Below are 57,671 nucleotides of genomic sequence, written 5' to 3'. Positions count from 1 at the left end.
ATGCTTCCTTTAATTAAGAAAGTACCAAGTGTTATATATGATTGGATTGACTTTAATAATGTATTTATTGAAAACGAAGATGATACAGGTCTTGTTGGAGCTTGGGTAATGGATAGTTTTGCTACAGCCATGCATAGTAATGGGAAAAAGGAAAATATTTTATCTTCTTTTCGTTCTCTAGTTAACTTTGAACCTCAGGTGCTGCTTTATAATATTTCAGCTGCCAAGGCACATCGCCCATATGACTATATAAAACCTAACATAGGTTTTGGCAGTCATGTTGTTGATGGAGAATATAAAGCATATTATTTACAGGATATGACTGATGATAATTATATACCTTATGTTGCCGCAGAAGTAGCTGTACATGAGATGGGTCATGCATTATCTAATTATGGATATGACATATTAGGTGAAAAACTACATGAAATGCAAGAATGGTTAAATATTAGTGGGTGGATCGAGAATATTGATGGTTCATTTAATGAACTAACGAAAAGCTCGCCGGGTACAGCGTTAGATAATGGAAAACTTGCTCCGGTATCAGATTATGGATGTTTTAGCCCGGCCGAAGATTTTGCTGAGGCCTTTATGATGTATATCATTAATAGACAATTTTTAGCTAGAAATTTTAAAGATAAACACGATTTTATAGTTAATAAATTAAAAGAAATGGGTATTGATCCAAAACTGTAGGAGGTAAAATATAATGATTCTTAAGATAAAAAGAGGAGAAGATTTTGCCTTTATTGATAATGAAGGTGATATTCAACATCAAGTCAGAGTAAGCGGTAATAATGAATCTCTTGTAAAATCTTTGGATAATATTTTGAATGTTCAAACTGGAATAAGGTTTAGAGGAGAAATTAAGGGGATTCCACATAAATTAATTACAAAGAGCGGAAAAAATCCTCCAACAATCAATAAATCTAATAAATTATATCTTATGGAATATTTTAAAAGAGACTTAGAATTACAAGGCTTTACCGTGGAAATTATAAAAGCGTAGAGGTGATTTTGATATGGCATTAACTCCCGTTCCTAATTTATCAGTACCGCAAAATAAAGGGTTTAAAGGAACTGATTCACTACCAATTATACATTCAATTAGATGGAGGCATTTACCATCGAGGTACATTTTTAAAGACGTAGATGACGTAATTACATATCATTCTCATGGGCCACTTACCATAGATATTAACAAGCATGGTGTATCTTACCTTGATGTTTATTTCCTAAAAGATACTGATATCGTTGAAGTAACAGCATATATCAGATTTTTAAGAGAAAAAGATCAGCTTTTAATAGAGGAACCCTATAAAATTGGAGAAGCTGGGGCAGTAATTGCTTTAGAGGATGATGAAGTAAACCATGAATTAAGGAAAGTTAAAGGAATTGCTTTTACGCAAAAAGACCTAGGTGATGGTACACCTATGTACGACTTTATGAATATGTCTAAAGAAGGCATTTATGAAGTCTGGATAAAAGTAATTACAGGGTTAGGAAAAGAAATGCATTTAAGGGTTCCTTTTCAATGGGACAACTTGGTGCCTAGCATTCCTCCAGAAAAAGATGGTCATGATTCTGATGATGCGGGCAAGGATAACAAAAAATCAGAATATAATGATGAATATTACGTGACGATTGTAGAGGGGGACTCAGCTTTTACTAAAAGGCCTTCTACCCATTTTAGAATGGCAGGTATAGGTATGTTAAAAGATGCGGGTTGTTTTAAAAGAATAGAGACTCCTGTATTAGAACCAATTTCAAGGCCTTCAAAAATACAGATTATTAATGATATCCCAATTAGTAGCTGTGGTTTAAATTTAATTACATCACAATTTAATAAGGTAGTAGGAGAGGTTGTTACATTCTCGCTTGTACACACAAATAAATCTGGTATTCTACGCATTGATACGAACTATGATAAGAATGGTTTAAAGAGTCTTGGGAATGGAACATTTAAAGTTATTAATAAGGGCGTATATAAAGTTACATTTATTGTAACGTATAACGATGGACAAGAATGTATAACTGAGGGGACTATTATTGGCGAATTTATTTGTGAATTAAACATTACTGGTCCTTCTTTAAAATCACATGTAGGAGATTCAATTGTTCTTCATTTAGATCATGGACAAAATAGTTCAGCTTCTAATATAGGTGTACTTGTTCAAACCCCTCCTAAAGTCATGCAGACAGGAAATTACACTTTTACTAGTAGTTCACCAGGAGTATATTCAATTAAATTTATCGTTGATTATGGTTTTGGAGTTTGCGAAAAAATAGTGAATATTGAATTTATCTCAAAAAATATTCCCCCTGAAAAACCAGAAGACGGAGGTGGAAAACCAGAAGGCGAAGGCGGAAAACCAGAAGGCGAAGGCGGAAAACCAGAAGGCGAAGGCGGAAAACCAGAAGGCGAAGGTGGAAAACCAGAAGGTGAAGGTGGAAAACCAGAAGGCGAAGGCGGAAAACCAGAAGGTGAAGGTGGAAAGCCAGAAGGCGAAGGTGAGAAACCAGGTGAAAATGTACTAAAATGCGGACAAACGGCACAGGGTGGCATGGGATATGGGGAATATATTCATGCTGTAAGTGAAGAGGGCATCTGCTATGTTGAATATGATTTCTTCTCTGCACCAGATAGGATGCGAGTATTTGTTAATAATGAATTAATTTATGATACTTCACGTAAAATGGAAAAAGAAGGAAGTCCGTTTGGTTTTTATTATAAACCTGATGATGGGGAATTAAGAGTAGTAATGAATGATGGTCAAGATAAAGGAAGCAGGTGGAGTTATACCCTTTATTGTGGAAGTAGTGTACCTTCGGATGTAAAACTAAAAGCTGAAATTATTAATTAGACATGAGTGTTGTTAACAGAATAAAAAGACTACTTATAATGAATTTAAGTAATTAGTTGCAACTTATTACCTACTCATAACGATAACTAAGTTGCAGAATAAGGGCGGGTAAAATCTCGTCCTTAATTAATAGAAAGAGAGGTGTAGAAATGCCGTATATTGATAGCACACCTGCACTTTCCCCTTATAAGGTTCGTGAAGGTAACTTACAACACGGTTTTATGGATTTACTGATTAAACACGGCTGGACCAAAGTAGTAGAGTTTAAAAAAGCTGTAACAGGGTCTTATTATGTTACAGATCATCCTTTAGAAGGAAGGCATGATGAAAAATTTACAGTTGCCAATCATATTATTCTACGTAATGCACGAGGTGATTTGTTTGGTTTTGCTGTAGTTGCAGATTGGAAGGAGTTTACTGCTCATGATAAAGGGATTCCATATTACAATGCTTTTAAATCAACAGCTACTGAAAAAGAGGCCCTTATTAACTATATGGCCAAAGAATTTGAAAAAAGAAAAGTAAATACATCTCTTTATTTTTATATGTTGGAAAAATTACCAGATGTAAAAGAGGGAGATAAATTATTTACCCCATGGGGAACGGGCTCTAGTGCAGATGAAAAACGACTTCAAATGGCTTTAGATATTGAAGTTACACAAATTGATTTTAAATCTACAAGTGCTGGTTCAGAATTTGTAAAACAAGCGAATCCTGTTGTGATGCAGTCGCCTATTGTAGAGTCATCTCTACGTTCACCATTACTTGAAAATATTGATTACCCTTATATGCATACAAATTGGTGGGTTGATTCGGAAATTAATATTAAAGGACATATTGACAGTAATAGTCTTTTCTTAATTATCCAAACGGATAATACACCAATGTGGGAAAATAATGTCGTACCTATTGTACCGATTTACTTTGGCGATATTGAAGCAATAGATGAAGGTGATCCTGCTATCGCATTATTCGCAGGAACTGTTCCAAAAGGTACTGATACAAATGGCGTTGCTGCTTATAACTTTGATGATATTAAGATTAAAGGTGGGCGTCAAATTATGCCTGTCCTGAAAAAATATCCTTCTAATCCATCTAATGGTGTTGACTCTGTAATGGTGAGTCGTACTAAATTAGGTTCTCGTTATCAAAGTTATTACTTGTCTTGGAATGCACCTGCACAAGATATGCCTCCTAAGCGTGTATCTGAAGTAGGTAATAAACAATACCCACGAGCATGGGAACGAATTAATAATTATCAATTCAATCCTTCACGTTATTCGGATAAAGTACAAACTTCATTTATTTATCTGATTCATCCAGAAGAAGGAGTAAGAGGATATTTAAAGAACTCTGTAGGATTTAATTCCATTAATATGGGATCTAGTGAATTAAGAATTCGTCAAGAGAGTTGTCCAGAAAAGGTTTTTGATGTATATCAGTGTGTCCCAGTTAGTGCAATTTCACCACTAACGAAGCGACCATCCACACAATTTCGACCAATGGGATTAGGGTTGTACAAAGAAGCACTAAATACTTCTAAGAAACCAGCAGCGAATAAGACTCTAGTTAATGTTTCTAACCTAAAAGCTACAAATCCACAAGAAGGAACTGTATTACTTACTTGGACAAATCCGAATGATATGGAGCTCTCAACGGTTAACATCTTCGTAAATGGTATGAAGTATGCAACAGGTGTCACTGAAGTAGAATCATATACTATTAAAAATGTGACAAAAGGAAATGGTGTAAAAATTAAACTAGTTTCTGTAGACATGAAAGGTAATGAATCTGCAGGTATTGAAGTATCTGTGAACGTAATGTAGTAATGCAACTTACATGTTATGAAAGAAAGGTACCTACCTATAATATACATGACATAGAAGAATTGCTATTTATAAAACTAATTAACCTATTATTAAAATAAAATGATGAAGTGGGTGATGAGATGCCATATATTGATTCAACTCCTCAGGATTATCCCTCTAAGTTTGAAGAAGATAACTTGCAGGACGTATTTGCACAAATGTTAATTGATAACGGTTGGACGTTAGTGAGGAACTTTTATAAAGCTGCGGTAGATACTAGGGCGTACAATCGCCGAACGGATCAAGTCAATTATGCAATTGCAAGACATACCATTTTTAGAAATGCAGATGGGAAATTGCTAGGTTTTGCGACAATTAGCCAATTCCCTCTTAAGTACAAGTATGAAAAAAAACAGCCTATTCGTAGACCTCACGATGATACCGATCCTAATGATCCTAACTTTAAAATGAAGCCTACTTGGGATGAATGGATTAAACAAAAGTATGTAGATAATACAACAAGAACAAACTTGTATTTCTATATGTTAGAGAAGTTACCAAACTCTAATCTTGTTAAAGAAGATGGTATTGTTTCTATCGTTACTATGCCAGGTATGGGTGGTACATCCTTTGAGCAAGACAGAGATAGGGATAGAGATGACTGGTCTAAGTGGTGGTATGAGTATTTTGAAGGAAACTACCATGTAGAAGATAGAGACTACGATCCAGAAGACTTAATTTATGAAGAAAAATTATTATCAGCTTCTCCTTTCCATGTAATACGTTCAGCACTAGATATTGAAGTGTTAGAAACACGTTGGGATACTGATATGCAAGAAGCGGTAATTGAAAAAGCTGATCCTCGTGTAATGCAGTCACCAATTGTTAAGACTACATTGCGCGCTGAATTTTTAGAGCATATAAACGATCCTTTATGGCATACGAACTGGTGGACAGATTCAGAAGTTCGTGTCAAAGGTCATATTGATAGCACAACATTTTTCCTAGTTCTTCAAGCTGATACAGCCCCTGTTTGGGAGAAGAATTTGGTTCCGACTATACCGCTATATTTCGGTAAAGTAAATTCTTTAGATGGAGATAAAGATGAAGGCTATGCATTATTTTCAGGAACTATTCCACCTGTAAAGCGTGTGGATTCAACTAGAAAAGAAACTACATTTTCTTGGCGGAAAATTATGCCTGGCGATACAATCCTTTATGTAAATGATGCAACAAAATTACCTGAGGCACCAGCGTTGTTAACGATTAATGGTACAGAGGTAGTTAAACTTATTGAGAAAAAAGGTAAATATTTAACTGTTGAACGTGCGCAACTAGGAACATTCATGCGTGCACCTTATTGGGACACAGGTGCGACAATTGCTCGTCTATCGACTAATAACGCTAGCAAACGAGTGAAGAATGAAGATGTAGTATCTTTATTTGATTTTGATGATCCTGGCGCAACTGTTGGCGAAACGATTTATCCTTTACTTAAATTATATCCACATCATTCTTCAAATGGTGTAGATTCTGTAATGGTTTCCCGTTCTAGATTTGGTGCACGTTATCAGGCTCACTATCTCTCATGGAATGCACCTTCGAACCAGCTACCACCAAATAGAGTAGATGAAATTGGTAAGAAATATCCGAGAGCATATAATCCTGTTGAAAAAACTAACAATTATAAATATCAATTTAATACTTCCCGATACTCAGATAAAGTACACTCCTCTCGAATTTATGTAGTTCATCCTGAAGAGGGTGTGAGGGGATATTTAGATAAAGCAATCGGGTTTAACTCACAAGGAATGAGTGCAACGAATTTACGCGTTGCAAAACAAAATTGTCCGGAAAAGGTTTATGAAATGTATAAACCACATAGTATAGGTGCGGTATCTCCTCTAACGAAGCTACCTGTTACACCTTTCCGTCCTGTAGGTTTGGGGATTTATTCTGAGGACATTAATCCAAATGAAGTTCCTCATGACAATAAGAATGATAAAACTCCTCCAGGAGAAGTGAAGATTACTAAAGTATTAAGTCCAAAGTCACAGACTATTGATGTAGAATTTGACCTTCCTACAGATAAGGATTTAAAGCATGTCAATATCTACTTAGATGGTAAAATCTATGCTACTGGAATTACTGGAACAACTTATTACAGATTAATGGGATTAAACACAGGATTTAAACCTGAGATCAAAATTACTACGGTGGATTCAGCCGGTAACGAATCTGTAGGTATTACTGCAACACCTATAGAGGTTTCTTAATAAATATAGAAGGGGTGACCAATATGTCATTAATTAATACAGATGGATTTTTCGATGTAGATTTGTCCGTGCAACTTCTACCTTTAGATTTAGAGAAGTTGTTTAATGCGGGAGGATGGAGTACTTTAGGGAAATACCGTGCGGTATCGCCTTTAACAGATGCAAATGGAAAGAAGGATCCATACCGAAAAACTTTTGCTGAAACTTTTCTATTTGAATCGAAAGGTAGCGATAAACAACATCGCTACTTTGGATTCACCACAGGTTATGGTGGGAATGTGAGAAAGCTTGGAGAGGAACCTGTAATTTCAAAAGATACATTTTTAGGTGAAATGAAGGATGTAACTCCTAGTGGGGCCAAAAAAACAAAGACAGTATTTGAATTTATGGTTAAACCAGTTATTCCTTCTAGTGTAATTTTATATCGTGAAGATGGTTCAATGATTGACCAAGCTACAACAAAGTATTTAATAGATGGAGAGAAAGGGACTGTAACATTCAATGATAGTCAAGTAGGTAAGGTTCTTTCTACATACTCGCTTACAGATAATGCTCCGGATCTAGTAAAACGCTTATGGTTCTTTACGTTTGAAGGATTTATCCCTACTCGATTTATTTTACGTTCTGAACGCCCTGACTTGGCTGAGTTAGAAGACAAAAAAGGTGGAGTATTTAGCTTTAAAATGAAGAAAGGGAACCAACGTATCCGCGAGAATTCATATAAGTTCTATGATAAATTAACTGGAACAGTACCCCTTGATTCCGCTGATTATACTGTGGACCATGAGGCCGGTACAGTAACGTTTTCAGGAGGAACTGAGCCGTTAGCATTATTCGCTGACTATGAATTAGAATATGTAAAAGATGCAAACGGTAGTTATGGAGATATTGAAGTAAATAAGTTTAATCCGCAAGTTCCAACAGAACTTATGGGGGCCGCTTATGATGCAGTTCGCTTTGTGTATCCTTCATTACCAACAGCCGTATCGTTTATTCCGCAAAATGATATCGGTTTAGGATGGGGACGAGATTCTCAAGTTTATTATTGGGGAAATATTACAAAGGACCGTATCGTTTCTTACTTCCGTTTAGATCCTGCGCCGGATCCTGAAAGTACGTTCTTTGCACCATTATATATTGGACGTCTATCGACAATTGGTAAGACTCCTCGAATGAATAATGTAATTATTGGTGGAGCTCGTTCTGATGATGAGATTCAATATAAGACGGGTATGAAATTAGGACGTAGTGTAGTTGACTATGGTGTAAATACATCTAACGGTAATAGTTCTGTACTTGTACAGCGAACTGTTGGCGGGGCAATGTATCAAAAACATTACTTAGCATTTATCACTCATGATGCTGACGTAGATCCAAGCCATGAGTCTCGTTTTAATCCGTCTGTATATTCTAATAAATATCACATTTCGCCAATGTATATTGTTCATCCTTCTGATGGTTATGTGGGTAGACTAGATGAAGTTTATGCGATTCATCCAAAAAATATCTCACAATTAGATGAATTAGAAGTAAAAGAACGATCTGAAAACGAGCAAGTAGGTACAGGAGATGGAGCAATCAAAGAGTTTCATTTATTCCATAGACCTACAATCGATGATGAATTTGAAGTTCGCTTAGTAAGTTCAGCTGGATGTAATACGTTAACTAAAGCGAATTATGTTGAATATAAAGCAGATACACCTCCAACTGCTGGGAAATTTACAGTAGATGGTTCTACCAAACGATTAATTTTGGGTGATGCTCCAAAAGATCGCGTAGAAGTGATTGTTTCTTATAATTACGCCCAAACATATCGTTACACTTTAGCAGATACACCTAGAACACCTTTCCGTTTAGCGAACATGACTCCATATGCTCCTATTGGACTTGGTTTCTTAAAAGAAAATTTATAATAACCGCAACTAAGTCATGACTTGTACCGAATACTACGGTGCAAGTCTTACTTTGTCGAAAGGTGGGTGGTGGAAAATGAGTAACAGTAAGCATTATTTACTCAGTTTCACTACCCTTTTTTATAATAAAAAGGGATATGTATTCAGGTTCAATCGTCATCAAAATGTACCTAATCTAGATGTTGTCCCATTGGCTTTTGATCCTTGGAATAGGTATAGTGCGTTAGCTTTAGATGATATGAAAATGGGTACAAAAGTGAAACGAGCGGCTGGTGCGATGCACTCTGTATTAGCTGATTACAAAACTATATTTGAAGGCTCCAATTTAAATTTAGAAAAAGGTAGTCTTATTTATATAGCGGAGGTAGGAGAAGCATTAACTAGAGGGGATAAAAGTGCACGACAAGGGGATTTAATAGAAATAACAGAGAATAAGGATTTTTACGCTTATTTTGGAGAGGTTATTAGTCAAATAAACACAAATCTAGTTAAGAAACTAAACAAATATGACTTGAAATCTAGTAAAAATTCGATGAATGATACAGAAACTCCATTTGAATTTAAGAGAAGTAATAAGAGGGTTTATAGTGAAAGGAATTCTTATGATTTTGGCTTTTTGAAAGAGTTAATTGGAGAAAATATTAATTTAGAACTACTCGAGTTATTACCGAGTTTTGGTCATAATCAAGTAAAAGAGTTAGCAGATGTATTATTTAAAAGTGGGAAAATTAATACGGGAGAAAGATTACTAACCTTACAATATGGCGAGAAAGTTGTAGAAATAGCAAAAGCTAATTTTTTAAAAGTGGTTTGGGATGCTCTCTATAGCCAATTGGATAAGGGTAACAAATTAAGTGAATTTGGGAAAGAGCCCAATAAGATTGAGAACTTTAAAGTTATTTTTACAAGTTATCATGATGAAGGAATATTAAAAGGAAAAGATACACCAATTCAAGGCGTTCTGAATTTAGGAGATATAGGTGAATCCTATAAAGGAATTTTAGGTTTTCTACAAAAGCGTGAAATGAGTAATGGAAATAAGCTGTTATCAAGTAAGATTGCAAATACGGAAACAGGATCTTTAATTGCATTAGAAGGAAACGTTTCTCAGGATAGTAGAGGGAATTATCATTTATATGGATTAGTCCCATTTGATGTATATGAGGCGTATATTGAACCTAAAATTTACGAGGGTGTGTCTCATATAGCTGCATTAAGTGAAGCGAGTGAAGTCTATAGATTAATGAATCAGAAAGCTTCATTAGATGAAACACAAAACGTACATGATGTAATTATTCAGGGTTTAGGTGCAGGTAAGAATATTTCAGACGTAAGAGTAGATTCAATGACAGTACCAAGGGCAAATGTGAATTATACTTTGAATGATTTTAGTCAGTATATTGGTAGTACCTCTTTCAAGTCTGTAAAACAGCTAATTCATAGAATGGAAGATAGTAAATCTTATCAGTATACGAAGAATAGTGAGAAATTTATCATTGCAGATAAGTATAAAAATGTTCAAAATAATTTATCAGGATTCGAATTAGGTCAGGTTTACCATTCTGGTTCTGAGTCACTGGATATGGAAAAAACACAAAGCAAATCATTTAAGTATGGATTTGAAGATTCAGTATTAAATAGTAACTTTAGTAGTCATTATCAAGCGAATGTTACTACTTTATTGGATAGCACAGAATTTATTCGTGAAGCAGAAAAGTTAAATCTACTTAGTGGAGATAGAAATTACCAAGTTGGTGAAAAGGTTGTTATAAATTCCGGTGAAACATTCCAGATTCAAAATGGCCATTTGAATAATTTAGAGAATGGCGCTAATCGTTATGCTTTTAAAGGGGAATTAATAGTTATAGAACAGGCCTTTAGCAATGAGGATATGATAGATGTTGAACTTAACGAGTTAAATACAATGCAAACTCACTCTTTATTAAAGGACGCTAAAATAGATGGTTTTTCTTCAAGTGTGTTGGAACAATGTGAAGATGTAGTGGTTACACATGTAGTAAAAAAGAGTGAAAAGAAAAAAACAAATGAAACAAAAATTGAACAAAATATTTCTGTTGAAAATAGTGTAGCTGATTATGAGGTAACTATAGAAAATGAAATTAAGTATCACCTAGATAAAGAATTTGACACATTTATTTCAACAACTACCTTAAGTGATCAAAGAGAAATCGTAGTTGATATTTTGAATGACTATGGAGATTTTGGGGAGATAGAGAAGAATTTAGAACTTTATGTAGAAGAACAAAGTGTAGTAAATAAACCCGAAAAGAACATGGAAATTCAGCAAGACACACTAATCAATTCAAAACTTGAAAAGATATTTGAATCTTATATTCAAGATAGTAATGTAGTAGATCAATTGAAACAAGAAGAAGAAATAAATTTAGTGAATTTTTTAGATGCTAAAAGTGAAAAGGTATTGAATACTGATGTATCAACCAACATGATAGCAGATGATATACAGAGAGAAGAAAAAGCTCATGTTGATAATCTAATTGGATTGGAATTAGAAAATATAGTTGAAACCTATATTCAAAATAACGATTCAGCAGCGCTTGCAGAACGAGAAGAAGAGCTGAATGAAATATATCTAATTGATGCTGTTCTAGATAATACAAGAGACTTGTATTTATTAGATAGTAGTAGAGCGGATCAAACTGATCATAAAGAACAGGTATATATTGAGAAGTTAGTTAGTTCGAAACATGAAAAGATATTAGAAACGTATGTGCAAAGCGGTAATATGGCAGAACAAAATGAAAATAGAAAAGAAACGCTAGAGACGTATGTACAAAATAGTAATAAAGCAAAACGAATGAACGAAGAAGAACTACATGTCGAGAAGCTATTAAGCACTAATCTTGAAAAAACGTTAGAAACGTATGCGCAAACTGGTGAGATAGCAGAACAAATTGAATACGAAGAAGAAACAGCTGTAGAGAAACTGTTAGGCATGAATCTGGAAGAAACGCTAGAAATGCATGTGCAAAGTATGGATAGATTGGATCAATTACAACGTGAAGAAGAACTACATGTCGATAAACCACTAAGTATGAATTTGGAGAAAACACTAGAAACGTATGCGCAAAGTGGTGAAATAGCAGAACAAATCGAACGCGAAGAAGAAACAACAGTAGAGAAATTGTTAGGCATGAATCTGGAAGAAACGTTAGAAATACATGTGCAAAGTATGGATAGATTAGACCAATTACAACGTGAAGAAGAACTGCATGTCGATAAACCGCTAAGCATGAATCTTGAAAAAACACTAGAAACGTATGTGCAAAATGGTGAGATAGCAGACCAAATTGAACGCGAAGAAGAATTACACGTCAATAAATTACTAGATATGAATCTGGAAGATACGCTAGAAGTGTATATGCAAAGTGACGATAGAGCATTTCAAAATCTTCGTGAAGAGGAAAATTACCTCATTAATCTAAGTACAGCAAAATCTGATGGGATAATTGATAGTGTTGTCTATAAGGAAAATACAATGTCAAATATGGCTGAAAAAGACAATGGTATTCTATTGGATTATGTATCAGAAGGTATAGTAGGAGAGACTTATGAAACGTTAATAGAAGAGGTAGAACCATTAATTATTCATAAAGAATATGAAACAATGATACAAGATGTAGAAAACGCATTAAGTGGAAGTGAAGTCCACGTTGCAGTAGAAAGAAAACATTTAGCTCATCTGTTTAATATATTTGATATTGAAATGAACAATCAAGTACTAACCAATGTAGGGAAAGAAAAGGATGCTACCATTGAAGATACAGTTTCAGGTAATCAAACAAATGAAATTGGAGTTGTAGTTACTGATGGGGCTCTTATGAGTTTGGGAGATACTTATGAGTCAATTATTGATCCTACTATTAAAGGTGAAATGGGTGCAACTATAGACACTGTAGTTATAGATGCGAATTTAGCAGATCACCATGCATCAAATGAAGTGGATATTGCAACAATTGAATTCGTAAATAGTGGTAATAATAGAGAAACAACATTAGAAGAAATAGAGTTTGCAGGTTCAGAAAGTAATTTCGAAACTACTATAAATCACTATGATTTTGCGAGTAATAGTCAAGAAACAGATTCAATTATAAACAATAATGAAATGGCAATTTTGGGAATTCATGTAGATACAGAGGTAGAAGAAAGTACCTTAGCAGAATGTAATGTATTCTTAGATGTTATCGAAGAACAATTTGATAAAACAATATTACGTAAAAATAGAAAAATGACAATAGAAGATGAAATGCAAACAGAACAGGTAAATAAGAAGAAAATAAGGATTTTCCAAGAAGAAGAGGGAAGTTCAAGTAATGAAACTATAATGATACTTGATGAAGAAGAACAGATAAACATTAATTCTGCTTCAAATATCACAATAGATAGTGAAACTACAACGAAAAAATTAATATTAAATACAATGTCTATAGAAGATGATGAATTGTTAAATATTAATAAAGGGAATTATGGATTTATCGATGAAATTGATGAGGGAATGCATTCGAATTCAAATATAATTTCGATAGAAAATGAAGTGGATTTAAATATTGAAAGACAGCATGAAATGAATGTAATTGATGAAGATGATACAGGTATAGGATTACCTGAACCAGATAAGCCATGGGATGAAAAAGAAAAGGATAAAGTATGGCTCATTATGGGTAAACCATTCCCTGCATGGAATGGTTGGAATATCAAGAAGACGCGATAGGAGGAAGTTACTATTGAGCATTCATAGGGTTCAGACTGGACTTATTTTTGACGATAATTTTGAAACACTTGATTCACGTTGGATCGTATCCCCTACTGATTCTTATACGTACAGTGATTCTGATAAACAATTAGTACTTAAACACAACTCTACTGATAGAAGTACAAATGCTCTTTTTTCTCTTCCTCAAAATGAAGATGAATTGTTACTACAAGTGCATTCGAACTATACACCAAAATATTTGGGAGATGAAGGTGGTCTTGTTATTTGGAAGAACGCTCTTGAGAAAGTTGAGTTTTTGGAAAGTGAAGATAGCATTCATGAGAATACCTATAATATTTGGAGAACAGTAAAAAAACAAAATCTGTGGACCTTTTTTGCAGAGCGAGGAAATGCGTGGGAGCTATTTGACTCAACAATTTGTATCGATCCAGCTATGGCTGGAGTTGTATTAAAAGGTACGCCAAGGGATGGGTATACACCCCTTATTGTAGAAAGGGTTATCCTGTGTAAGGGTACTAATATTAGTGTTGGTAATTTAAATAGCTTTTATAAAGTTGAGCTTATTGATTATGAAAGAAATGTTGTAACTACTCAAATAGTTCCAGATGGATATTCAGGTATAGAGATTGAATTACCTACCATTCCTTTTAAGGGGAAAATTAGAGTTTACGATAAGAGTGAGACTGGTGAGTATGTTTTAATAGATGAACAAAAAGAATACGCTGAAATGTACGGCGGAGATTTGTTTTTAAGAGGTACAAACTTAAAAGTCAAATGGAAAGGCCAAGAGTTAAGTGAAACAAAAGCTACACATTAAGGTGCACTGAAAAGTGACATAATTGAACAAAAATTGACTGTCTTAAACGATACTTCGGGAAATGTAGCGGAGAATATTGAAATTCAGATTGCTGTTTATAAAAAAGAGTTTGGCTGGGAATGGTGTGATCTTGCCACAGACAACAACGGTACTCCTAATCAATATGAAGATACAACAATACGAATAGGAACGTTACATGAAGGAGAATCAAAGGATTTTTGGGTGAGAATTGCTAGGGTCGATACAACCGATCCTGAAAAAATAAAACAACAGATGAGACCTTCACACTTCTTCTTGGAAATAAGAAACGAATAAGGGGTGGCTAAATGGGAACAAGAATGAAGCTCTATAGATATAGTCCTATCACAAAAGATTGGGATGAAATATTACACGTTGTTGATCAGGATTTCGTGAAAACATATGGTACCTCAAATCCTATTTTACCAGTTGGTCATACTTATGAACCTAATAAAGGGTTATTAAAAGTGTATTATAATGGCCGGCGTTTACTAAGCGGAGTTGATTATATTGAGCTGGATGATTATCACATCCATTTAGGTGTAGGTTCAAAAAATGAAGAGCGTTCTATACAGCTACAAATTGGTGATGAGGTGTACATAGAAGTCTATAAAAACCAATATTGTAGTAGGGGGCAAGCTACTATTAGTGGAACGCAATTTTATGACTTACAAAAGGAAGTATATGATGCTCGGCAATTCAGAGAGAGTGATAAGCCTCATATTTCATTAGATGCACGTTTAGATGAAATACAACGCCAGTTAGAATTGGTGTACGGTGGAAATTCTAGTGTAGATATAGATTATGAATATAACGAAAGAGGTCAAATTATTCGTGAAATTATCACGGGAGATCATACTATTATTCGAGAGTTTACGTATTATGAGAACGAGGCACCTATGGTAAAGGGTGAATTGAAAACAGAGACTGTATATTATACAGATGGTCTTGGAAGTCTATCTCAACAGGTTACAAGGGAATTTTCATATGATCCTGCAACTAGAAGAATATTAAAGACAACAGTACGAGGGGATAGCTAAGTCTATCCCTTTGTTAATTTCCAATGGAAAGTTCTTATAATGACAGTGCATACCTCGATTTATAAGGAGGATAAATTTATGGATTTTATTGCTTACAATAGAGCACATCTCAATAACAGGCGTATACGGAAGCTTGACGATAAAGTGATGGTATTTGTTGTGCCATCTATTGTACAAGTAGGTATTGTTCGTACAGAATTACGTTTCCCTTATGAGGGAGAGTTAATTGATGCGTATGTAACGTGCGGCACAATGGGAGAATCAAAAACGTGTATTGACATTGAAAGATGCAGTCAAAGTTCATATGATACAACACCTATTTGGCATAGCATTCTTGCTGATGAACTTGTTATTGATGGAAAGAGCAAATCTAATCGTACGTCCTCTACACCATATTCTTTTAAACCGTCACAACTAGCTGTTAATCGTGATGATCACTTTAGAATCAATATCAAAGAGGTAGGTAAGGGCGTAAAAGATATTACTGTAGAGTTGGTAGTTGAATTAGCTCTCGAAGAATAATAAATAATTCATCACAACTTTATAAAGAGATGTAGCGATAATTAAAGTGTAAATAAAAATTAGGAGGTCATTTATATGCCAGCACCACAAGTGAATTGGAGAAAACAAGACAACTCAGGAGCTGTACCGTCTTGGAATATTGGGACCATTGATGCAGGAACACCTTCCTCTGATTTTGGAGTATTAATTTGGAATAACTTTACGGGAACAACAGATTTATCTACTATGACAAACTGTACTATTACGACAAAAGATAGTGCAGGGGGTAATACGGGTGAGTTAGTAACAAATAAATGGGTTGAGGTGACTGTTGCATCGGCAGCTGAAACTGGTCGTACACCTATTGGAGGTAATTCTACTCATCCAATCCAAGCAGGAGGAAATTCAACGAATACTGATGGTACGTTTTCTCCAAATGCAAATGAAATTTTAGGTGTTAAAAATGATGGTAATAAAACTAGTGCAAAAGGTAACTATGCAGAAGTTATCCTTCGTGCCAATGTTCCAGGTAACGCGACAGCAGGAAACGTAGCATTCTTAACACGTGTTGCATATCAGTACGTATAAAAAATAGTTACTTCAATGCAATGAGGTAGGGGGAAGCAAATTGATTTTACAAAATGATAAATATACACATTCTCCTGTGGCACAGGATTTTATCTGGGTGGCTGAGTATCCTGACGGTACTCATCTCCCAGAATTTGATTTTAATACAAAAGAAGAGAATAGCTTTTATAAGATTGATAGAAATAAGCTTTTCAGATTCGGGTTAATTGGTCATGGTAATAAAATTTATTTTGAACGTGATGGTATTTTCAGTATAGCAGGTCATCGCATTCAGTTCTTTTATGAGTTTGATGGAAAAACTATACCTTTAAATGGTGATTTTAAGTATGACATTAACGATATTATCACATTTAAAGATGCAGAAGCATCAGGACTTGTAGCTGGTTTTCAGGGAAACGGAATGTTATCGAATCGTATCACTCATTACAGCTTAGGTTATAAAACGAATATTAATGTAGAAGGTATTAACTTTCATTTTAAGCCCATTGTAAAACTTCCACTTAATCAACCTGCCATGATTAATTTACGAATGGTAGCTGATCAGAAATTAGATGGAAAAGTGATTATAGTAAATAATGGACGAGTAGCTTTTGAAACTAAAGCGCCTCTTGAACCTAATATAGGTGGTGAATTGAATTGGATCATTCAGTAAAGTTAACAAGAGATCAACTTCTAAATATCCTTTATGGTACGTCTTATAACATGGATGGGAGTGTAGTAAAAGATTCTGAAACGATACGAAACTACACAATAGAAGTTATAGATAAGAAAGTTCACTTAAAAACATTTAATATACCTGTTCAAATCTTAGTAGAAAACGAATGGTGTGATATTGAAAATGTAGTAAGTGATGAAGATTTAAGTCTAATATATTCAACGTTTCAAGAAGTTCATCTGGACAGTGAAATAATTTTAGATACAGATGATCCTACAGGTATTTCTGTACGAAGTCGTGAACGTGTTCGCGATTTATCTAATTTAATTTCTGAAGCAGGTATTGATTTGCCACGGGAATTTACTTGGGTAGACGGGGCATCTGAAACAAGTGGTGTGATTATTTTACCTCAGGATGATTATGATAAAGTATTTATTGCTACTGATCCGGACAAAGATGGAAATCCTTTAATTGTCTTTATTGAACAAAAGACAGAAAAGAATCAAGCAAGACCATACTTTGTAAAAGAAAAAGGTAAGACATATATATATGTTGACCATTTTTCTGGTGGGGGAGGTACCCAGTCTAGTCCTTATTTAGTTGAAGATGAAAAAGATTTATCTAATGTCCGAAGTAATTCAGGTGCTTACTACACACAAACAAAGGATATTATTATGACCAGTTATCAAACTGGTTCCGGTTTTGCTCCAATTACTAGCTTTAAAGGTTACTATGATGGTGCGGGATATGATATTAAAGATTTATATATTAATCGTACCCAATCTAATGTGGGTTTGTTTGGTGAACAAACCGGGGGAACTATTAAGCGTGTTCGATTAGTTAATGTAAATATTGTGGCCAATGGATCAATGGTAGGTGCTTTAGTAGGAAAGTCTGATGGAGATGTTGAAGATTGTGCCGTAATTTCGGGAACAGTTAAAAATGAGGGGAGCTCTGCTGGTCATACAGGAGGTTTAGTTGGCTACCAAAATGCAGGGAGTATCTTTAGAAGCTACAGTCATGCTGATGTGATGTCTTCAGGTAATAACTGTGGTGGTTTTGTAGGAACTGTTAATGGTGGATCTGTATCTCAATGTTTCTCAACAGGTTCTGTTACTGATTTAACAGTTGCTAAAAATGCTTCAAGTCATGGTGGTTTTGTAGGTTCAGGAAGCAGCATATATACTTGCTACTACAATCTTACAAAACAAGGTGGAGTAGCTAAAGGTGGGGGCACTGCACTTAATGAAGCAGACATGAAAAAGGCTTCTTCATACTCGTTTGATTATCAGAATTATTGGCATATTGGCGATTATAAAGTAAATAAAGGATATCCTGAGAATAGAAAATTTATTAAGTTTAAAAAAGGTAAAGGAATTTCAAAGGATCCGTTCCTCATTTATAATCAATTTGACTTAGAACAAGTCCGTCACTTTGCTGATAAACATTTCCGCATGGAAAACGATATTGTATTAAACTATCCTAAGTCGGGTTATGGTTGGTTACCAATTGGAATGGGAATGAGTAATAATAATAATGGCTGGTGGGCTAATATTTTTCAAGGAACTTTTGATGGGAATAATAAGGCTATAGGTAACCTGTACATGTATAGACGTTCAACTTCTAATGTTGGATTATTCAGTGAATTAGCTAATTCTGCCATTGTAAAAAACCTTTTTATTATTGATGTAGACATGGAAATTGGTGATAATTCAGGTATTGTGGTAGGTAAAATGGGTGATTATTCTAAATTAATTGATGTAAGTGTAAAGGTATTCAATTCGTTTACTTATAAAGTTTTTGCTAATACGGGTAACGGAAAAGGCTCAGGGGGGCTGGTAGGTATTATAGGTAACAATGCGACCATTGAAAACTGCCTTTTTGATGCACCTATGCAGCAACATAGTGGCTATTTTGGGGGGATTGTTGGTACTACTGGGGATAATAAGGCTCTAATATCAAAATGTACTATATCAGGTATTTTTGATCAAATCAGTGGTTTGATTGGAGGAGTTATTGGAAATATCTCCTATATAAATAGTGCTTATAAAACTAGTCAAGACATTAAAATACAGGATTGTGTAATTCATGCAGATATGAGGAAAGCTTCCAATTCTGCGGGAGTAGTTGGAGGAGTCCATGTAAGAAAAGCTGCTTACTATAATTCCTCAGGTGGGGATGGGGTATGGGGAGTAACCATTTCCAGGGTAGTCATCACGGGGTATGCATCATACTCATGTTTAAGGAACTGGACAATTGATTCCAATTATGGAGGAGAGTCAGTTAGCCCATCACATTTTATCACAGGTTGGACAATTGACAATAGTTTTTATAATAGTAATCGAACTAGCGCAGGCAGTTTTAATTCACTTGTCGGTAAGTATACACCAGAAATCCGACATCCTTCCACATACAGTGCCTATGATTTCGTGAATATTTGGGCATTCGATGAAAAAAATCGAGATGGAGATCCCGTATTAATAAAACACATCCCACCAAAACTTCCGATTTTAGGTTTTAGAAATGAAATAGGCCTGTACTATACTGATGAAGCAGGTAATATTTTACGATATTTAGAATATGGAACTTTGGTAGCGGGTAGTACCTCTGAGGCTTATCCAGTATGGTTGCAGAATAATGCTGATTTTCCTGTTAAAGATATGAAGGTTTGGGTCGATCCACCTACAGTTAAACCGGGGATTACAGTCCAATTAAGTTTATCAAACAATCCTTTTGTACCTGTAGACGAAATACCTTTCCCTGGAACTATACCTATTGGAGATGCTAGGCAGTTTTATATTAGGTTCCTATCTGAAGTTACAGTAACAGAGGGTGGTACATTTGATATGAAGGCAAAAGCAAGTCCTGCTTAATGAGCTTTTCATCTCAATACAATGGGATTGGATGTGATTAGAATGGCATATCCGTTAAAGGGACTGACCTTACATTTACACTCTGCGTTAGCTAACCAAGGTTACTCACAGGGTGTAAATACAATCCCTGTTAATTCTTGGTTTGATTTAGCAAGAAAAGGGCATAACGGAAGTTTGATAAGTTTTAACTTCTCGCAAGATAAGACTTGGACAGGTATGAATATACTTACTGACCCTTATTCACTTTACTTTAACGGCCTTAACAATCACGTAGTAATCCCTAATCATTTGGAATTACTGCCAACAGACTCAGGTTTTACGTTTGAAACTTGGGTCAAACCAGTTAAGTCAGGTTATATCGCATCTTATGGTGCTGGGAGTGAACGAGGGTTTTCACTTTATTTTGACTTAGATACTCGTGAAATTCGGGTTCAAATAACGACAGAAACAAAGAAAATGTCTTTTGTTTTTGCTGAAGTTAACATAAAGGCTTGGCAACATGTAACTTTGCTGTATGACGGGGAACGCTTATGGGGGATGATCAATGCAGCTCCGCAGGGCTTTAGTTTACCTGTATTAGGAGAATATATTAATACAAAAGCCCCATTAGTATTAGGTAAATCATCAACAGCAAATAATAGTTATTTTGAAGGGAATATAGCAACTTTTAGAATATATAAAAGGGCACTTAATTGGGATGAGGTAACGAATAGTTACAATGCAGGTTTTCTTATTACCGACAATAAAAGTGAACTATCTTCTAAGGGATTAGTATTATGGCGTGATGAGATAGAAGCTACCTTAAATGTAAGTATAATGTCTCGAGCAACAGCGAAATATGAGACAGCCAAAGTAGATAGTCAAAATTTAAACGGCTTCATAGATATTATGAAACCTGAAGATATGATAAGTTCTATTATAATTAATCCAAGTATTAGAATAGCTGCTAACTATGAGATTGATAAATTTGGAGAAGACGATTTATTTGCTACAATTAGTGTCACACATTTCCAAAAAGATTTAAGATGTATATTAAATATCAATCCTATCAGTTATATGCGTTCTGAATATAATATGGAGGGTTATGGATCTAGCGATTTTAAATCAGAAATTAGAGTATGTACACATAATAATCTAATTTCAAATATATCTATTAACCCTTATGCCAAATTAGTAGGTCATTATGGGATTGATGAGCAATATATTTCAAGTTTACTCTCTGAAGTAAATGTATTGACATATCCTGCACATTTAAAATCAAACATTATAGTGAATATGAAAGAAATTCATTTGTCTGCTAAGTATGAAACGGACAAAGCTTCATATCATGATTTTAAAGGTGCCATTTCTGTAACATATTTTAAAGATTTATCTTCCAATATTGGAGTTAATATAAATGTAGATAGATTAGTAAGGGCTACATACTTTACCGAGCCTTCGTATTATAGTGATCTTTATTCCGAGATTTTTGTAATGGGTACGAATAACTTGGAATCAAGTTTACACATCTCTACTACTTCATATATAAGAGCAACCTATGGAGTAGATGGTATTACCATTAGAGATTTCCCTGCAAATCTTACTGTAAGAGCTGTACAGGAACTTCTCTCTACTATTAATGTAACGACCCGTTCATCCATGAGAGCACAGTATGGTATGTCTGGGATTATCATAGATGATTTGGTTTCAAAAATTACTATTACTAGTCTTTCAGAGCTCGATGGTACCTTAACGGTAGCTGTAAAAGGAATAATGTCTGCCAGTTATGAAATTTCTCCAATCTTTATAGCAGATTTACCTATGGATTTAGGGATTAAAGAGTGGAATGAATTATATGGAGACATGTTCATTAATTTGAAAAACAGTATGATGGCTACCTATGAAATAGCGCCTATTTATTTTGAGTGGTTATCATCTGAGTTATCGATTAGAGTAACTGAAAATTTACACTGTAAATTGTTTGTCTCTAAGCCATTCGTATTAAGGGCTAGTTATGGCATGATGGAAAGGCCAAAGTTTAATATGAAACTGTATCCGAATAAGGATGCATTTGTTCGTGAATTTTTTCCGAAATTAAACTATGGTTCAGAAACACAGATGTATATAGGTAGGACTGGATCACCGTTTCCTGAGAAATATCGTTCTCTTGTTGGATTTGATATTTCAACAATACCGACAGTAAATACTGAAATAGGTAAAGCTATTTTACGACTGTATTATGATGGGAGAGGACAAGGTTCTCAGTCTGTCCAGGTCACTGAAAGTAATAGTCAATGGAATGAAACAGGTGTAACGTGGGCTAATCAACCTCAAGCTGCAATAGATGGATTTTCCGTAACTAGAGTAATAGGTGGAGCAGCTAGATACGTAGAGTTTGATGTAACGCATTTAGTTAAGCAGTGGCATATATATGAAAAACCTAACCTTGGTTTCTTAGTGCGGGCAGTAGAAGAGTCCGAAAATTTATCTAGAGGATTTTATACAAAAGAAGCAATCGAGCGAAGACCAGAGTTAGAAGTTACATACTATGACATGCAGATATATTCTGATGATCATGCGTATATTTCAGCAGAAATCACAATTATTCAGAATAAGGTAAAAGATTTAATTGGTAACATTCTTGTTAGAGATAATAAAGGATTTGGTAATCTAGCATCTAGTTTACATGTTCATCAACCTAGGGAGTTAGAATCCCGAATTTGGATTAACCATCCACAAATTATAGGTAGTATTGTATCTAGACAAAAAGATTTTAGTGAAATTCCTGCAAAAATAGCTATTAAAACAATAGGTGCATCTGACCTTGATGGTTATATTCGTGCCAATGAAATAGAAAAACGTTCGAGTATTTATGTTCTTTATAGAAATGATTTGAGCACTAATATTACCGCTCGTGTATGGGGGAACCCTATAGTTAATGGTGGGCAAATAGCCTCTACTATGAGTATTACTGAAAATAATAAAGTCTCTAGTGTTTATGTTCTTTATAGGGATGATCTCATTTCTAATTTTGATATAAGAGTAAGGTCTAATGATACTGACTTGCAAAATAATCTACTCATGGAATTTGAAATCACACGTAGTTTTGAGTTGCCTGGTAGTTTAGATGTTAAAGAGCGAGTTGAATTAGATAGTACAATTGGAATTAGGGTTGAAGAATGTACCGATCAACATTCTGAAATGTACGTTAAGTATAGAGTAGATTTAGAAGGTTATGGTAACATAGGAAATCCTAATTTAAAAACGTACATTAATGTTTGGGAGAAATCTTTATTAAATGGCCATGTAATTGCAAGACAAAATAATGAGAACAATCTTCCTGCGACTATTCATATTCCGCTAGGTGGGTGGGAGGAAATTCCTTCTTCAATTAATCTACGTATGATGTATGATGTTCCAGGTATTGTAACAGTAAACTCAGGTAATTTACAATCGTTTATTACGATTCCTATTAATGCGCAAAAAAATCTGGTTTCCATGTTAAATGCGCGAGTAAGAAGAAGCTCAGATTTAGACAGTATATTTGAAATAAATTCAGGTAACTTCTATTCAGAACTAACTGTAAGAGCTATAGGTCATATAGATTTTAGAGGTTATGTAAGAGTTAAACAAAATACTGAAGATAGGCTTCCGATTAAGGGGTATGTAAGGCCTTGGGTTAACTTGTTCTCTAGCATTACTGCTAGTAAGCCACGGTATAGAGATTTAGCCTCTTCTATTAGAATAAGGCAAACTGGTGCAGTGATACTAGAAAACTCTATTGTAGTAAGGGTATGGGGTGACTCTTGGCTTGATGGCGGACAACTAGATGGAACAATAGCTATTCGAATATGGGATAACCAGAATCAAGAATCAAGTATTAGTATTAGACGAAGTGCTGAAATCGGATTAAATGGATTTATTCAAGCTAAACAAGTTAGTGATTTACCTTCCGAGATTGCTGCAAGACAAATTGCCTTAGCAGATTTAGCTTGTGAAATAGCTTGCTATGATCATTTTAATTTGTTCGGGAACGCAACCGTTAGAGTATGGGGAGATTCTCAAACAGATGGTGGTTTACTCAATGGTGAGATTACCGTAAGACAGTCTTCGAATAGTAATCTTGTTGGTTTAGTTGAAGTATTTGAACATTACAGTGTAAATTCCACGCTTATTGTAAGACAGAGTGATAAGACAGATGTAAGCAGTACAATTGCAGTAAGACGATCAGCTTCATATGATAAACTTGGAACAGTAGCTGTAAGACAGTCTGATAAAAGTGACTTACAAGCTTACAATTTCTTTGTAAGACAAAGTGATGAATCACAGATATCGGTAACAGCTTTAATTAAGCGTGTTAGCAATTTAGAGAGTAGTATTGAGGTCGTAACAGCATATCCTTATGCTTATATAATGTAAAAGAGAAAAATAGCCTACCATTTCACTGGGTAGGCTATTTTTTATGATTAAATTCTTATAATTTCTATTGAATAAGATAATAATTTTATAAATATATGAATCCTATAAAATCTTATGATTTTGTTGTAAGATCCAATTTTCATTGTCTAAAGAACTTTCAATGGCTTAATTAAAGTACCTTTTCTTAACGTATTGTATTGTAGATAGTGTTTCTCTAAGAAAGGTGTAACCTTTTTATTTTTGAGTAATGTTGGAGGGAAAATATAAATTTCTACTTAAATGGTTTAATAGCGTAAATATATCCAATGTAGAAAGTTAGTTTTATGTATACTGACTTGAAATTGTTTTAACTTGTTTACGTAAGAAGCTAGATAAGACTCAATGATAGAAAGTGATAACTGCCTTAAGTTATAAGGATAAATGAAATAGGAATACGTTTTAACTCTGACTATACATGGAGATAAAAATTTTGAGTGTATTTCATGTGTAACATCTCTTTACCTTGTAATAATTCAAATTAGGTTATGTCTAAGGTAGGAGAATTTCTAAAAGTAGGAGGCTATTATATATGCCTAAACAGGGAAAATACAATCTTGTTGAAATTGGTTTGATCAGTATAGCACTGTGGTGGGCAGTTTTATTGTTATCTCCCATTGCTACATTTAAAAATTCTGTTTACAGTACTATGGAGCAAGTTATGCCGGAACAGTTATGGGGCATGCAATGCTTATTTATATCTTTCTTCTTATTATATGGGGTGGCTACAGATAATAAGATTATTAGAAGTATTGGATTGTTAATTTCTATTGGATTTTGGACATTTGTTTCCGTTTCCTTATGGTTAAGTGATAGTGCTACAACAGGTACAAGTTATTTTGTTTGGGCACTTATGGCCGCAGGTCTCTATCTTAAGCTGATGAAAGTAGGTGACGGTTAATGAAAGATAGTTTAATTTCTGCAATTGCTTCTGTATTAGGCATGTTTATTACAGGGGGTTTTGGTTACTTAACTTCTAAGAACAAACCAACTTCTAACACCAGTATCGATACAAGTACAAACCGTCATTCTTTATCTGATGACGAAAGGCAGTTTCGAATTGAACTCAAAGATATGATGTTAACATATCAAAATCAGGTGAAAGAACTAACTCTAGAGGTTGCTAGATTAACAAAAGCGAATCTTCAATTAGAAGTACAAGTAAGACAATTAACGGCTCGTAATGAGAGTCTAGAAACGCAAGTACATGAATTGACCACTGCGAATAGAGAATTAAAAGAAGAGGTACAAAGGAGACGCAATAGTATTGCGGAATAAGGTGAATCCTAGGGAATTAATTCTGAATAATCAGTTATTTTAAGAGCAAGGACTACCTCTATCTGTTTTTATTTTAAATATATTTATTATTCTTAGTAAATGTTAAACCATTAAATATTCTCCTTATAATAATGCAAATCAAGTGTTGCAATACGAGATTGATGTTCTTCATTTTATTCAGGCGTGAGGAGGTCTTGATGTGGGATTTAAGAAAAAATATGAAATTGAAACGGATTATCTGGATGAAGGATCAACCAAGCGTCCTGGTAATCGCATTTATGTTCAATTTATTGTTGCGCATGATATAGAGCATCCAAACTTAACAGCAAGAGAAAGTGTAGATTATTATCAACGTACACAGAATCAATCAAATACTGCGGTACATTTTCTCGTAGATGATAAACAAATTATTGAGTGTATACCTGCTGTGACACATGAACCAGAATATGCCTTTCATGTAATTTATGATGTTAATACTAGTAATGCATTATATGATACATGTGCTAATAATTCTGCCATCGGAGTGGAATTATGCTACGGTGAAAAAATTGATAAGGTAGATTCGTATAAGCGCTATATTTGGCTGCATGCTTATATTTGTTATAAGTTTGGACTAAATCCTCGCCGAGATATTATAGGGCATGATGTACTAGATTCTAAGCTGAGAAGTGATCCCACTAAAGGACTAGAATTTGTAGGTAAAAGCTTTAATCAATTCATTATGGATGTAGTAGACGAGTTTGAAAGTTGTACAAAGGAAACCAATATGATAGCTAAACAGGTATCGGTCAAAAATGGAAAGTTATATACAATACGTGCAACTGATACGCTTCAGTCTTTAACCACACAATTTGGTATAAAAGCAGATTGTTTAAAAAAATTAAATCCAGAACTGGACATCCATGCATTGTATGAGGGACAAAGTATTTTAATCGAGCCAGGTTCACCTCAATTAGGAAAGAATTACATCAACTTAGAACTAAAAGAGTATATGAGAATTCCTCCTGTTCGACCATATCCAGGAAAGCCTATAAAACGAGGCGATAGGGGACGGAATATAGAGGCGATTCAAAGAACATTAAAAGTGAGTGTTGATGGCATATTTGGTAAGGAAACAGAAGAAAAGGTCAAAGAGTATCAGCGTAATTCTAGTTTCTTATCTATTGATGGTGTAGTTGGTATGCAAACTTGGTATGCACTATTTTAAATTGGAGGAATAGAAAATGAATGACCTTTTACAGTCAATGCTAGAGAATGGAGCATTGTTAGTGATTTTAGCAATTCTAACAGAATCTCTTACAGAGATTCTAAAAAACATGATACCTAATAGAACTATTCAAGATCGTTTCACGTATCTGTTATCTATTTTTGTAGGTATTTCTTTAGCATTTGCTTTTAATTTAAACTTCTTTGATTTGAATGGATATGGAAAATATATATCCATTATATCTGCAGGATTATTGGCAAGTAGAGGAGCAAATTATGCAAATGGATTTTTGAAAAAATTTGATATTTTACGTTAAAAAGGGATGGGGTTAAAGTATGGGATATATTGTTGATATTTCAAAATGGAATGATAATATTAATTGGGCTGTGGCAGCGAAAAATCTAGATCTTGCTATTTGTCGTGTGCAATATGGTTCATTGAAACGTGATAAATTGTATAATCAGCATGTGCAAAAATTAGAAGCATATGGGATCCCGCATGCAGCATATGCTTACGGGTGTTATGTGAGTGTTAATGATGCAATTGTGGAAGCGAAAGATTTTATGGCACGAGTTAGTCCAAATGCTAGATTCTTAGTGTTAGATGTAGAAGATGATACACTCGCAAGTTGTGGACCAAGTAAATTAGCTGCAGCATCTCAAGCATTTATTGATACATGTAAAGCGGCAGGGTGGAAGGTTGGTTTATATGTAAGCCACCATATGTATGAAAAATATGGGTTAAGTAATGTAAAAGCTGATTTTTTATGGGTTCCACGCTACGGCAATAAGCCGAAATATAGTTGTGATTTATGGCAATATGCAGACAATACAACAGGTGGGTATGTGTCTGGAATTGGGAATTGTGATGTTAACCGTTTGAATGGTGACAAATCTCTTAAATGGTTTTTGGGAGAAGAGGAAAACAAAACGTTTTATCGTATCCACCTTGGTGACTTTAATACGTCTGAGTGGAAGGATTCCACAATGAATAGAGTAAAAGAAATTCTACCTGGTTATGGTTTGTGGGAGGAGAATTTAGGAAATGATAATTATCGAATTATCGTAGGAGATTTTAATACTAAATCATGGGTTGATGAAACATTTAATAAATTAAAATTAGCTCTTCCTAACTATGGTATGTGGATTCAAGAAATTTAATAAATAAGCAGATTCTTTATTTTAAAGAATCTGCTTATTTTTATATATAACTAAAATGATTTTTAAAGAGTGTTGTAGTTTGAATTTTCTGTTATTTTCTGTTATATACTTTCTTAATTAAGTTTTATTGCGAGCAATCATTGCATTCAGATAGGTTTTGATCTAAGCGGCTTATAGCTTGTTGACGAATATAATATAAAACTCGAGAGCTATACTTGCTTATATTGTAACCACATACATCTAATAAATCTTTGAGTTGTTCTATATTCATTATACAGTTTAATTCGATCATTTCTTCTGCAATTAGTCCTATTTCACTTTCATATTTGGACAATCGTTTTGACTCAAAGTTGTTATCTAATTTATTCTTTATACGGTTTAAAGCACGATTAACTGTCATTGGATAGACATTTAATTTTTTTGCTATCTGTGAGTTATTGTTACCATCCATAATAAGATTGATCACTTGAGTTTCAAATTCGGATAAATCGGAGTTTTTAAGTAGATTTTCTACATAGATTTTATCCATTACTTTACTTTCATAACCTATTGAGTAATCCTCGGGTTCAAAGCTTTCAAGTGAATTTAAAGAGGTTAATTCTGAAGCGAATCGAAGAACATTTTCAATGCGCTCTACAGTAACATCAAGTAATTTAGCTAATTCTTCAGCTTTTGGGAAATAACCTAGTTCATTTTCAACTTTCTCCATTTGTTTGAGTAGATCTACTGCACTTCGACTTAAGCGTACAAGTCTAGAATCATTATAGAGTAATTGGTTAATTTCCCATATAATTGGCCGATAAATATAAGTAGTAAACTTAATTCCTTTATTAAAATCAAAATCTCTAATTGCTGTAATAACAGCTATATAAGCGTGTTGAAGTAACTCTTCTTCATCCACGTTAAATTTGTTTTTCAGGGATTCAATGCTTCCTTTGTAGTGAGCAATGATTGAGAAGAGAAATTCTTTATTTTCATATAAAAGTTCAGAGAGTAAATTAGGATCTTCTTGGCAAGCTTTCAATAACACATTGTTATGTAAGTCAGGTAAATTATCTTCTCTAAGGTCAATATATCTTTGGGAAGGCACTTTAATTCACCCCAACTCTATTAACGAAGAAAAAACTGTTGGTTAATTTTAAGAAATAAGATTGATGTAATGAATCAAAGTATGGGCCCAAATTTAAAGTATTTGAATTGAAATATAATGTCTTTAGTAACTTGTTTTTTGTCATTTTTAAATCCTCCTATTTATTGAATCTGCATACTAACTGTCGTTATGAGAAGTTAATAGGTTGCGATGGAAAAAGTAGAATGATCTAAAGGGGGAAGAAAATATAGATTTATCGAGTGAACAGATGGAGGCTACTTGTAAGTATGGAATTAGAGGTTAGAAAAAACTATTTTTATATTAGATTTTTAAAATCTAACAACTATTATTAGGGATATTTCGATAGCTACTATGAAAAAGGAGGAGTAATGATTCTGTTTTATTCAAACTAAATTTCAGTTAAACAAAACTAAAAGCAAAGAAAACTTTTTAAAGAGTAATAAAGCTGTTAAAAGTTGGATTTTCTTAGGAGGTGAAGAAAGTGGCATTGACTCCGCATGGTTATAGAATATACGGTGATAAAAAATTGGAGGATGTTATTTCTATTTTAGATGAAAACTTAGAAATTAAGATTGATGGAATAGTATACAATGTCATATTAAAGACAGGGGAATATAAAACTTATCATGAGCAGTTTGAAAGTGAAATTCCTGAAATGATTACAACTATCTTTCGAGATAATAACATTCCTGTGTTTTGTAAATTAGGTGGGGTATATGATTTTTCTAACAATCGTACTGTATTAGTGTTTGAGCACATGGATACAAAGAAACATCATGATATTAATTTGATTGGCGGCTCAGCATACAATTTATTAATTGGAAAAGTATTAAATACGGAACCATTTGCAGATGGTACTTATTATAAATTTATGGAGATTCATAGCAATATTTTAGTGGTGTACCCTGATATGTCACAAATAATGTCTACAATGTTAACAAGACAGTATGCGAGTTATACTCTTAGTGGAACTGCTATTATTAGAATGAGTATGTTTGAAGAAATAAAAAGTTCTATTTATGTAGCAAGTGCATCGCGATTAGAGGGAAGTATTTCAATTCGCAAATCAAGTAACTCTCATATTAAAGGAACTATATCAATACCTATAGATGCTTCTCATGATATTGGCTCGTTCTTAATTATTAGGAAATAAGTTCGCAACATTCTAGTAAAGTAAAACGACTATAAATATATAACAGTATGGGATAAATTCCATATCAAACTAATTAACCTATTGAAGATTTAGAGTAAGATCAGGTGTAGATGAAAGATTATAATCTAGGAGGTATTTAAATATGAAAATAAATAAATTTAACATTTCTGCAGTCTTTTATTTTAAAAGTGGAAATTCAAAGAAAGTTGATTGGTTGGAGGATAAATTAGTAAAAAAGTTAAAGAGTGAGACACAAGAATTAACTGAAGGTCTTAGCTTAGAGGAAGCAGATGTTTTTTTTCAAAGTAAGTTTAAGGAATGGCAAGAAAATGGTACTACTATAATTCGTAAAAATGCTAAAGGTGAAAATTCTATCATATCCTTTGCAGAAGTTGAATATATGACCATGTTAGTTAGCTTAGCTAAAGATATCTCTCTAGATACAACTGAGTTGAATGAAGATGAATCTAAAGCAACAAGAAGTATTCAAGAACATCCTGCATTTAAAAAATAACAATGAATAAGGCAGCATCACTCAAAATAATTATATATTTGAATATAAAGAACTTTACTTTTGGGAAGTTAAACAATATGACTATATAAAAGGCTAGAATTATTCTACAAAAAATTAAATAAAAAATTTTGTAAATCCTTATAATGAATGCGATACAAGAGGGAGGATGAAATATGAGGGCAAAAGAAATTTTAACTAAGTTAGGCACTTTAGAGCAAAAGAGAGATGAGGTAAGTTCTGCATTAATTGAGACATCCTATAGAGAAGCAAAGTTAGTTTTAGAGGACTCTCTAAAGAAGTACCAGAAGAAAGTGGATGCTTTTCTTAATACAGAATTCGAGCCTTTATCATCAACAGCTTTTCTAATGGTTTCCCACAAGCATTTAAATCTCAACACTGGTGATCAAGTTCAGTTGAATGTAGAAGCATTAACTAGTGATGGAATTACAAAGAATGTTACAGCTGAACTTCGTCCGGCTATGTTATTTAAAGATATAGATAATTTATATAATAATAAAGGTTTAATTACAGCGGTAGACATTAGTATTTATAAATTTGAAGAACGAACAGTTGAAATTGTAAAGACTACCAATGGTTTTGGTGTGGGTGATGATAGAGAAACACAAGGGTTACAAGTTATAGCAACGAATAAACGAAATGAATATCGAATTGTAAATTTAAAAGGTGACTATTTAGGGATTACTTTCCAAACAGATGGTAAAGAAGAAGTTGGTGATAACTGGTCAATTTATGTATATTGGGCGAGTACAGGCACTACTTATTCTGTCAAAGATAAATATATTGCAAAGGTGAGCCCTGAAGGAATTGTAACAGGCCTTAGCGGAGGAACAACAGATATAGTCATTACAAATGGGGTGCATGAAGTATTTGTACCAATTACAGTCGTAGGAAATGAAGCTCCTGAACCACCAGCTATTACTTCTGTGGATAATATGGAAAGCGGAGTAGAAGTTAGATTTGATTATAGTACGTCACCTGATAGTGAGAGTTATAACATTTTTGTAAATGATGTATTAGTTTTAACAGGTGTTGAGCATTCACCTGCTAAATTAAATCATAACATTTTTAATGATAAAGTATCTGTAATTGAAATGACGGCAATTAATTTAGAGGGTAAAGAGTCTGAAAAATCTAATGCATTTCAATATAAACGACTAGATGAATTACCGACTAATTAAGATTTTTTAATGTGAATGTAAAAACAAAGTACATTATTTTTCATAAGGAAGTGCAGGTGTTATAGCAAATTTAATATTTAAATTAGATATAGAAAAAACTCGCAACTAAATTGATATATATATCGACTGCTATAATACCAGTACGAAATAGGAGAGGTAAACGATATGGAATTATCTAAGAAAATTAGTCGATTAGTACAGTTAATTCAAAGTGGCGAAAATTTGTCCATTAGTATCGACATTAATTCCGGACTTGCTAGAATTTGTGACATGGATTTTTCTATGGAAGAACAAAACAAAATTATTCATGGTCATATTGATAACACATGGTTAGTCCAATGGTTTAATTACTTGCAAAAGACAATAAAAAAAGAATTAGATCAAGGTGAAAATAATGCTTTGAAACATTTAGATTTGTTTGAGGTACAACATTTGCAAGTAAGAGATAACAATGAGGAAAAAAGTCAATTGAATAAAAAGGCTAAGAATACTTCTGAATCAAATTCTAATAATGAAGCAGATATGAGTAGAAATCTTTATATTGCGGAGCTGGAAAAGAACTATCGTAATATGGAGAATCGGCTTAAAAAAGCAGAAGATTATGTGAAATATTTAGTGAAACAACTAAATGTAAAAAATGTAACGGAGCAAAACTTACAGTATCCATTACATTTTTCTAATAGTAGCAGCAAAATAGAAAATGCAATGAAAGTTAAGAATAAAGAGATTCAAAATGTTATAGATGCAATGAAAGATATTGAGGTACCTTATGGATCGTTTATAAATCATCAAATTAACGAAGTGATTATAATTAAAATTCATAATGATTCAGGGATTAATTATATTGTATCAGGGGACTATGATTCAGCAATTTTAGTGTAGTTAATAAATGAGATTTAGAGGATATGATTTTAAGGTTGGTGATAATTTAATATGCTATTAAATACATTTACAACGGATCAGTGGAAAAAGCATAGAGAAAACCTCGCTAGTAAGTTAAAGGAGATACATATCGAGCATTCCATTAAACGAATGGTAAGATATGATTCCACTTCACTTGGTTTACAAGATTACCATCTTTCTTTGGTATTTGATATTGAAAAAGAACGTCTCTATATTTGCAATAAAGCATCTAAAAGAATGACTGAAAGTACTTCTATAAGACGTTTGCAGGAAATAGAAATGGTTTTAGTAAATTGGTTAAAAGAAATGAAGGAAATTATTAAATAAATTTATATGAGAATTATGTTTAGGTTGAGGAGATATGGATAATAAAAAAGTTAAAATCTATAGATATTATAAGGGTGGAATTTATCTCGTTACTGGTAAGGGAAAACAAACAGGAACTGATGAAGAAATGGTAATTTATGAAGATGCTAAAGGGAATACTTGGATTGAACCTCAGAGTACTTTTATGGCGGATATTGAGGTATGCGGAGTAAAAGTTCCTCGCTTTGAGCATTTAGGTAATTTCTATAAAAGTAATTAAGGAGAGGGTTAATTTGTTAGGCAAGCGAAAATATATGGTTTCTGGTCATGATGCAGAAGGAAAATATGTAGAAAAAGAAGTTTGGGCTAGTTCTGCTCGTAATGCATTAAATATTTCTCAAGAGTGGAATGACGGTAATACATATACGGTAGCTCGTAAGGTTGGATGCGGCTGTGGTGGAAATTAAGTAGACATAAATGTATGCAAATATATAATTATTTTATATTAATATACAGTATAAAGGATTTGTTAGCGTTCTTCCTTATAAATACTTTACAGGAGGTAGGAATAAAATGTTTGAAATTAATACAGTTGAAGAATTTAAAGAAAAGATAGTAGAAGAGTTTGTTTTAGTTTATTTTTATACTACTTGGTGTGGCCCCTGTAAAATGATTACACAGGATATTAAGGAATTGTCAAAAGAAATTGACGATATTAAATTTATTCAAGTTAACGCTGATCAATTTTTAGATATCACTAAATTGTGTGAAGTTAGTACGATTCCAACGCTTCTGTTTATGAAAGACGGTAAAAATATTGAAAAGAAAGTTGGATTTACTCCTAAGCAAGAAATTCAGGAATTTATTGAGGCTAGTAAATTAGCAAGCCAAATGGAGGCTGAAGAGGAAGTATTAGAAAAAGATGCCTTAAATTGAGAAGAAACTTGAAAAGGTAATACCACAAAGGTGTGTCATTTGACACACCTTTTCCTATAATGGGCTTACTATATTTGGTTAGGAGGTTACAATCGATATGCCTAAACTTAAAAGTATTATGAGATATGTTAAAGAAATAGATAAAATGATTAAAGATTTGCGTAAGGGTATGGCACATAGCCATCCATACTCAGTAGATGCTTTACGGCAATATGTAGATGAATTAGAAGCTATACGTGAAGTAATCATGGAATCAGGACTTGAATCTGGTGAAAACTTGGATACATTAATGTATAAAATTAGGGAATGTATAAGGGAGTGTGTGAGACCTTCTTATGCACGAAAACCACAAGTTTTACCTTATCCAAAACCGGATCCATGGGTACCACCTGTTACAGTCACAGGGGTTAATATTATTTTCGTTGTAGATATTTCTGAATCTATGTTTGAAGGAGGGGGCCTTGAACCTGGAGGTCGTGTTAGAAACTTATTAGTTGCCACAGCAAATGAAATCGAGCGTTATGCTAAAGCTGCTAAAATCCCATGTAAAGTATCATTAGTAGCCTATGCTGATCCTACAGACAGAGCAGGAAAGAATAGGCCGAACTTTTGGAGAGTTCTACTGAATAAAAGTGTAGATGTACAAGGATTAGCACAAGCATTTTCTGATATTAGTACGCTAACATTTAATCGAGGATCGGATTTCCCTGAATCTGGTATGTCTGCAATTTATCATTCGATTGATCAAGTGATAGATAAAAGTGTAATAAATGGTAAACCCGTAGAGAATTCTCTTATTCTTGTATCAGATGATAGACAAAAGTTAGAGGGCAGTAGCGAACCTTCACATCGCCTGTATAAAGAAGTTACATACGATCAGGTTGACGGGAAGCTAAATAGCCTTAAAGTATTTAATCGTTATGCGTTAGTGCCTATGAAAACTATATATACAGTTCTTCCAGGAAGAAAAGGACCTGGGAAAATAGGGCCAGGGAATTGGAATAGTCCTATCATTCCTTTCTTTAGACAGTGTAGAGAGTACTTCCATGTAAGCTCTTTAAAAGATGTAAGCGATTGGATCACTTGGACATTAGATCCTACTAAGGCTCCGAAAAAAAAGTGAGGAGGAAGTGATAATGACAATTAGATTTGGAGATTTGTATGAGGAAATCTTAGCTATTGAAGATGCTATGCAGCGTATGAGAGATGATATAGCTAGTTCAGATTGTTCCTCTATTACAAAATGTCGTTTGGAAATAGAATTAGAGATGCTTGAACAAAAATTATATGAATTAGAACGTACAAATATAGATTTTGAATTATTAAACTTTGTTACAATTATAGAATCTATTGAAAGGTGCTTTAATTGTATTGATATTCCAGGTGAATTATCTCATGATATAGCTCCTGTACCATATGATACAGCAAGCAATTGCGGAGGTAAAAAGAGACAATTATCACTTAAAGATATTGAATTAATTAGCGTATTTGAGATGAGTACTAGAAAGCCCGACAAACGACCAAATGTATTTGAATTTGTTAAGAGTGCAATGCCGTATAAAATCCTTACAATTGCATCAGAGAAGTATATTGTATCGTATGACTCGTTACGTAATGGTATTGCGGTTAAAGGGTTCAATAGGCAAACAGGGGAGTCAGTAACGAACTTTGGAAATATTTCTAGAATTGATGTGAAATTAAATGATTCGGCGCGTCAGAAATATGGCGTAGAATGGGTAACTGCATGTAAGGTTTTATTAACAACACCTACACCAATGGTTAGTATTGCACCGTTATCGTTAGCTATTGATGGTAATCCGAGCACCATGCCTAGGGTTGAATATACAAATGAGGCAGAAGTTGAAATGGTATTTCAATTTTTTGTATAGATAATTAGGAGCTAAAAAGATAAAAAAACGTACAGAAGTGTACGTTTTTTTATTATCTCATTTAATCAAAGTGGCAATTATAATGTTTAATTCATTTTCTATTAAATTCGCCTAAAACGTTGAATTCAGGAAGTTGTTTATTTTCTGTTTAAATTGTTGATGAAATAATCTGTTCAGATCTAAATCACTATTAGAAAACTTTTTAATTTCCTCAATTGAAAATGTACCACCCCAATATGGAGAGGTATGAATATCCGAATGGAATGTCACTCCTAAATGGGTAGAAGGAATGGCGTTTAGCATAATATTTGAAATTTCTTTTAAAACGTCTTGGGAAACATTTTGTGGTACATCAAAGATTAATTCATCATGTATCTGTAATACGATGTGTATATCATGCTCTTCAAGTATAGATTTGTAATTCTCCTGTAGCCATTCATCTCTATCTAAGCATTTTGTACCATCTGGCCGGGTGGGATAAAATAAATTTACCATGGCTTTTTTTACTTGTGTCGCAGAAGTTCCTTGTATTTTAAAGTTACAACTTTGCCGTTTTATTTTCTCTAATCTCCAATCTGAATTTTTGTTCTTAAAGGTGGAAGAAGAGGTAGTTTTTAAAATTGTTTCTTTAAAACGTCTTTTTCTACCAAACAAATCTTTTACATAACCATTAGTTAAAACTTCTCTATGTGTTTCAGATTCCCATCTTAAAAAGTTAGGTAATTGTTTTTTAAATTGATTAATTAACGAAGTAGCTGCTACTTTTGTAATATTTAATTGATCAGATAAACCGATTTCTGTTATACCATATAAGGTCACTTAAACCCCTTAGTTTCCTAAGGGAGTGGACTATACCTTAGCAACTATTTCAAGTTACTTCTCACATTAAGCGAACTCGTTAGATTGGTTGTTTATATAACCGCGGAACGCTATAAGTCTCTGCACCTGCCATTCATATGAACGCTTTGGCACAGGATTACCATATGCTTATACACTTAGGTTTCCCTGTTTTGAGTGAGATTTTAATTCGGCAATCCCTTTACCGAATACAATGCTTTTCATTTCTTTTCTAAGCGATTCAAAAGCATTTGCCAGAGAAGGAATAGTAGTACTATTTAGTTCCTTCATATTATATATCTTCAAGATATATAGACATTCTGGGGTATCTGACCATTTATTTATAAGCTGTTGTATATGATGCTGAGTCTCTTTTAATGTCTCTCTTTTATAATTTCGAATATCCTCAAACAAGTTATAAGTAAACCCCTTAATTTGGCAAGTGATTTGACTATGTACATCTAAACCTTTCTTAAAGGCTTCAATTAGAACCGGTTCTTGTGTTACTATTGCGAGCCAACGTAATTCTTGTTGTATGTATACCGCCATTTTCATGGTATTTGAACACTCCTTAAAGGAGCCGGATTAGACTATACCTTCTGTTGCATTCCTGCAAATAATGGGCAAATTTTGTGACCACTAAGCCCATAGCCTACCGTATAAATGAGTTCGATGGATTTATCAATTTTGGTTGATAGACGACTCATTATTTTGTTAACTATGAATCAAGATGATAATTAACAAGCAGTCGTTGCACTTCTTGTCACTAGAAGCACAGGATTCGCTCCACCGTTACATGAGGGCGTTCCCTGTTTTGAGTAGGTTTAGATTAACGACTTCAGCCAACGTTTTGTAAACTGAAGTCAATACTGGTGAATAATCTACCTCTTTCTGCTCTAAAGGCCATACGTATAAAATCAGCTTTACTTGGTACTTGTTGTCATTGTAGTAATGCAAGGCTCTTTATCCTTGCTCTCTCTTTTCAAAGAGTATCGGACTATATCATCACCCTGTTGTAGAAGGGTGGATCGCTTTCGTGCTTATTTCGCCTGTTCTAGGTTAATTTAAGTAGTCTCTGCACCTTTCTAATATCCCTATTAGACTTGGCTCAGGATTGACATAGGTAATTACCCTTAGTTTCCCCTGAATTAACGATCTGCTTACACATAAAGTCACCTTTATGCAGCCCACAACTTTAGGTTTGGTGACGAGCAACTCATACGGCCTGTTTTAGTTCCTACAGAGTTATAGATAGGATGGATTTTATTATCAATAGTACCTTGTTGTTCTTTGGGTAGGGAGTCACAAAAAGAACTTATTAATTTCACTAAGCGACGATATTCTAGAATTAGAGGAATTACAGGATGCTTTGATAGATTACGTATCAGCGTTTTTCTATCTGTTTTTAGTTTGGAAATCACACTTTTGCAACCTTTGTCATATTCCATGATAGGTTTTAGAATAGCGTTATCAATATAAAGTTTTTGGGCCAAATGGGCTGGAGAATTTATATTAAACAAAGTGCTTGTTAATTTATTTACGCCATTATATTTATTTTGTTGCTTAGGTGGGTGTATACAATTATTTAATGTGATAGTGGAACCTAGGTAATTCAATATTTCTTTTTTTACGGATTGTAATTTCGTTTGGAGTATTTGTTTTACATCATTACTTAGAAATTCTTCACTAATTTTAATTCCTTTTCTTTCAGCGGTAGTAAGTACGGCTATTAAAGGCATCTCTATTTCCCTAAATAATTTATATATAGGAACAAGATTAAATTTAGGGTTTTCAAAAATCCTTTTTTGATACTCGAATACAGACTTTAGCATAAAAATATCATAGCAAGCGAAGTAGGTAGCTACATGATGTTGTAGCTGATCATAGAGTGTCTTTTCAAACATATATTTTTTTCTATCGATGGTATTTAAAATGGTTCCTTTTGAAATAAAACGGGGTAATACATATTCTTTATACCATTCTTTTACACCTTTTGGATGGTTCTCATTTAATAGGTTTGCAGCTATCTCAGTATCCCAAAAGATATTATATGTAATGTCAAAATTACACCAATTATATAGAGCATGAATGTGTTGCTTACTGTTACTAAGTATTAATAAGGTATCTTTCTCTAATAGTGGTGAGAGTTTTTTCATCGTGTATTCTAGACTTAATGTAGAGATATGCTGTGATAATCGATGTTTAAAAGGCTTAATAGGTATATAAAAAAAACTGTTATCCATAAATCCAATCGTAATTGAGATGATTGAGTCTTTAAAAGGATTCAAACCAGTGGATTTCGTATCAATAAATGTATAAGCTTGCGAATGTAAGGTTTTATACACCTTATACTTGGTAATGAATTCTTTAAATTGTTCAGGGGTATGTATTAAGTAGTAATTTAAAGGTAGTTTTACTGAATTATTAATTCCGTGAACATATTGATTTTGTTTTATCGTACTCTTTTTTTTCTCATTTTTTTTTGTACGAGTTTTTTGCGTGCTTTCTTTTACTTCGCGCTTATTTAATAGTGTAAAAATGTCCTGATTGAATTCATTTGATTTAAAAAACAAAATTTACAACTCCTTACTTCAAAAAGGGACGACATAATCGTCCCTTTCTATATTTAATAATAGAAATTAAAATTCCATACGGTTTTCTAAAACGGTAATTTATGATTAGTAGTTCTCAATGGTTCCTTTTCATCAAAACCTTCAGTAGTTAATGAAAGAGTAGGGGAACTACATTGAAACTGTGCTTGCTGTAAATTATATATTGTTGAGGCTGCATTCATAAATTCTTGGATTTCACTGGGACTATGAGAAGTTATATATGTTGATATATCAAGCATTTCAATTTCATTAAAGTCTGGCTTCCTTAATATAGGTTCTTCATCCACTGAAGTATAATAGTATGGTTTAGCTGAATAAGTGGTATCATTAGCACCTGTCCCACTTCTAGAGATAGTGACAAAATCTTTTGTAGGATCAATCATGTAAAGATTAAAGTCTGTGTGTAATTTTTGAATGTGGGTTTTCGCTAAAGAGACTAGCTTAATCTTATTATCTAATGGATCATATACACGTAATTTAATCTTCAAATTCGGATATTTACCAGGATTAACGTGACAAAGGGGGCACACATCTGTCCCTGGACAACGTATATATTTGGGTTTTAAGGTAGGTTCATAATGCTCGCGAATACCAACCAGATTTTCATACCAATCGATAAATAAAAGTGTAAGTGGTTTTTTATCTTTAAACGTAAGAAAGGTGTTTCCCACTTTTAAAATTGCATCTAATCCTTTTATTGTCGTCATACTTTATTTCCTCCTTAAATTGACAGGATATATAACGTCACTCAATTGTTATATATCCATATAAAGGTTTATTTAAATTAACTTTGTTTATTCTGTTTATATAAATAAACAGAACTTAAGTTTTTAAATGCAGACTGTAAGTTATGAATCTAGTCAATACTTAATAGTAACAAATCAATAATTAAGCTTAATAATTTTCTAATAAAGTTCATGTAATGAATGGTTATATATATAAAAGAGGGCTGAAATCTAATAAGAAACAGATAAACGCCTTTGAAAATTATTGTCGATGTTGTATACTAGTTGTATATACTAGACTGATTAATAGTTATCGTAATAACTAATTAAATAGTTGCGGAATTTATAATGAAAATAAAAGTTACTTTTGTTTACAAAATGTTCTTAATTATTTTACAATATTTTTAGGTGATTGTTGTTTGAGGTAGTAGGGAACTAAGTATATTAACAACAATAAATGCTACGCAATTTCTTTAATGCTCTTGTTGAGTGCGATTTATTAATTTTAAGTTCGTTTGCGATTTCGGCTAAATTCATACAGACTCCTAAGCCGTCATATAGCATGTATTCTATGACATGTTGTTCAGTCGGAGTAAATTTGTTTCTATGTATTTCAAAATCTGCTTTAACAATTGAGAATTCATATCCTTGTTCGTAAGACTCTTGGCAAAATGTAGGGCAATTGTTTTCACTAGAATCGTCTTCAATAAATCCATCACAATAAAATACAGAAGTCGAATTTTGTTCTACCATTCTATTTGTATAACGATAATAATCAACCACGGTTCTTTTAATAATTGTTTGACAGAATGAAGGTAGCTTTTCAGATGGAACTGTTGTTTGTTGAAGAGATTTCATTATACGCAAGATACAATCTTGTTTCACATCTTCTTTATCTTGATTTCTCACCTTAAATAATTCAAAATTAAAAATTTTAGCTATAGATTCAGAGTTTAGTATTTCCATTATTAAATCTTGAAAGTTTATAGTTGCTGTGTTCATTATATAAATCCCCTTTATTTGAATGAATTAAAATTTACTGCTTAGTAAACTAATTGAATTTGTATTTAATTTATCTAGTAACCCCATCTTAAGTAAGTCATTGGAGTCGATTTTTGAATCTTCAGTGAATTGGGGTGGATAAAGAGTATGATTGACCGTGAATCCTTCCTGTATTAAGTGTTTTGTTGCTTTTTGTGTTGCATCTTTTCCAGCTTTGTCATTGTCAAAAAATAGATCAACTATCTCTATACCTGCTAGATGTAATTCGCGTATTTGGTTTTTAAATAATAATTTCCCGTTAATTGCAACAGCAGGAATACCTACTTGATAGTTACTCATTGCATCTATAGGAGATTCTACGATACGAACTCTTTTAATTCGATTGGCTGATGTACGTAATTGATTAATTAAATGAAGTCCAAATAAAATATCTTTTTTGTTTGGTAATCCTTCGTTGATAAATTTTGAACCGTTATAATTGCTTCCAATTTTTCGTTTTTGTAAAAAGCGAAGATCCCCGTTTCGAGTACGTTGCGGAAATACGATACATTTATTTCTGACATCTATTTTTATTTCGTAAGTATCTAAAGTCTTCATGTTTATTCCACGCTGATTAATTAAATAGGACATCGCTACATTGTAAATTCCTTGATTTTTAAATTTTTCCTCATCCAATTTTTTGAGTGTTTCTTCGGATAATGTATTTGCTTTTATACATTTTTTTCTTGTAGCTAAGATTTTTGTAATGTCTAAAGGTTTACGATTGTCTTCAAAATAGTAATTTGATAATAGGGCTTTTAATCCGTTGCCTCGTTCTAAAACAAAAGCGGTTTCAATTACACAATCTATGGTTCCTAAGTATCCACAACAGAAACAGTGTGTGTGATAGGGAGGGGTTTTAGAAATACCAAATGATGGTCTTGTTTCTGTATGATTCGGACAGCAACACATTATATAATTGCCGTTATCATTTTTCTTTGAAAATGCTGCATGGTTACTTTGATATCTAAGGGAATACTGATACTTAAAACGCAAATCATCTATTAGACTTGTTATATCAAGTGATGTATTTTCGAGAATTTCTACATTTTTTGCTTTTTGCATGTATTTTCATCTCCATTATTAAGACTAGAAGAACTGTTTTTCATACTGATTGTTTATGGTACTAATCAGTCCGGTATCAAAGTTATATCGCACAATGAAACTTTGACCACTAGCATTGCCACGATTTTTTATAACCTGTACTTTAAAGGTATTTTCATTTATTTTGATAATAGATATACCTTTGCTAGCATCTTGAAAAATTGCATAAGTTTCCCCGATATCTTCACCAGTCATCGTGCTATCATTTAGACTTTTTTTTATTCTTTTAGCGGACTCTCTGTTAGCTTGTGCTACTACATAACCTGGAATTCCTGTTCCTAAAATCATTTCACGTACTGCTGCTGATATATCAAATAATCTTTGTCTTAAATCCCCAAAATTATTATTGGAGCTATTTAAACGTACTTTGGATAATTGATCTAAAACAAAGCGAGTATGTCCTTCAGACTCAAGGACGCGTTGTATTTCAGTAACTGTATAGGGGCGACCACCATTTTTTTGAATATCATAGATGACCATATCTTTTTGCTTTTTCCTTAGTTGATCTAAAAAGAAGATATAACGGTCTTTTTGTTCAGCTGACATAGTACCACGTTGTATGCCTAAATTTGATACACCAGCCAGGACATGATCCCAATTTCGGGCAATTTCTTCGGCACGTTGTTCTAAAGCAAAGTATGCAGGGAAATCCCACTCGATATTACTATTCCAAGCGGACATTAACATAAATGAGGATATTAATGTTTTGCCCATATTAGATGGTGCGAAAACAAGAAAATAATCAGTTTCTTGCTCATCACTTACTAATCCATTAGTCACTAAATCTAATGTTTTAAAGCCTGTAGTCGCTCCTAAAATTTCATTTTCATCTCTACCATGAATTGATAAGTATTTACTCTTACGTGTATCCGCCATTCCAGTATATGAGTATCCTTTGTTGTCAATATTCGCAAGTTTTAACATATTCGTGGCATTTAATTTAATATCTAAAATAGCTTCTACAGTTTTCTTTTCAGCGACAAGGTTTGCTGCTTTTTGAAGAAAGGGCTTGAATTTTCTATGTAACCAATCTTCTTTCAGAGCATCTACTACAAATTCTGTTTTTTCTAATTCGACCATTTCAAATTCTTCAAATATATTCATTACGGTTTCTATTGTTGGAAGTTGTTTTTGTAATTTTTTAAAATTTTTAATGTAATTAAAAATATCTTTATGTATAGGGAAATGTTCTTCATCAAGGCCATTTTTATCAATTGAAGACCAATCCCTGTTTTCTAATATATGGTTTAATAGTTGTAATTCTTCAATGGATGGCATAATATAGACTCCTTTTCATCTAATCTCGACATAATAATCGATGTGATAATGGAAATAGTTGCGATTTTTTTAATAACAAAACACGGAACTTATGTTCGTTTTTAGGGCGAAAAAATAAAACGTATGTTCTTTTGTGATTCGAAATAAAACGTATGTTCTATTTTTATCGAAAAATAAAAGAACTTATGTTCGTTTTTGGGGCGTAAAAGAATAGAAGATTAAATCAGATCCCTAATGGAATAAAGCATCTTACTATCCAAAACAGATATTGCTGCTTTATTATGTTCTGATTAACTTCTTTTGTTTTACAGATATTTATATATAAGGATTTAATGCATTTCTACTCAATTCATAAGCTGAAAATTTAATCATGTAAATTAGTATACTATGGAAATATATTAATTGTAATACTATTTTTACATATTTATCATATTATTGTTAAATGGTTTGTAGAAAGAGCTCGTTGCATGACGAGCCCTCTATATAATGGGCTTCAAAATATAACTTTTTTCTTGTCTTCTATCACGACCTCCTAATTGATATACAACAGTATTAAATAACATACGAGATGTAATAATATCTCCAAGACAATTCTCTTGTTCTAATTGTTGGAGTGTAAGATTAGAAGTGAAAAATGTTGATTTTTTATTTTCCTTACGAAAATCAATCACATCATAAGTAAAATCTCTAATATAATTTGTAAATCTTCCATTTCCTATATCATCAAGTATTAGTAAGGGAACCGTCTTCATGAGTTTTACTTGTTGTAAAACTTTTTGTGTGAAATCTTCATCATTTAATTGATAAATTTGGCGTAGATCATTTGCCCATGAACCATACTTAATATAGAGTACAACCGGAGACTCAAAATTAAATAAAGAAGGATTCATTACTGATTTAAATATATATTCCATTGCAAAGGCTATAGCAGTATATGATTTACCAGTTCCTTTTTGTGGATGTATAAAAGCGAGATTATTTCCATTCTTAACAATTTCCTTAATTGAATTAAAAGTATCTATAATGTAATCTTTGTACATTTTGTTATCCGTGTCTATTATGAAATTTCTTTTATTTGCATTTTGATATTCTAAAGGAATTTGAGAAAGCTTTATAGCCTGATTAAGTAAGATATAACCGCCACACTCAGGATTTATCGTATAATCCTGTGGCAGGGGAGTAGTACCATTTCTACGTTGGCACCAATCCCTAACGACACATTGTGCACAAGTAACATAAGGTTCATTCAATATTCACACCACCCATTATGTTTATAAATTCTTTATATGATTTTGTAATTTTGAAACTGTTATATAATAGATTGATTTTTAAATATAAAATTACTAGTCAATATTTCAATATCTAATTCTTTTTTCTCTAAAACATGAAGGAATAAAGCATTTAAGTGGTTTATTGTATTTTGCTGAATCTCCATATGATGTAATGAATATTTATTTTGATTGAGAAAAGATAATATTGAATTTTTACATTTCATAATATCCTTCCAACCATATTTTTTTGCAAGTGTATCTATTACTTCCCACATCATTTCTGATACTTTTAGGAGTGGAATTTTATCACATTCTATTATGTAGTATCGATTACTTTTTCCGCGACCTGGGACCTCTTTTTTTATAAATCCTTTTTCAACTAATTCATTAATATAACGAATAATTGTATTTATTGAGCAGGAACAAGATATAGATAATCTATAAATACTTGGGAATGCGAATTCTCCTTTTTTATAAATGTAATTCAAAATGTTTGAGTAAACCAATTTTGCGTGAGTACTTAGGCCAATACAGTGAGCTACCATGCTAGGAGTGCTTATATGCCCTTTGTTGTATGAGCTATTGTATATAAATTCTCTTTCTTTTGAATTTGGCATTGTTTTATACAGTTAAAACACCTCTTTCTATTATAAGTATCGTTTTATATGCTGAAAAAGTTGAGGGGGAATTTTAAGGAAATAAAAAATAATTCTACATGCAGATAAAATATAAACTAATTTACCTATAATACTATTAAATAGATTGCAATAAACATGTAGTTTTTTAATGATGGAAAACTTTAATTTATATAAACAATTAATTTTGATATAGAAATTAATTGTTTATATTCTTGCTTAGTTTTGGGTTTGATTATAAAGAGCGATTATAAAGAGAGTATTAAAACTTGAATAGTTTAGAGGTGATTATATGAGAAGTAATTGGAAATCACATCCGATTAGTGAATTAGGGGATCAAATTGGAAAAGCTATTATGCTTACATGTAAAGAAAATGCATATATTGGTGGTTTAAAAGATATCACTGAAAAATTCATTATGATTGAAGTTGGTGAGGGGATGGTTATTGCTGTGGACCGCACTGTATTAAATGATGAATCTATAGAATTACATGTTGTGGGAGGCTAAAAAATTGTCTGACTTTGTTATAAGTGAAAATACGCGCAATAGCATTAGTACTAATAATGCTCCTAGACCAAAATTAGATCCCCGAGATCCTAATATTGGGAAAGTAGCACTGGTTAAAGAAGGGACATATAAGGGTCTAAAAGGTATAATATATCCACCTACTAAAGAATTGAAATATGATGGAGAGTTTGTAAAAGGATTTACAGGGCATTATGAAGTAGAAAAACTATATCATGTAATGTTCTTTTTTGAAGATGGTACATTTTTTTGTGCAATGGAGACAGATTTATTGGATTTAGAGGTAGAAGGGGGTATATTCATTATTGATGATGGAGATGGAACTGTTGCAAAACCCTATGGATGTGGTGAAAGATTATACACGTCGGTTCCAGAAATTTATCATGAATTACCTTTAAATAAATCAGGTTATATCATTATCAATACCTATCAAAGCAGGTGGGTAGATTCTTTTTTTAAAGTGTTTTGGATTAACGATCTTAATACACCAATTGGACAAACTCATACACGCGTGCATGGAGTAGTTTTTAATAGTCCACATGATATAATATTTTATTATGATCCCAAGTTTAACCCAAATAAAATAGTTGTTAAGAATGATTACATAGGAAATTGGTATCATAAAGTCAATTGTCTTACAGAACTTGATGGATCAATATTTAAGCCGTATACCTGTGGAACTAATATTGTTCTTAATAGTCCCATAGATATGAAAAAGTGTTTTTTTCAACTAATTGAACGTACAGGGGAAGTTGAAGTTGTATATAAATACTTGGGAGATCCTAAAAGTGAGGCTTCATTAGAAGTGTTTTGGCAGAATGAAGTGATAGGGAAAGTAAACACTATGGAAAAAATTTTTGAGGAGAAAAGCATTATCTTCAGTGTAGATGAATTAAAAATGTTTAATCCCCAGGTAAGGGTTACAGTACATGGACACTGGGAAGTGAAAGTAAAATGTCCGGTAAATAAGGGGATATTACAGTTAGGAGAACAGAATTTTTGAGTACTAGTGGTATGGCTTAGGAAGAGGAAATGACAGAAATTTCCAGGTGAATTAAAACATGCAGAATTCTACTATAAAATGGCTATGTTTTACGGTCACAATCAACAATATGTAGTAGCTCTACAATAAGTAGGTAAGGCCAAAGGTATCTTTTGTAAGCGTAACGATTATGAATTAGCTGAAGAGCGTTTAGTTTCTGCTTTGGATATATTTAAGAAAAATGAAGAGAATCATGCTTGCCTTATCGGTTGTCATAATTTAAGATTCTTATACAACAGTTAGAATTTATCAGAATTAGCAATTCGTCATATATCTGAAGTAATTGCCGAGTCCCCTAACAATTATAGAGCATTTTAATTTTGGCTTGCGAATTTGCAAAATTGGGGAGGGAAGACAAAGTATTGAATGTATTTGAAACAGGATTGGAAATTAGTAATGATTTAAAAATATAGAATATGACCATCATTTCCAAATCTTAAAAGCATACATCTAAATATTCCTGAAGAAGAGCTAGAAAAACTCATAATATCTAGGAATAAATATTACACCAAGGAAAATTTATATGAATACTTCCAAAAATATAATGGGAAATTAGCCATCAAATATTATGATGAAGATAATCATATGAAGGCATCTAGGTGCTTTTATAGTAAAGGGGCTATTGAGTTAGCTAGTAACATTAATACTAAACTATGGTATGGGTTCGTTAAAAGTTGAACTGACCCCAGAAAGTTTGACAAGTCGTTTCATTAGGCAGCTTTTAGGACATGAGTTCGATATTGTACCGGGCTCATGCCTTTTAATTTTGCCTTAATTCGTTTGTGATTATAATAATCGATATATTTTTCAAATTCTTGTTTAAAGTGTTCTATGCTTTCAAAATCTTTTAGATAAAGAAATTCAGATTTCATAATACCAAAGAAACTTTCAATAATCGCATTATCGTAACATCTTTGATACAAGTCAATAGGTTGGTCTTGAATCAATTGTATAAGCGATTATCTCTCAATTAAATAGATCTAACATCGGTGATAAGTAGAGCTTCTCGCCGCATAATTTAAATTCTGTTATGTCTGTAACTCATTTTTCGTTTGGCTTTTTAGCCTTAAAGTTACGTTCTAAAATATTTGGCGTAATCTTACCTACTTTCCCTTTATAAGAGCGATATTTTTTCATACGAACTAGGCTCTTTAAACCTAACTTTTTCACAATTCGTTGAACTTTTTTAAATAAGCATTCTCCATACGCAAACGCTCCAATTCAGCTTGTAATGCTTCTACTGACTCTTCTGTTTGTGTTTGTTTCTTAATTGATTTTTGATTGTCCTTAGTCATAGATTGACGCCCCTTTTTCTTAGATTTAAGGGCGTCTACTCCTTTTTGACGTAGCTGAATACGCCATTTTCTAATAAGTCCAGATGAAGAAATATTAAAAATAACTGCCGTTTCGTTTGGAGACGTCCCATTTTCGAACATATAATTTAGTACGCCTAGTTTATACTGTACAAAATACGTTGTATAGTCTTTTTCAAATGCTCGGATTCCATGATATTCAAATTGTTTTATACATATTCGAACCACTTCGTGATTCGTTCTCAATGATTTCGCAATATCTTTTATACTCTCACTTCCATCTTGATAATGTATTGCTGCATTCATTTTGTTTTCTGAAGTAAATTTAGTCATAAGAAAACTACACCTCCAATTGTTAGACACAGTCTAACAATTGGAGGTGTAGTTCATAAGAAGTAACCTGTTTTTATTGATATATTAAAAAATCGGCGGAGTAACAGAAAATAAGACTATCGCATTTTTCTCAAAATGATTCACCCATTTATGCTTTAAATAAGCAGGTATCTTTACACTGTCGCCAGTTTCTAATACGTATTCTTCCTCGTTTAAATATAATGTGATTTTCCCATCTAAGACAAATGCTAATTCTTCTCCTTTATGTTCTAGCACATTTTCTGATGAAGCTGTATTAGGCGGGACGGTCATAATTGCTGTTGCTAAATTTCCAGTGAAATCAGGTGAAAGCATTTCATATGATAAATTATCGATAATCATTTTCTTTCGTTTATGGGAACGTACAATTAAATCGTCTGTATTTGTATCTTCAAGTAAAAAGCTAAATGTTGGCACATCAAGAGCTTTAGCAAGCACTTTTAATGTTTGAATAGAAGGGTTAGCGGACCCACGCTCAATTTGACTTAACATAGATGGTGTAATATCGGCCATCTTTGCTAGTTCTTTACTAGTTAAACCTTTTTCTTTTCTTTGTTTTTCAATTTTTTTACCAATATCTATATTTTCCATAATGAAAATCTCCTTAAGGGTTATTAAATTATATTTAAATAAATTAAATTAAAATTAACTAAAGTTAACGATTTGTGTTAAACTATATTAAAATTAATTTAATTATAATTTATTATATGGTGAGCTACAAGGATATAAGGAGGAAACAAAATGAAAGAAATAGGGGCATTACAAGCAGAATACCCATTAGTGAATAAACTTATTGCAACAGAAGAAGTATTTTGGATAAATCCAAACATAGAAAAGTATGCAACAGCAATAAAAGATACACCATTGAATGAAGAGAATGTAAAAGATGCGGAAGAGAGATTAAAGCGTTTTGCACCATATATTGCGAAAGTTTTTCCTGAAACGAAAGGGACGAACGGCATAATCGAATCATCTTTAGTGAAAATACCTTCTATGAAAGAAGCTTTAGAGACAAATTACAAGCAACCTATTTTAGGAGAATTATTATTAAAATGTGATAGTCATCTTCCGATATCAGGATCAATTAAAGCTAGGGGCGGCATTTATGAAGTGTTGAAACATGCTGAACAACTAGCATTGCAGCATGGTATGTTAACAGAAGAAGATGATTATTCCATTTTAGATAGTGATACATGTAGAGAGTTTTTTGCCAAATATTCAATTGCGGTCGGTTCAACAGGAAATTTAGGGCTAAGCATTGGAATTATGAGTGCGAAACTAGGTTTTAACGTAACGGTTCATATGTCAGCAGATGCGAAACAATGGAAAAAAGATTTATTAAGAAGTAAAGGTGTAAACGTTATTGAGTATGAAGCTGATTATAGTAAAGCAGTAGAAGAGGGGCGTCAGCAAGCAGATGCCGATCCTAGCTGTTATTTTGTAGATGATGAAAACTCCCATGATTTATTTTTAGGATACGGAGTAGCAGCATCGCGATTACAAAAGCAATTAGAAGAGTTAGAGATTGTAGTAGATGAAAATCATCCTTTATTCGTTTACCTTCCGTGCGGAGTAGGAGGCGGACCTGGCGGCGTCGCATTTGGTTTAAAGTTATTGTATAAAGACAACGTGCACTGCTTCTTTGCGGAGCCTACGCACTCTCCATGTATGTTACTCGGTTTAATGACAGGACTTCATGATAAAATTGCTGTTCAAGATATCGGGATTGATAATGTAACAGACGCGGACGGACTAGCGGTAGGAAGACCGTCTGGATTTGTCGGTAAAACGATGGAACCATTTTTGAGTGGGAATTACACAGTAAGCGATGAAGAGTTATATAGATTGTTAAAAGAACTAGCTGACACGGAGAATATTTATTTAGAGCCTTCTGCACTAGCAGGTATGATTGGGCCAGTGAAAGTATGTAAAGAAGATGAGTATTTACAAAAGCAACAGTTAACAGAGAAGTTGAAAAAAGGTACTCATATTGTGTGGGGAACGGGTGGAAGTATGGTTCCTAAAGATGTAATGAATGAATATTATAGGAAAGGTTTGGAATTAACGATATAAGAAAAATGAGGCTAGTTGTAGCCTCATTTTTTCATGTACATAAAAATCTTTGTTATTTTCACAATAGTTCTTTATAGTATATATAAAGGATAACTAATATTGAATAAATACAACAAAAAAGCTTTATTTTACATAATAAGAGGATGTGTATACGATGTCATTACAGACTAAATATATAGCGGGTATTTCGCTTGGGGTTATGGGTGTCGGCTTTGCGGCTTCTATCCCTTTTCAAGGAACGGTAGCAGGAGAGATTATACAAGGGGGATTTGAAGCTGGATTGGTTGGCGGGCTTGCAGATTGGTTCGCGGTTACTGCTTTATTCCGTCATCCGATGGGAATACCAATTCCGCATACAGCTTTGTTACCTAAAAACCGTAAACGGGTAACGAAAGGGCTCATCAATACGTTAGAAAATGAATGGCTGACGAAAGAAAGTATTACGAATAAAGTAAAAGAGATGCAGTTAGCACAAATGGTGCTACAAATTGCAGAGAGAGAAATGCAGTCTGATGCTGTGAAAAAAGGCATTGTAACGATTGCTGAGAAGGCGATTGTTTCAATCGATACAGAAAAATTAGCGGTTATTATTGAAAAAGAATTAAAGACGTATTTACATACAATTAATACAAATAACATTTTACAAGTGCTTGTTGATCAATTAGTTGTGCAAGAATATGATGAAAAGACACTTGATTACATATTAGTGAAGGTAAAAGATTGGACAGCGCAAGATGAAGCTCGTTACCAGCTCGGTAGCTTAGGTATGAAGGCGATGGAAAATATAAAAGTAGATGGATTCTTGCAGTTTACTTTGAAATCATTTATGAATATTGTAGATGAAGATAAGATTGGCGGCATTTTGCAGAAGTTTATCATTAGTAATATTAACAGCTTACAAGAGGTTGATAATGGCACAAGACAACTTATATTAGCGAAGATTCGGCAAGAAATTATCAATGTAAAAGAAAATGAAGCGTTATTACAGGAATTAGAAAATTGGAAAGAAAAGTGGATTGCGAATTGGAATGCTACTGACAAAATAAAAGAGATGCTAGAGCAAGTACAGCAAAGAGCAGTTGCTTTTGTAAATAATGAAGAATTTGCTGATAAATATGTTATTCCATTTTTACAAAAACAAATGAATAAAATAAAAGAAGATGAACAAACTGTTCAAAAAATAGAGGAGTGGTTACAAAAACAAGTGGTAAGTCTTGTGGAGAAGAACCATTCGAAAATTGGTAAGCTTGTACAAGAAAACCTTGATAAGTTAGATGATAAAACGTTAATCGAAATGATTGAAAATAATGTCGGTAAAGATTTACAGTGGATCCGAGTGAACGGGGCGGTTTGCGGATTTATGATTGGATTAGTGTTAGAAGGAATTAAAGCGATTATATGAGAAAAACCTTCCGCAATTGCGGAAGGTTTTTTATTTTTCGAGAACACTCATATTCAAATTATAAGCTTTCTCAATATTTAACTTGTACGTCCCATTTCCAGTTTTAATCGAATTTTTATACCAATGTTCTTGGTTGTTTAATTCTGGATGTTCTTCTGAAGAAGTATTTTCGTTTTTCGTTAAGTCTTCTACTTGTTCCCAAGGTGTACTTCCATGTGTTTCTTTTTGATTCGTTACTGCTGTTAAAGATACATCACTTTCTTTTGCAAGATGGACAGACACTCTTGAGCTTTCCTGTACAAACCAATTATTTTGCAATTGACCTGGATAAAGAGATAGTTCGTTATTTGAAGCACGGATTTCCACATTTTTATTTTGCGGAAGAACAAGCGTTGGTTTCACCTGTGGTGCTGAATTAAATAACGTATGCTGAACAGGTAATGATTTTAAAGTGATATACATCGTTTCTCCAGCCGTTTGAACTGAAAGGAAATCATCTCGTTTTAAATTGAGTTTTTCATTTGCTTTCGTTGTCATTTCATAAGTTCCCAAAAGATGAATTTGATTTGTATTATTTCCCTCTATCGTTAGAGGCTGATGTCCTGCATCTACTACGATTTTTTTGATAGATTCAGGTATATCAAATTGTCCGTCTGGAATATTACTCGTTTGCCTCGTTGTGTTAATAGAATGACGAACTTCTTCTAGTAATCCAGTTGATAATAAACAGTAAAAAGCAATTCCGACACTTCCTAAAACGCCGATAAAGAAAATACTAAAAATATCATATTTAATAAAAGATTGCTCTTTTTTAGAGAATAGAAGGTATAGTAAAACTTCAGCTCCAAGTATGATGAGTAAAACTGGCCACCATGCAGTTAGTGTATCTAATACTTGAATTCCTTTTACGACTGAAAAAAGTAAAAAGCATCCTAACGATATAATAGAAAGCCCCATTGAGAATGTTCCAACACGCCATGTTCTCATTCTTTTGTACCACCTTTGTTTTCTTTATTTCCAAGTAACAATTTAAAGCCGCCGCCAATTAAGAGAAGTGCAACGATAGATGTTTGGAAATAGCGATAATATAGCTCGCTAAGATGAATGTTAAATATAGTTGCAAAGTAATCATTCAAAATAGGAAGGACTGTTTGATCTAATAAATAATAACCACCGAGTGTAATTAACCCGATACCGATCCATCTTTGATGATTGATAAAATAATCGATAATGGGTTCGTCTTGAACTCGTTCTTTTCCGTATTTTGCTGTTTGCTGTAACGCATCAAAAAAGCTATAGAACCAAATGATTGGTACTAAAAATAAAAACGCAGAAAGTCTTAATAAGTCGAGTAAATAAATAGATAGTAAGAAGGCCGCCATAAGCTGAAGACCACGGCGTTGTAAGCCTAAATACATATGACCTGCTCCAGGGAACATCGCTAAAATAGAAGCAAATGTTTTACTTTTCTTTCCCTGCTCGCGGTGCTCTTCAAAATCTTCGAAAATAGTACGGTCAATTAATTGCTCGCCACGTTCTTTTTTCTGTAGTTGCTGAACAACGTCAAAGAAATTATAAATCCATAAAACAGGTAACGTAATAAGGAAGATAAGAAAACTTTCTTGCGATGTTAAAAGTGCAACGAAAATGATCATACTTCCGATTCCTGTGCAAGCTACTAAAAATGTAAGTCCGCGTTGCATAAGTCCTAATTGGAAATGGCCAAGTCCAGGGATGATGGATAAGAGAATGATATAAAATCGTTCGCTCTCTTTAGAGGAATTTATCACTTCTCCAGCTTCTTGCTTTTTCGTTTGGTTTATAATAGTGATAACTAAATCTAGTAAGTTAATTACCCATAGAACAGCTAGTAAAAATAGAGAAAGAAAAGCAATATCACGTTCTCTTACTACTATGGTACAAAATACTGCAAAGGAGAATAGAAATAGTGATCCCCCGCTATATAAAATAAACCGTCCTAGCTTTTTTAAGTATAAATGTCCAAGCCCAGGAATTAGCCCTAATACAAGTGCTAAAAAGGGATTTTTATTCATGCTTTGAACCTCCGTCCTTTTTCGATGTGTCTACCGATTTGTTTACAATTTGTTGTGAAATAGAAGACTCGTTATGTTTTGAAGATTTCTCTAAATTTGATGTCGCTGTAAAAATATACTGAAATAAACCACTTACCATAAAAATAATTGTAGCCGCAGTCGCAATTATGTAATGAATGATCGTGCGCTTTAGTGAGGTTGTTTTTATATTTTCATTAGACTGTAGTGTTTCAAAATTAATTTGCGTCATAACTTCGTTCGTAAATGAATCATCATTTATCATTGGAAGGTTTTCATGTTGTTCATCAATACTTTCCATATAAAGTGCTAAACAATGATCACATTCATAAAGATGTTCTTCCATAGATTCACGTTCATTACTTTCTATAAAATCTAATGTATAATTGCGCCAATCTTCTTTTGAATAATGCATCATAGAAACTCTTCCTCCTTCCAATGTTTTTTAATCCATTTTCGTGCTCGATACAGTTTCATTTCGACTGTTTTTACTTCGATGTTTTCCTGTAAAGCAATTTCTTGATAGCTCTTTTCTTCTAAGTAATGTGCGAGAACAACGTCACGGTAATTTTCGGGAAGTTCTCGCAGTTTTTGAGCAATGAGTAATTTTTGCTCTTTCGTCAATAATAAAGCCTCAATATTATGAGAGGACTGTATATTTTCCTCAGCTTCTTTACATAAGGAGAGTTCTTCACTTTCTCTAGCTTTCTTTCTCTTATAATCAATAGCGTGATTGGTGGCAATACGTGCCATCCACGTTTTTAATCCGCGAAATTGATAATTTGGGAGAGAGGTGTGAATTTTTACGAATACTTCTTGTGTAACATCTTTCGAATCTTCTTCATGTCTTAAAATAGAAAAGATAACTTGAAAAATATAATGACGATATGTTTGTACAAGGATACGAAAAGCATGCTCGCTTCCTTGCTGTGCTTTTTCAATTAATTGTTTTTCCTCAATCGGTCTCTCCCTCCTTTTTGACGCATTCTATTATATAGACGTAAAGAATGATAAGTCACCCTACACATTTTGTAAAAAAAGAATAATATATTTTTCGCGGGAGAGCTAGATGAAAAAAGGTGTGAAAAAATGGTAAAGAGAAGTATATAATGAGCAAGTAGGAAATGTTACACGGAGAAAGGATGTGAATGTTAGTAGGGAAAGGTCCATACTAACAAACATGAAAATTAAAATATTAATAGCAGATGATAACTCTTTTATTAGAGAAGGCATGAAAATTATTTTAAATACATACGAAGAGTTTGAAGTAGTAGATACTGTAAATGATGGGGAAGAAGCTGTAGCGTATTGTAAAAAGCATGAAGTTGATATTGCTCTTTTAGATGTTCGTATGCCAAATATGAACGGTGTAGAGGCGACGAAGTTCATTTGTGAAGAGACGAAAACAAAACCGCTTATTTTAACGACGTTTGATGATGATGAATATATTTTGGATGCAGTAAAAAATGGAGCGAAAGGTTATTTATTAAAAAATAACGATCCGGAGCGTATTCGTGATGCGATAAAAGGGGTTTATAACGGTCAAACTGTTATGCAAGATGTTATTCTCGATAAAATTAAGTCTAATTTAATGGAAAGTAAAGAGGAAGAATGTAAAATTGATAAGAGCCTTTTCACAGAAAGGGAGCTTAGTATTATCGCATTAATTGCAAAAGGTTTCTCAAATAAAGAAATTTCGAAACAGCTTTTTATATCTGAGGGAACAATTGCAAATTATATTACGTCAGTTTTAGGGAAAACTGGACTTGAACATCGTACACAAATTGCGATTTATTACTTAACAGGGAAAGTAGATTAATGATATGGAATTTTGGTTAACTGTAAGTAAATTAATTGTCTTTTTATATATTGTGTTCAGTTATATTTACGCAAATGTAGCAAATTTACCGTGGGTTATATTTACTTTACTTATTTACCTTTCTGTAAACGTAATGATTTCTATATTTAAAAAAGATACGTATAAAAAAATATTAATCTGTATATCCATTGGCGTAGTTATGTTATTTACATGGAGGGTTCATCCATTTTTTATTTTGTTTTTATCTTTGAACTTATACGAAATTACATTCTATTACATAGAAAAGAATTGGCCAAGCTTTGTCGTTATGATGCTCCCAATTACGATTGCAGATGAAAGTATTCGAATGACTTATGGATTAATTGTTGCATTTTCTTTTCTCGTTTTAACTATTGCAGATCGGTATATATCGCGTGTAGTAAAGCTTGAATCGCAAAATGATAAGATGCGAAAAGATATGCAACGACTTACGAAAAGCTTACATGAAAATAAAGAGTACATAAGACAATCTGAATACACATTTAAGCTAGAAGAGAGAAATCGGTTATCGCAAGAAATTCATGATAAAATTGGTCACTCGATGACGGGTGCGCTTATTCAAATGGAAGCAGCAAAAAGGTTAATGGAAATAGATAAAGAAAAATCTGCGGAGTTATTACAAAATGCAATTCACATTTCAAAAGATGGAATTGAAAGTATTCGCATTACATTGAAAAATATGAAGCCACCAACTGAGCAAATTGGTATTCATCGTATGAAATTATTCATAGAGGAATTTGCCGGTAAGAATGATGTGAATATTCCTTTTGTATATAAAGGGAACTTAGATATGATTTCTCCCATTCAGTGGAAAATTATCGGTGAGAATGTTACAGAAGCACTAACAAATGCAATGAAATATGCTGATGCTACAGTTATTTCTATAGATATTCATGTGCTTAACAAGATGGTTAAGGTGCAAGTGAAGGATAACGGAAAAGGGGCAGCTCTTGTTAAAAAAGGTCTCGGTATTATGGGGATGGAGGAGCGAACAGCTTCAGTAAACGGAAAAATTATTGTAGATGGAACAAGTGGCTTTTCAGTGACGATGTTGTTGCCGATATAAGAGAATGGGACGAAGATGAACCATCTCATATGAAAAAAGTGAATATTCTCATGTGAAAAGAATGAACTTCTGCACTGAGCAGGTTCATTCTTTTTGTTTATACTAAAAGCAGAGAAACCGAAATAGGGGTGAAAATGCATGCCCATCAACTTAAGGATAGAAACTCTACGGTTTTCCATTAATTGAAATGAACAAACTTTTAAACAGTATAATCCTCTTAAAAATGAGCATACGAAATAAACCCTAAC

The 57,671-nt window shown here is 33.2% G+C and carries 51 protein-coding genes and 1 pseudogene (1 of these 52 running past the window's edge); 36 read left to right on the top strand and 16 right to left on the bottom strand.

What is annotated here, in order from left to right; genetic code table 11:
* The 20 genes from ACS2CR_RS10295 to ACS2CR_RS10200 all read left to right on the top strand — a co-directional run.
* On the top strand, positions 1 to 696 hold the 3' end of the coding sequence (locus ACS2CR_RS10295) for a hypothetical protein (protein ID WP_053514183.1). It extends 1,890 nt beyond the left edge of the window; 696 of the gene's 2,586 nt are visible here — the last part of the coding sequence; the start codon falls outside the window, past its left edge; its stop codon occupies positions 694 to 696.
* A 13-nt stretch (positions 697 to 709) separates the two neighbouring features.
* Positions 710 to 1,009 carry a hypothetical protein gene (locus ACS2CR_RS10290; RefSeq protein WP_000601027.1) on the top strand — a complete coding sequence of 100 codons (300 nt, stop codon included), beginning with the start codon at positions 710 to 712 and terminating at the stop codon, positions 1,007 to 1,009.
* A gap of 13 nt (positions 1,010 to 1,022) precedes the next feature.
* Complete coding sequence (locus ACS2CR_RS10285) at positions 1,023 to 2,864, top strand: hypothetical protein (RefSeq protein WP_053514181.1); 1,842 nt, start codon at positions 1,023 to 1,025, stop codon at positions 2,862 to 2,864.
* A gap of 149 nt (positions 2,865 to 3,013) precedes the next feature.
* A complete protein-coding gene (locus ACS2CR_RS10280; protein WP_001146340.1) occupies positions 3,014 to 4,690 on the top strand; it encodes a hypothetical protein in 1,677 nt (558 codons plus the stop codon).
* Positions 4,691 to 4,812: 122 nt separating this feature from the next.
* Positions 4,813 to 6,948 carry a hypothetical protein gene (locus tag ACS2CR_RS10275; RefSeq protein WP_001146341.1) on the top strand — a complete coding sequence of 712 codons (2,136 nt, stop codon included), beginning with the start codon at positions 4,813 to 4,815 and terminating at the stop codon, positions 6,946 to 6,948.
* A gap of 23 nt (positions 6,949 to 6,971) precedes the next feature.
* A complete protein-coding gene (locus ACS2CR_RS10270) occupies positions 6,972 to 8,861 on the top strand; it encodes a hypothetical protein (RefSeq protein ID WP_053514180.1) in 1,890 nt (629 codons plus the stop codon).
* Positions 8,862 to 8,937: 76 nt separating this feature from the next.
* A complete protein-coding gene (locus tag ACS2CR_RS10265; protein WP_053514179.1) occupies positions 8,938 to 13,611 on the top strand; it encodes a hypothetical protein in 4,674 nt (1,557 codons plus the stop codon).
* Positions 13,612 to 13,624: 13 nt separating this feature from the next.
* Complete coding sequence (locus ACS2CR_RS10260) at positions 13,625 to 14,431, top strand: hypothetical protein (protein WP_309567989.1); 807 nt, start codon at positions 13,625 to 13,627, stop codon at positions 14,429 to 14,431.
* A gap of 33 nt (positions 14,432 to 14,464) precedes the next feature.
* Entirely contained in the window at positions 14,465 to 14,746 is a 282-nt protein-coding gene (locus ACS2CR_RS10255) for a hypothetical protein (protein ID WP_003281434.1), read from the top strand.
* An 11-nt stretch (positions 14,747 to 14,757) separates the two neighbouring features.
* Positions 14,758 to 15,489, top strand: coding sequence for a hypothetical protein (locus tag ACS2CR_RS10250; RefSeq protein ID WP_153602486.1), 732 nt, complete (start codon positions 14,758 to 14,760; stop codon positions 15,487 to 15,489).
* Between the two features lie 78 nt (positions 15,490 to 15,567).
* Positions 15,568 to 16,011 (top strand): hypothetical protein, encoded by a 444-nt coding sequence (locus tag ACS2CR_RS10245; RefSeq protein WP_006916875.1) that lies wholly within the window; start codon positions 15,568 to 15,570, stop codon positions 16,009 to 16,011.
* A 75-nt stretch (positions 16,012 to 16,086) separates the two neighbouring features.
* Complete coding sequence (locus tag ACS2CR_RS10240; protein ID WP_001111329.1) at positions 16,087 to 16,578, top strand: hypothetical protein; 492 nt, start codon at positions 16,087 to 16,089, stop codon at positions 16,576 to 16,578.
* Between the two features lie 40 nt (positions 16,579 to 16,618).
* Positions 16,619 to 17,230 (top strand): hypothetical protein, encoded by a 612-nt coding sequence (locus tag ACS2CR_RS10235; RefSeq protein WP_000602965.1) that lies wholly within the window; start codon positions 16,619 to 16,621, stop codon positions 17,228 to 17,230.
* Positions 17,215 to 20,106: a halomucin gene (locus ACS2CR_RS10230; protein WP_153602487.1), complete on the top strand. Its 2,892-nt coding sequence runs from the start codon at positions 17,215 to 17,217 to the stop codon at positions 20,104 to 20,106. The genes ACS2CR_RS10235 and ACS2CR_RS10230 overlap by 16 nt, the downstream gene beginning before the upstream one ends.
* Before the next feature lie 42 nt (positions 20,107 to 20,148).
* Positions 20,149 to 24,504 carry a DNRLRE domain-containing protein gene (locus tag ACS2CR_RS10225; protein WP_153602488.1) on the top strand — a complete coding sequence of 1,452 codons (4,356 nt, stop codon included), beginning with the start codon at positions 20,149 to 20,151 and terminating at the stop codon, positions 24,502 to 24,504.
* Between the two features lie 568 nt (positions 24,505 to 25,072).
* Positions 25,073 to 25,441, top strand: a complete 369-nt coding sequence (locus tag ACS2CR_RS10220; protein ID WP_001125914.1) for a hypothetical protein — start codon at positions 25,073 to 25,075, stop codon at positions 25,439 to 25,441.
* Positions 25,441 to 25,818 carry a hypothetical protein gene (locus ACS2CR_RS10215; RefSeq protein ID WP_000655295.1) on the top strand — a complete coding sequence of 126 codons (378 nt, stop codon included), beginning with the start codon at positions 25,441 to 25,443 and terminating at the stop codon, positions 25,816 to 25,818. Before ACS2CR_RS10220 ends, ACS2CR_RS10215 begins: the two co-directional genes overlap by 1 nt.
* A 199-nt stretch (positions 25,819 to 26,017) precedes the next feature.
* Positions 26,018 to 27,025 carry an N-acetylmuramoyl-L-alanine amidase gene (locus ACS2CR_RS10210; protein WP_053514174.1) on the top strand — a complete coding sequence of 336 codons (1,008 nt, stop codon included), beginning with the start codon at positions 26,018 to 26,020 and terminating at the stop codon, positions 27,023 to 27,025.
* A 16-nt stretch (positions 27,026 to 27,041) separates the two neighbouring features.
* Positions 27,042 to 27,341 carry a hypothetical protein gene (locus ACS2CR_RS10205; RefSeq protein WP_000998963.1) on the top strand — a complete coding sequence of 100 codons (300 nt, stop codon included), beginning with the start codon at positions 27,042 to 27,044 and terminating at the stop codon, positions 27,339 to 27,341.
* 19 nt (positions 27,342 to 27,360) lie between these two features.
* Entirely contained in the window at positions 27,361 to 28,185 is an 825-nt protein-coding gene (locus ACS2CR_RS10200; RefSeq protein ID WP_053514173.1) for a GH25 family lysozyme, read from the top strand.
* Between the two features lie 124 nt (positions 28,186 to 28,309).
* Here ACS2CR_RS10200 and ACS2CR_RS10195 read toward each other — a convergent pair whose 3' ends face one another.
* Positions 28,310 to 29,275 carry a sigma-70 family RNA polymerase sigma factor gene (locus tag ACS2CR_RS10195; protein ID WP_309567990.1) on the bottom strand — a complete coding sequence of 322 codons (966 nt, stop codon included), beginning with the start codon at positions 29,273 to 29,275 and terminating at the stop codon, positions 28,310 to 28,312.
* A 502-nt stretch (positions 29,276 to 29,777) separates the two neighbouring features.
* On the opposite strand from ACS2CR_RS10195, the gene ACS2CR_RS10190 reads away from it, so the two are divergent.
* The 10 genes from ACS2CR_RS10190 (at position 29,778) to ACS2CR_RS10145 (ending at position 36,196) form a co-directional block, all read left to right on the top strand.
* Complete coding sequence (locus ACS2CR_RS10190) at positions 29,778 to 30,449, top strand: hypothetical protein (protein ID WP_053514172.1); 672 nt, start codon at positions 29,778 to 29,780, stop codon at positions 30,447 to 30,449.
* A 142-nt stretch (positions 30,450 to 30,591) separates the two neighbouring features.
* Positions 30,592 to 30,963, top strand: a complete 372-nt coding sequence (locus tag ACS2CR_RS10185) for a hypothetical protein (protein WP_053514171.1) — start codon at positions 30,592 to 30,594, stop codon at positions 30,961 to 30,963.
* 173 nt (positions 30,964 to 31,136) lie between these two features.
* On the top strand, positions 31,137 to 32,162 hold the full coding sequence (locus tag ACS2CR_RS10180; protein WP_053514170.1) for a hypothetical protein: 1,026 nt from the start codon (positions 31,137 to 31,139) through the stop codon (positions 32,160 to 32,162).
* Positions 32,163 to 32,327: 165 nt separating this feature from the next.
* Positions 32,328 to 33,044, top strand: coding sequence for a hypothetical protein (locus tag ACS2CR_RS10175; RefSeq protein WP_053514169.1), 717 nt, complete (start codon positions 32,328 to 32,330; stop codon positions 33,042 to 33,044).
* Positions 33,045 to 33,095: 51 nt separating this feature from the next.
* Entirely contained in the window at positions 33,096 to 33,392 is a 297-nt protein-coding gene (locus ACS2CR_RS10170; protein WP_046392594.1) for a hypothetical protein, read from the top strand.
* A gap of 34 nt (positions 33,393 to 33,426) precedes the next feature.
* Entirely contained in the window at positions 33,427 to 33,651 is a 225-nt protein-coding gene (locus tag ACS2CR_RS10165) for a DUF1653 domain-containing protein (RefSeq protein WP_000369000.1), read from the top strand.
* Between the two features lie 13 nt (positions 33,652 to 33,664).
* Complete coding sequence (locus tag ACS2CR_RS10160; protein ID WP_000900867.1) at positions 33,665 to 33,838, top strand: hypothetical protein; 174 nt, start codon at positions 33,665 to 33,667, stop codon at positions 33,836 to 33,838.
* Between the two features lie 106 nt (positions 33,839 to 33,944).
* The gene (locus tag ACS2CR_RS10155) at positions 33,945 to 34,307 is read left to right on the top strand and encodes a thioredoxin family protein (RefSeq protein WP_153602489.1); all 363 of its coding nucleotides are present in this window, start codon (positions 33,945 to 33,947) and stop codon (positions 34,305 to 34,307) included.
* 97 nt (positions 34,308 to 34,404) lie between these two features.
* Entirely contained in the window at positions 34,405 to 35,430 is a 1,026-nt protein-coding gene (locus tag ACS2CR_RS10150) for a hypothetical protein (RefSeq protein WP_001125260.1), read from the top strand.
* Between the two features lie 13 nt (positions 35,431 to 35,443).
* A complete protein-coding gene (locus tag ACS2CR_RS10145) occupies positions 35,444 to 36,196 on the top strand; it encodes a hypothetical protein (protein WP_053514168.1) in 753 nt (250 codons plus the stop codon).
* Between the two features lie 111 nt (positions 36,197 to 36,307).
* On the opposite strand, the gene ACS2CR_RS10140 is transcribed toward ACS2CR_RS10145, so the two are convergent.
* From ACS2CR_RS10140 to ACS2CR_RS10100, 9 genes are all read right to left on the bottom strand, one after another.
* Positions 36,308 to 37,015 carry a DNA polymerase gene (locus ACS2CR_RS10140; protein WP_053514167.1) on the bottom strand — a complete coding sequence of 236 codons (708 nt, stop codon included), beginning with the start codon at positions 37,013 to 37,015 and terminating at the stop codon, positions 36,308 to 36,310.
* Between the two features lie 168 nt (positions 37,016 to 37,183).
* Entirely contained in the window at positions 37,184 to 37,588 is a 405-nt protein-coding gene (locus ACS2CR_RS10135) for a hypothetical protein (protein ID WP_000781409.1), read from the bottom strand.
* 623 nt (positions 37,589 to 38,211) lie between these two features.
* Positions 38,212 to 39,606 carry a DNA polymerase gene (locus tag ACS2CR_RS10130; RefSeq protein WP_053514166.1) on the bottom strand — a complete coding sequence of 465 codons (1,395 nt, stop codon included), beginning with the start codon at positions 39,604 to 39,606 and terminating at the stop codon, positions 38,212 to 38,214.
* 86 nt (positions 39,607 to 39,692) lie between these two features.
* Positions 39,693 to 40,352 carry a hypothetical protein gene (locus tag ACS2CR_RS10125; protein ID WP_153602490.1) on the bottom strand — a complete coding sequence of 220 codons (660 nt, stop codon included), beginning with the start codon at positions 40,350 to 40,352 and terminating at the stop codon, positions 39,693 to 39,695.
* Positions 40,353 to 40,814: 462 nt separating this feature from the next.
* Entirely contained in the window at positions 40,815 to 41,372 is a 558-nt protein-coding gene (locus ACS2CR_RS10120; RefSeq protein WP_001090550.1) for a sigma-70 family RNA polymerase sigma factor, read from the bottom strand.
* A 27-nt stretch (positions 41,373 to 41,399) separates the two neighbouring features.
* Positions 41,400 to 42,476 carry a toprim domain-containing protein gene (locus tag ACS2CR_RS10115; protein ID WP_053514164.1) on the bottom strand — a complete coding sequence of 359 codons (1,077 nt, stop codon included), beginning with the start codon at positions 42,474 to 42,476 and terminating at the stop codon, positions 41,400 to 41,402.
* 24 nt (positions 42,477 to 42,500) lie between these two features.
* Entirely contained in the window at positions 42,501 to 43,793 is a 1,293-nt protein-coding gene (locus ACS2CR_RS10110; RefSeq protein WP_053514163.1) for a DnaB-like helicase C-terminal domain-containing protein, read from the bottom strand.
* A gap of 479 nt (positions 43,794 to 44,272) precedes the next feature.
* Positions 44,273 to 45,043: an ATP-binding protein gene (locus ACS2CR_RS10105; protein ID WP_053514162.1), complete on the bottom strand. Its 771-nt coding sequence runs from the start codon at positions 45,041 to 45,043 to the stop codon at positions 44,273 to 44,275.
* Between the two features lie 59 nt (positions 45,044 to 45,102).
* A complete protein-coding gene (locus tag ACS2CR_RS10100; RefSeq protein ID WP_001133840.1) occupies positions 45,103 to 45,681 on the bottom strand; it encodes a helix-turn-helix domain-containing protein in 579 nt (192 codons plus the stop codon).
* Between the two features lie 310 nt (positions 45,682 to 45,991).
* Between ACS2CR_RS10100 and ACS2CR_RS10095 the strand changes: the two genes are divergently transcribed.
* Positions 45,992 to 46,207, top strand: coding sequence for a hypothetical protein (locus ACS2CR_RS10095; RefSeq protein ID WP_001257365.1), 216 nt, complete (start codon positions 45,992 to 45,994; stop codon positions 46,205 to 46,207).
* Between the two features lie 4 nt (positions 46,208 to 46,211).
* Positions 46,212 to 47,228 carry a hypothetical protein gene (locus tag ACS2CR_RS10090; protein WP_153602491.1) on the top strand — a complete coding sequence of 339 codons (1,017 nt, stop codon included), beginning with the start codon at positions 46,212 to 46,214 and terminating at the stop codon, positions 47,226 to 47,228.
* Between the two features lie 749 nt (positions 47,229 to 47,977).
* Here the strand turns inward: ACS2CR_RS10090 and ACS2CR_RS10085 are convergent.
* Together ACS2CR_RS10085 and ACS2CR_RS10080 are read right to left on the bottom strand one after the other, a co-directional pair.
* A pseudogene (locus ACS2CR_RS10085) lies at positions 47,978 to 48,913 on the bottom strand (IS3 family transposase).
* Between the two features lie 84 nt (positions 48,914 to 48,997).
* The gene (locus ACS2CR_RS10080) at positions 48,998 to 49,543 is read right to left on the bottom strand and encodes a helix-turn-helix domain-containing protein (RefSeq protein WP_000427637.1); all 546 of its coding nucleotides are present in this window, start codon (positions 49,541 to 49,543) and stop codon (positions 48,998 to 49,000) included.
* Positions 49,544 to 49,693: 150 nt separating this feature from the next.
* Between ACS2CR_RS10080 and ACS2CR_RS10075 the strand changes: the two genes are divergently transcribed.
* Both ACS2CR_RS10075 and ACS2CR_RS10070 read left to right on the top strand, forming a co-directional pair.
* Positions 49,694 to 51,025, top strand: a complete 1,332-nt coding sequence (locus ACS2CR_RS10075) for a D-serine ammonia-lyase (RefSeq protein ID WP_053514159.1) — start codon at positions 49,694 to 49,696, stop codon at positions 51,023 to 51,025.
* Between the two features lie 154 nt (positions 51,026 to 51,179).
* Positions 51,180 to 52,427 carry a DUF445 domain-containing protein gene (locus tag ACS2CR_RS10070; RefSeq protein WP_053514158.1) on the top strand — a complete coding sequence of 416 codons (1,248 nt, stop codon included), beginning with the start codon at positions 51,180 to 51,182 and terminating at the stop codon, positions 52,425 to 52,427.
* Positions 52,428 to 52,457: 30 nt separating this feature from the next.
* On the opposite strand, the gene exsE is transcribed toward ACS2CR_RS10070, so the two are convergent.
* From exsE to ACS2CR_RS10050, 4 genes are read right to left on the bottom strand one after another with little or no spacing between them, the layout of a single operon-like run.
* On the bottom strand, positions 52,458 to 53,414 hold the full coding sequence (gene exsE / locus ACS2CR_RS10065) for an exosporium protein ExsE (protein ID WP_001261427.1): 957 nt from the start codon (positions 53,412 to 53,414) through the stop codon (positions 52,458 to 52,460).
* Entirely contained in the window at positions 53,411 to 54,481 is a 1,071-nt protein-coding gene (locus ACS2CR_RS10060; RefSeq protein WP_001039122.1) for a hypothetical protein, read from the bottom strand. Before ACS2CR_RS10060 ends, exsE begins: the two co-directional genes overlap by 4 nt.
* Positions 54,474 to 54,917, bottom strand: coding sequence for a hypothetical protein (locus ACS2CR_RS10055; RefSeq protein WP_000972351.1), 444 nt, complete (start codon positions 54,915 to 54,917; stop codon positions 54,474 to 54,476). Before ACS2CR_RS10055 ends, ACS2CR_RS10060 begins: the two co-directional genes overlap by 8 nt.
* Positions 54,914 to 55,402, bottom strand: a complete 489-nt coding sequence (locus tag ACS2CR_RS10050; RefSeq protein ID WP_071686419.1) for an RNA polymerase sigma factor — start codon at positions 55,400 to 55,402, stop codon at positions 54,914 to 54,916. Before ACS2CR_RS10050 ends, ACS2CR_RS10055 begins: the two co-directional genes overlap by 4 nt.
* Before the next feature lie 277 nt (positions 55,403 to 55,679).
* Here ACS2CR_RS10050 and ACS2CR_RS10045 point away from each other — a divergent pair, with 277 nt between their 5' ends.
* Both ACS2CR_RS10045 and ACS2CR_RS10040 read left to right on the top strand, forming a co-directional pair.
* Positions 55,680 to 56,318, top strand: a complete 639-nt coding sequence (locus tag ACS2CR_RS10045; RefSeq protein ID WP_000694092.1) for a response regulator transcription factor — start codon at positions 55,680 to 55,682, stop codon at positions 56,316 to 56,318.
* A 4-nt stretch (positions 56,319 to 56,322) separates the two neighbouring features.
* Positions 56,323 to 57,423 (top strand): sensor histidine kinase, encoded by a 1,101-nt coding sequence (locus ACS2CR_RS10040; RefSeq protein ID WP_053514157.1) that lies wholly within the window; start codon positions 56,323 to 56,325, stop codon positions 57,421 to 57,423.
* Positions 57,424 to 57,671 lie beyond the last annotated feature (248 nt).

It is taken from the genome of Bacillus cereus group sp. BceL291, from assembly GCF_051776705.1.
Lineage (GTDB): Bacteria > Bacillota > Bacilli > Bacillales > Bacillaceae_G > Bacillus_A > Bacillus_A cereus.
This window is presented reverse-complemented; position numbering and strand designations above follow the sequence as displayed.

Excerpts from the sequence above, each read along its gene's own strand:
- ACS2CR_RS10240 (WP_001111329.1), top strand. The coding sequence starts at position 16,087 with ATGCCAGCACCACAAGTGAATTGGAGAAAACAAGACAACTCAGGAGCT.
- ACS2CR_RS10270 (WP_053514180.1), top strand. The coding sequence starts at position 6,972 with ATGTCATTAATTAATACAGATGGATTTTTCGATGTAGATTTGTCCGTG.
- ACS2CR_RS10045 (WP_000694092.1), top strand. The coding sequence starts at position 55,680 with ATGAAAATTAAAATATTAATAGCAGATGATAACTCTTTTATTAGAGAA.
- ACS2CR_RS10070 (WP_053514158.1), top strand. The coding sequence starts at position 51,180 with ATGTCATTACAGACTAAATATATAGCGGGTATTTCGCTTGGGGTTATG.
- ACS2CR_RS10110 (WP_053514163.1), bottom strand. The coding sequence starts at position 43,793 with ATGCCATCCATTGAAGAATTACAACTATTAAACCATATATTAGAAAAC.
- ACS2CR_RS10215 (WP_000655295.1), top strand. The coding sequence starts at position 25,441 with ATGAAAGATAGTTTAATTTCTGCAATTGCTTCTGTATTAGGCATGTTT.
- ACS2CR_RS10200 (WP_053514173.1), top strand. The coding sequence starts at position 27,361 with ATGGGATATATTGTTGATATTTCAAAATGGAATGATAATATTAATTGG.
- ACS2CR_RS10060 (WP_001039122.1), bottom strand. The coding sequence starts at position 54,481 with ATGAATAAAAATCCCTTTTTAGCACTTGTATTAGGGCTAATTCCTGGG.
- ACS2CR_RS10145 (WP_053514168.1), top strand. The coding sequence starts at position 35,444 with ATGACAATTAGATTTGGAGATTTGTATGAGGAAATCTTAGCTATTGAA.
- ACS2CR_RS10125 (WP_153602490.1), bottom strand. The coding sequence starts at position 40,352 with ATGACGACAATAAAAGGATTAGATGCAATTTTAAAAGTGGGAAACACC.
- ACS2CR_RS10185 (WP_053514171.1), top strand. The coding sequence starts at position 30,592 with ATGAAAATAAATAAATTTAACATTTCTGCAGTCTTTTATTTTAAAAGT.
- ACS2CR_RS10290 (WP_000601027.1), top strand. The coding sequence starts at position 710 with ATGATTCTTAAGATAAAAAGAGGAGAAGATTTTGCCTTTATTGATAAT.
- ACS2CR_RS10100 (WP_001133840.1), bottom strand. The coding sequence starts at position 45,681 with ATGCCAAATTCAAAAGAAAGAGAATTTATATACAATAGCTCATACAAC.
- ACS2CR_RS10115 (WP_053514164.1), bottom strand. The coding sequence starts at position 42,476 with ATGCAAAAAGCAAAAAATGTAGAAATTCTCGAAAATACATCACTTGAT.
- ACS2CR_RS10055 (WP_000972351.1), bottom strand. The coding sequence starts at position 54,917 with ATGATGCATTATTCAAAAGAAGATTGGCGCAATTATACATTAGATTTT.
- ACS2CR_RS10165 (WP_000369000.1), top strand. The coding sequence starts at position 33,427 with ATGGATAATAAAAAAGTTAAAATCTATAGATATTATAAGGGTGGAATT.
- ACS2CR_RS10080 (WP_000427637.1), bottom strand. The coding sequence starts at position 49,543 with ATGGAAAATATAGATATTGGTAAAAAAATTGAAAAACAAAGAAAAGAA.
- ACS2CR_RS10245 (WP_006916875.1), top strand. The coding sequence starts at position 15,568 with ATGGATTTTATTGCTTACAATAGAGCACATCTCAATAACAGGCGTATA.
- ACS2CR_RS10120 (WP_001090550.1), bottom strand. The coding sequence starts at position 41,372 with ATGAACACAGCAACTATAAACTTTCAAGATTTAATAATGGAAATACTA.
- ACS2CR_RS10180 (WP_053514170.1), top strand. The coding sequence starts at position 31,137 with ATGAGGGCAAAAGAAATTTTAACTAAGTTAGGCACTTTAGAGCAAAAG.
- exsE (WP_001261427.1), bottom strand. The coding sequence starts at position 53,414 with ATGAGAACATGGCGTGTTGGAACATTCTCAATGGGGCTTTCTATTATA.
- ACS2CR_RS10170 (WP_046392594.1), top strand. The coding sequence starts at position 33,096 with ATGCTATTAAATACATTTACAACGGATCAGTGGAAAAAGCATAGAGAA.
- ACS2CR_RS10225 (WP_153602488.1), top strand. The coding sequence starts at position 20,149 with ATGGCATATCCGTTAAAGGGACTGACCTTACATTTACACTCTGCGTTA.
- ACS2CR_RS10075 (WP_053514159.1), top strand. The coding sequence starts at position 49,694 with ATGAAAGAAATAGGGGCATTACAAGCAGAATACCCATTAGTGAATAAA.
- ACS2CR_RS10150 (WP_001125260.1), top strand. The coding sequence starts at position 34,405 with ATGCCTAAACTTAAAAGTATTATGAGATATGTTAAAGAAATAGATAAA.
- ACS2CR_RS10275 (WP_001146341.1), top strand. The coding sequence starts at position 4,813 with ATGCCATATATTGATTCAACTCCTCAGGATTATCCCTCTAAGTTTGAA.
- ACS2CR_RS10175 (WP_053514169.1), top strand. The coding sequence starts at position 32,328 with ATGGAATTATCTAAGAAAATTAGTCGATTAGTACAGTTAATTCAAAGT.
- ACS2CR_RS10285 (WP_053514181.1), top strand. The coding sequence starts at position 1,023 with ATGGCATTAACTCCCGTTCCTAATTTATCAGTACCGCAAAATAAAGGG.
- ACS2CR_RS10135 (WP_000781409.1), bottom strand. The coding sequence starts at position 37,588 with ATGAAAATGGCGGTATACATACAACAAGAATTACGTTGGCTCGCAATA.
- ACS2CR_RS10095 (WP_001257365.1), top strand. The coding sequence starts at position 45,992 with ATGAGAAGTAATTGGAAATCACATCCGATTAGTGAATTAGGGGATCAA.
- ACS2CR_RS10250 (WP_153602486.1), top strand. The coding sequence starts at position 14,758 with ATGGGAACAAGAATGAAGCTCTATAGATATAGTCCTATCACAAAAGAT.
- ACS2CR_RS10205 (WP_000998963.1), top strand. The coding sequence starts at position 27,042 with ATGAATGACCTTTTACAGTCAATGCTAGAGAATGGAGCATTGTTAGTG.
- ACS2CR_RS10280 (WP_001146340.1), top strand. The coding sequence starts at position 3,014 with ATGCCGTATATTGATAGCACACCTGCACTTTCCCCTTATAAGGTTCGT.
- ACS2CR_RS10040 (WP_053514157.1), top strand. The coding sequence starts at position 56,323 with ATGGAATTTTGGTTAACTGTAAGTAAATTAATTGTCTTTTTATATATT.
- ACS2CR_RS10220 (WP_001125914.1), top strand. The coding sequence starts at position 25,073 with ATGCCTAAACAGGGAAAATACAATCTTGTTGAAATTGGTTTGATCAGT.
- ACS2CR_RS10155 (WP_153602489.1), top strand. The coding sequence starts at position 33,945 with ATGTTTGAAATTAATACAGTTGAAGAATTTAAAGAAAAGATAGTAGAA.
- ACS2CR_RS10265 (WP_053514179.1), top strand. The coding sequence starts at position 8,938 with ATGAGTAACAGTAAGCATTATTTACTCAGTTTCACTACCCTTTTTTAT.